This window comes from Streptomyces sp. NPDC058086, from assembly GCF_042885015.1.
Classification (GTDB): Bacteria; Actinomycetota; Actinomycetes; order Streptomycetales; family Streptomycetaceae; genus Streptomyces.
In genome coordinates, this window is the sequence record NZ_JBHVST010000004.1 from 54396 (window position 1) to 111749 (window position 57354).

Below are 57354 nucleotides of genomic sequence, written 5' to 3' on the forward strand. Positions count from 1 at the left end.
GAGCTGAGCCGTCAGCTGCGCTTCGACGACCCCAAGCACTTCGCCCCCGGCCAGCTCGTGGAGATCCGGCTCGGCTACACCTCGCTCGGCCAGCCGCTCGTGGTGGCCAAGGGCCAGGTCACCACGGTCCAGTCGGACTTCCCCTCGTCGGGACCGCCGACCCTGCAGATCACCGGCCAGGACCGCACGACGCGGATGAAGGAACGCAAGCCACGGCCCGACGACGTGAAGAAGTTCCTGAACCTCGCCGACTGGCAGATCGCGCAGAAGATCGCGGAGCGGCACCAGCTGGAGCTGGTGGCCGAGAAGGAGGGCGTGGTGCATCCGGTGGTGACGCAGGACAACCTCGACGACGTCTCCTTCCTGCTCAAACGCGCCAAGGGCATCGACCGGGAGTGCTATGTGGCGCCCTGTCCGCGGACCGGGGTGGAGAAGCTGTACTTCGTCTCCCCCGCCGACGGCCGGGCGGGCTCGACGGCCCGGCAGCCGCACACCTTCGACCTCTGGTACGCGGTGCCGGCCGGCGGCGCCCGCTCGGATCGGGCGGATCAGGGTCCGGCCCCGAACGGGTCTCCCGAGCCCAATCTGATCTCGTTCCGGCCGACCGTGACCCTGTCGGGGCAGGTCGCCAAGGTGACGGTGCGCGGCTGGGACCCCCGGACCAAGAAGGCGATCGTCGGCATCGCCACCCAGGCGGACCTGCGGGCGGAGCGCGACGCCGGGCGCAGCGGACCCGCGGCGGCGGCGCAGGAGATGGGCGACAGGGAAGAGGTGATCGTGGACCGCCCAGTGGCCTCCGAGCAGGAGGCGCGGGCGCTGGCGGTCAGCGTGCTGCGCGGGAAGTCGTACGAATTCGTCACCTGTGCCGGGCAGCTGGCGGGAGTACCCGATCTGGTGCCGAGCGACTCGCTGCGGATCGGCGGGGTGGGGAGCCGGTTCGGCGGCACCTACTACACAACCAAGGTGACGCACTCCTTCAACTCCTCCGGATTCCTCACCTCGTTCGAGGCGCGGCGCACGTCCGAGGGGCGGTGACGAGGCGATGACGGCCATGCCCGGACAGACCGTGGACAAGAAGTACTTCGGTGTGGCGACCGGAATCGTGGAACGGGTGGAGGACGACCCGGAGCAGGAGTGCCGGGTGCGGCTCACGCTGCCGTGGTACGACGGTGCCACGATCAGCGAGTGGTGCCGGGTCGCGCAGCCGTACGCGGGCAACGGGTACGGGGCGAGTTTCGTACCGGAGAAGGGCGACGAGGTGCTCGTCGCCTTCGACCAGGGCGACATGCGCTACCCCGTGGTCATCGGCTGCCTCTACAACGGCGTCGACAAACCGCCCACGCACCGCACCGGCGGCCGGGACGAGAAGCTGCTGCGGACCAAGCACGGCCATGAACTGGCCCTGGACGACAGTGCGGGCCGTCAGGCCGTACGGCTCACCTCCTCCGCCGGACACCGCGTCGAACTCTCCGACGCGGGCAACTCGGTGGTAGTGCGCACCGCCTCCGGCGGCAAGGTGACGGTGACCGCGGACGGCTCGGTGGAGATCAGCGCCGGGTCGGGTCCGGTGACGGTCAGCGGAGGTTCGGTGACGGTCTCCGGTGACTCGGTGACGCTGGACGCGCCGCAGGTGAAGCTGGGCACCGGCGCCGCGGAGCACGTGGTCTCGTGGGAGCGGTTCCTGCCGTGGTTCGTCCCGCACACCCACCTCGTCGCCACACCCGGCGCCACGGGCCCGGCGATCCCCGCGACCACGCCTGCGCCGATGTCGACGACCGTGCGGGTGGCCCCGTGACCGGCGGCGCGGAGGCCTTCCTCGGGCGGGGCTGGCGCTTCCCGCTGCTGCCGGACGCCTCGGGGCGGCTGGCGTACGCGGCCGGTGAGGACAGCGTCCGCGACTGTCTGCTGGTGCTGGTGCGCACCGGCCTCGGCGAGCGGGTGATGCGCCCCGAACTGGGCACCCGTGCACCGGAGTTGGTCTTCGCTCCGGGCAGCGCGCGGACCCTGCGCGAGTTGGAGGACTCGGTGCGCTTCGCCATCCGGGACTTCGAGCCGCGGGCGGCCGTGGACGACGTACGGGCGCAGGCGCGGCCGGGCGAGGAGTGGCGGGTGACGGTGTCCGTCGACTACCGGGTCAGGACGACGGGCCGGCACGAGACGCTGGTCTTCCCCTACTACCTCGACGGCGGCGCGGGACTGGTGGGCGGCGCGGGCGCGTTCGAGGCGAGCGCGGGCGCGTTCGAATCGGGCGGGGGTGGCCTCTCATGACGCTTGCGCCGCTGCGGCTGGACGATCTGTCCTGGGCCGATCTGGTGGACGCGGTCCGCTCGCGGATCCCCGCCGAATCCGCGGGCCGCTGGACCCTGCACGCCCCCGTCGATCCGGGCATGACCCTGCTGGACCTGCAGGCGTATCTGCTGGAGCAGCAGGTCTACCGGCTCGACCAGGTTCCGGACGCGGTCGTGCACGGGGTGCTGCGGCTGCTGGGGGTGCCGGGACCCGCCCCGGCGAGCGCGGCGGTGACGGTGCTTCAGGTCGTTCCGGAGGAGCCCGGCGCCCGGCTGCGGATCCGGGAGGGTGCCTCCTTCGGCCGGGAACCGGGGCGCGGCACGGACTTCCATCTGGACGGGGACCTGGACGTGCTACCGGTGCGGGTGACTGGGCTGTCCGTGCGGGACGCGTCCGGCGAACGGGACCGGACGGCCGATCTCGCCGCCGGACGCCCGGTGCCGTTGGCGGGCGCCCCCGGCCGTCCCGCGCGGGTCCGCGTGCGCCTGACCGTGTCCGGTGACGGCTTCCCGGACGGCGGAACGCTCGCACTGCTGCTCGCCCTGGAGGAACCGGCGGGACCGTGGGCCGGTAGTCCGGCCCCCGAGGGCTGGAGCGCGCGGGCCGTGCCCGACGTACCGCCACCGGCTCGACTCCATTGGTCGTACGGGCCTGTCGGGGACGTGCGCGCCCTGCCGGCCGGTGCGGTGGTGGACGGTACCGGTGGGCTGCGCCGGTCCGGGCTGGTCCGGTTGGCTCTCCCGGCCACGGCGGGCGGCACCGAACGCGAACTGCTGCTGGACACACCCGCCGCGACCTTCGCCGCACCACCACGGCTGCTGGGCCTGTCCCCGAACACGGTCCCCGCGCACCACGCGCGGCGCGTCCGTCTGGAGGAGGGCCCGGACGGAGTCGTGGTGAGTCGGCTCATCGACCGGCCGCGGCTTCCGGGGCTGGTGGTCGCCCTGCCCGAGGACGCGGCCGGGCGGCTCATCGACGTCGGACGGTTCACGCTGTGGGAGACGGACGACGCCGGTACCGCCCGCGCCCACGACTGGGCGGCCGTACCGGATCTGGCGTTCAGCGGGCCGCTGGACCGGGTGTTCACCGTGGACCGGGCGTTCGGGGCACTGCGCTTCGGCGACGGTCTGACCGGACGGATTCCCCGGGTCGGCCGCACCGGGTCGGCGACGGTGTTGTGGGCGGAGTACCGGCTCGGCGGTGGTCCGTCAGGCAACGGCGGCGCGGATCCGGCCGTACGCGCCGCGCCACCGGCGGCTCTGCTGGCCTTCCCCGCGCTGGCCGGGTTCGCCGGTCCGCGACCGGTGGCCGGGTCCCAATCCCCGCCAGGGGACTGGGTGTTCACCGGCGGGCCCGAGGACACCGAGCCGCCCGGCGCGCCGTGCACCGCGCGCGCCCTCGTGCCGTCCACGGGCGGGGCCGAGCCCGAGTCCCCGGCGGCCGCGCGCCGCCGGGCCGCCGCCGCGCTCGGCGTCGTCACCCGCGCCGTGACCGCCGCCGACCACGAGGAACTCGCCCTCTCCACCCCCGGGGTCGCCGTCGCCCGCGCCCACGCACTGGTCGGCGTCCACCCGGCGCACCCCGGGCGCAGCGTGCCCGGCGCCGTGACCACCCTCGTCGTCCCCCGGGTGCCGCGCGCCCCCGGCGACAGCGCCGCGCCCGACGCCGTGCCGCTGCCGGTGCCCGACCCCGGCACACTGAGCGCCGTACGGGCCCGGCTGGAGTCGGGGCGGCTGCTGGGCGCCGGGGTGTTCGTCGCGCCCCCGCGCTACCGTCCGGTGCGCGTCCGTGTCACCCTCGCCGCGGACACCGCCCGTCGGCACCTGCTCGACGCGGCGCTGCGCCGCCACCTCGACCCGCTCGTCGGCGGCGACGGCACCGGCTGGCCGTTCGGTGGGGTCCTGCGCCCCTCGGCGCTGCAACGTACGGCCGAACGCGCGCTGGAGGCGGCGGGCGACCGGACCCCGGTGCGGACCGTCGCCGTGGCCCTGGACGAGGGACCGTACGAGTCCTGCGGCGATGTGCCGCTGCGCCCCGGCGAACTTCCGGGCCCGGTCGAGGTCCTGGTGTGCACGACCCCGCCGTCCGGTGCCGTCCCCCGGGAGGTGCACGCGTGAACGCCCACGACCCCGGCCTGCCCGTGCCGGTCGACCCCGCCGGCCGGCTCGCCCCCGCGGCGGACGAGCCGTGGTGGACGCTGTCCGCCGGCGGCGCGCGGGAGGCGCTGCTCGACGCGGACGGGCGCCCGGTACCACTGGGCCTCACCCGGGACGACCTGGTGGCAGCGCTGCGCGCCCGGGCCGGCGATTTCACCCCCGAGTGGACCGGTACGGGTCCTGACGACGCGGGCGAGGCGCTGCTGCGGCTGTTCGGGCTGCTGGCCGAGGCGGTGGCCGAACGCGTCGACCGGCTGCCCGCCAAGCTGCTCGTGGAGCACCTGCGGATCGCCGGGGTCTCCCCGCTGCCCGCCTCGCCCGCCCAGGTCCTGCTGCGCCTGACGGCAACGGCCGCAGCGGGCACGGGAGTTCAGGTGCCCGCGGGCTTCCAGGCCGGCGCTCCCGGCGAGGACGGCACCGAAGTGGTGCTGGAGACCGTGGACGACATGTGGGTGTCCCCTGCCGAGCTGACCTCCCTCGCGGTGGGCCGCCCCGCCACGGGCACGCTGCCGGGGCCGGTGGACGAGGTGCTGCCGGGTCAGGGGTCGGCCACCGACGGATTCCTCCCGTTCGGCGCCCGGGGCACGGCCGGTTCGGCGCTCTGGCTGGGGTTCACCGCCCCTGGGGCCGTCGAGGGCGGGCTGTCGCTCGCCTTCGTCGCCGCCCCGCGCCCGGGCGGTCCCGCCTCGGCGGCCCGCGGTACCGTCGCCCCGCCCGACGCGCCCCCGCCGCAGCTGCGCTGGTCGGTCCTGGACGGCGACACCTTCCGGGCGGCCGATGTCGTGGTGGACCACACCGGGGCGCTGGCCGGCACCGGGACCGTACAGCTGCGACTGCCCACGGGATGGCGGCCGGGGCGGCCGCCCGGCGGGCCCCAGCTGCCCGAGGCCCGCTGGCTGCGGGTGCGGCTCACCGGAGGGTCGTACGCCGAGCCGCCACGGCTCGTCGCCGTCCTGCCGCACACCGTGCTCGCCGCGGCCGTACGGACCGTGCGCGACGAGGTGCTCGGCCCCGTGCCGGTGGATCCCCGGGAGCGGGACGGCGGTGCGGGCGTACGGCTGCGGGTGGCGACGCCGCCCGTGGTGCCCGGCTCGTTGACCGTCACCGTCGCCGACGACCCCGCCGCCCCGCTCTTCCCGGTCGGGGAGGTGACGGCCGACAGCACGCGGGGTCCGGTCCCCGTGTGGCGCGAGGTGCCCGATCTGACGCTCGCGGGCCCCGGCGACCGGGTGTTCGCGCTCGACGCCGAGAGCGGCGTGCTCACCTTCGGCGACGGCGTGCACGGCGTCGCGCTGCCACCGGGAGCGGGAAACGTAAGGGCCGTTGGCTACCGCACCGGAGGCGGCAGACAGGGTGCCGTCGCGGCGCAGACGGCCACCGTGCTGCGTACCGCCGTACCCGGAGTGGCCTCGGTGACCAACCCGCTGCCCGGTACCGGCGGTACGGACCCCGAGCGGTTCGACGCGACCGTCCGGCGCGGCGCCGCCGAGATCCGCACCGCCGGACGGGCCGTCACCCCGGCCGACCACGCCCTGCTGGCACTACGCGCCCCGGGTGCCCGGGTCGCCCGCGCCCACGCCGTACCGGGACATCACCCGGACCATCCCGGCGCACGGCTGCCCGGCATCGTCGGCGTCTATCTGGTGCCGCCGGACGAGGACCCCGCCACCGCCGGGGCGCCGCTGCCCACGGCCGGGGACCTCGAAGCCGTCGCGGACCATCTGACCCGCACCCTCGCCCCGACCGGCATCACCGTCGTGGCCGCCGCGCCCCGTTACGTCCAGGTCGACGCCCGGATCGTGCTGGCGCTCGCGCCGGGCGCCGACCCGGCCGCGGCCGTACGCCGGGCCGAGGACGGACTGCGCCGCTTCCTCCATCCCCTCGACGGGGGCGCCGGGGGCGACGGCCGGCCCTTCGGCGCTCCCCTCGTCCACACCGAGTTGCTGCACCGGCTCCTCACCGACGACGCGGTGACGGCGGTGCCGCTGCTGACGCTCACGGTGGACGGGCGGCCGGTCCCGTCGTGCGCCGACACACCGCTGCCGCCGCACGCGCTGGTGCGTGCCGGACGGGTGACGGCCTCCGTCGTCGCCCCCGCCACCGACCGGAAAGGGGGGTGACCGTGGACATCCGCACCGACGCGCCCGCCCATCTGCTGCTGGACGCCGCCTCCGGCTGGCGTCCGGCCGAGGGCGCAGCGGCTCCGCTGCCCGCACCCGTACAGGACGGCGACGCGCTGGCGCTGCCACCCGGCGTGACCGAGGCGGCCCTGGTCACCGTCCCGCTCGACAGCGGGATCTCCCGATGCCGCTGGCACCGGATCCGGATCGACGCCGACGTCCCCCCGGGCAGCGCGCTGGTCGTCCAACTGGCCACCACCGGGGACGATCCCGCGGGCGTGCCGGGGCCCGAGGACTGGCAGTCGGTCGCGGGAGGGGCCCACGACGTCCTGGTCGACCAGCCGCCGGGCCGGTTCCTCGTCGTACGACTGCTGCTGGGCCGCGGCGACGCCACCGCGCCCGGACCCGCCGTACGTCAACTGCGCCTGGACCTGCCCCGTACCACCTCCGCCGATCTCCTCCCGGCCGTCTACCGCGAGGACCCGACCGCCGACGACTTCACCGAGCGGTTCCTCGCCCTGTTCGACTCGGTCGTCGAGACCCTCGACCGGGCCACGGAACGCGCGCCCGCGCTGCTCGACCCGGCCGGGGTGCCCGACGGCGTACTGCCGTGGATCGCGGGCCTGCTCGGCCTCGACCTGGGCCCCGATCCCGATCCGGCACCGGGCGCGAGCTCGGGCGGCGGCGCGGGGAGCGGCGCGCGCCCCGGCGCACCCGACCCGGGTAACGCGCAGCTCCCGCCCGCCGTGCTGCGCCGACTCATCGCCGCGGCACCCGAGTTGCGCAGGCGGCGCGGCACACCCTGCGGGCTCGCCCTCGCGCTGGAGATCGTGCTCGGGGTGCGCCCGGCGATCCTGGAACCGGCGGGCGCGCCCTGGGGCGCGGTGGGCCGCGACACCCGGCTGGGCGAGGTACGGCTGTTCGGTCGGTCGGCGTCGCGGGTGCGGCTCGGCGGGCCCGTGGTCCTCGGCTCACGGCTGGCCGGGAGCGGCGGCCGCGGGGGCGGCGCGCCACTGCGTTCGCTCGGCGACCCGGACGACGACCCGCTGACCGACACCGCGTTCCGCTTCCGCGTGCTCCTTCCGCCGCGTCCGGCCTCCGGCGCCCGGTGTCCCGCGCCGCCCGCCGACGCCACCGCCCAGGCCGCCACGGAACTGGTCGAACGGCTCGCCCCCGCGCACACCACGGCCACCGTGTCTCTCGGCGGGCACGGCTTCACCGTCGGCGAGCGCAGCGCGGTCGGCGTGGACACCCTCCTGGTCGCGCCCGCGGCCTCCCCGGCGGGCGCGGCGCACCTCGGCGCGGACAGCGTTCTCGGGACGGACCGTTCGGGGCGGCGCGGCATCCGGCTGGACGGCACGTCAGGTGCGGGCGTCCGCACGGTGGTCCTGGACGAGGACGGCGCGGACGGACACCCCGGCGCGTACGCCCGGGGACACACCGGCCCGCACGCCGGGCGACACCCCGACGAGAAGACCGGCGGCCTATCCGACGAGGAGACCGGCGGACACCCCGACGAGAAGAAGGGAAGGACCTCATGACGGCTCCTCCGACCGGGCGTGACGGCGCCCCACCGACCGGCCGGCGGCGGCTGACGTACTTCCACGGCCAGTTGCTGTCCGCCCAGGACCTCCGGCAGGAGCAGGAGCAGTTCCTCGCCCGGCTGCGCCTGCACAACCTGGCCCTGCACGGCTACGGCGTGGCCCACGGGCTGTGGACACGCCCGGTGCCGGCGCCCGACGGCACCTGTCCGGATCCGCGGCGCACGGCGCCCTGGTTCGAGGTGACCGACGGAGTGGCCGTCGACCGGAACGGCGACGAACTGATCGTGCCGTGCGGTGCGCCGCCCCGGCACGACCTGTGGCGGCTGCTCGACGAGGACGAGCGGTGCCGGGCCCTTGAGGACATCCGCTCCGGCGCCGACGGCGTCACCGTCCATCTGACCATCCACCACTGCGAGGAGCCGGTCGACAGCGTGCGCGCCGTCTACACCGAGTCCTGCGAGGGCCTCCCGCGCACCGCCTACGCCCATATCCGCGAAGGGTTCACATTGCGGGCGACGACCCGGCCCCCGCAACCGGATCCGTGCGATCCTCCCTGCCCCTGCGTGTCACCCGCCGAGGGCGCGTCCACCGCGCACGCATGCGGTGACGGCAGGACCGTGGGGCCCGGCCTGCTGCTCGCCCGCGTGGACCACGTCCATCCCGATCGCGCCCTCACCCCCGAGCAGATCCACCCCGAGGTCCGCCGCCCCCTCGCCCGTCGTCCGGCGACCGTCGTCACCAGCGTCTCCTGGCCGCACGGCGGCCGGCTCACGACCCGGCAGGCACGCGCCCTGCTCGGCGGGGAGGGCCTGCGGATCGAGTTCTCGCGACCGGTGCGCACCGCGACGCTGCCCGAGGAGGGCGTCGCGGACCTGTTCCAGATCACCGGCGGCCGGGGCGTCCACGGCACCGTGATGCGCTTGGAGACCCGCCTCAAGGGGGAGTTGCCGGACGGGGCCACCGATGCCGCCCACAAGAGCGGAAAGAGCGGGAACGCCGACAAGAGCGCCGTGGCCGTCGAGACATGCGAGTCCGCGACGGCGATCAGGATCCGGCAGACGGACCGCGAGTACCTCAACGACGGCGACCGGATCCACCTGGTGTTGCGCACCCCGTTCGTCCTGGACGTCTGCGGCGACCCGGTGGACGGCACCCACACCGGCGGCCTGGTGCCGCGGCCGGGCGGCCCACCCGCGCATCGGTCGGGACTCCTGCCGCCCGACGGCTCGGGCCCCCGCACGTCCGGCACGCCCGCGGGCGCGGCCGGCGTCTTCGAGAGCTGGATCTTCATCGACAACCAACAGCCCGACCACGACCGGGAGTTCGAGGTCGAGCACTCCCCCGGCACCGGCGCGGACACCCGGTCCGGTACGGCGCCGGAACCCCCCGCCGAGAACGGCGGCACCGACAGCGCGACCACGGAGGAGCGGCCATGACCGGCTCCGGCATCCACACCACCGGACCCCACCCCACCGGACCACGCGACTGCGGCTGCGGATGCGGCGGAAGCCCCACGGCCCCCGCCGCCCTCGCCCCCACCACCGGATTCCGCGCGGGCGGCCCCGTCCGCCCGGTGTTCTTCGCGGGCCAGCTCCTCACCGAGGACGACCTCGGCGGCCTCGCCACCTGGACCACCGGCCGCGTCCGCGCCCACAACCGGCTGCGGTACGTCTCGGCCGACGGACACGGTGCGGTCCTGTGCGGTCTGCCCGTCGGCTGCGACTCCTGCGCCCGCGGCACGGTGCGTGTCGGGGAGGGCCACGCGGTGGACGGTGCGGGCAACGACATCCCGGTGCGGTGCGCCGAGGACGTCGATGTCGTGGCGCTGGTGCGGGAGTTCCGCGCCACGGGCGGCGGCTGCCCCGACCCGTGCCCGCCGGGTCCCGAGCGTACGTACGGCCTCTTCCTGCGCTACGAGGAGGAGTTCGCCGAGCCCGCCGCCCCCTACGATCCCGGCGACGGCTGCGCGACGGTCGGATGCGTGCCCACGCGGGTGCGCGAGGGCCATCGCTACTCCGTGGGCTGCGTCCCCGAGCCGCCGCGGGACCGGTTGTGCGCGCTGCTGCGGCGCCGGTTCGGTGACGACCGGGGGTTCCTGGCCGCGTGCGAGAGCGACAGGACGCGGCCCTCGGCGGACGACCTCACCGACTGGCTCACGGCCCGTCTCGACGTCAACGGCGACCTGTGCGACCGCGCTCCGCTGGCGCTGCTGTGCGACGTACCCGCCAAACCGCCCGGCAACGACGTTCAGCACAACCGACTGCGCAAGGTGTACGCCTGGCGCGCCTTCGAGGCGTATCTGCGCTCGGCCGTCCGCTCGCTCGTGGTCGTGCCCTGCCCGAGCGGCTGCGTCCCTGAGGTGCTGATCGCCGAGGTGACGCTGGACGGCTGCGATGTCGTACGGGCCGTACCGGCCGGACGGCGTGAGGCCCATCTGCCCGATCCGGTGGAACAGCGGTGGCGGAGCGGGCTCGCCCGGCTTCTCGCAACCGAGGTCACCACGGCGGATCTGCTGGTGTTCCTGCTGGACCTGCTCGATCTCACCGGCTGCCTGCCGCGGCCGGCCACCGAGACGTGAGCCGCCCACTGAGACGAGACGTGAGCCGCCCACTGAGACGTGAGCAGCCCACCGGGACGTAAGCCGCCCACCGAGACGTGAAAGGAGCAGACCATGCCGGCACCTCTGCGCCCGGAATTCCACGAGGGCCAGATCCTGGCCGCCGACGACCTGTCGGCCGTGGTGCGGTACGACCGCGATGCCGCCGCGCGCCACCACCGGCACCTGCACACCTGGGGGATCGCCTCGGGTCTGGAGGTGACGGTCCGCGCGCGGGCCGGATCGGACGTCTACAAGACGGTCGTGGTCGGCAGCGGCACCCTCGTCGACCCGTCCGGCCGCGAGATCGTGGTACCGGCCCCGGTCGAACTCTCCACGCCCGGCCAGGGGTTCACGATCGTCGACCCCGGCAACACCGCCCCCCGCCCGCTCATGCTCATGTGGAGCGACGAGCCCGCCGCCGGTGGCACCTCGGTGTCCTCCGGTGCCTGCTCGGCGAACGGCGCCGCCGCGCGCACCACGGAGGGCTTCCTTCTGGTGGTCGGTGCCCCCGGCGACGAACTCGACCTCGGCGAACAGCGGCCGCCCGCACCCGACGCGGGCCCCGACCGGCTCGGCGGCGGCGACCGGGGACGGGTGCTGCTCTCCTTCGTCACCTGGGCCACCGACGGCGAGGACGGCGGGTTCACCGGGGTGCTGCCCCGGGCGAACGGGGTCGGCCGCCGGTACGCGGGCGTCCTCGCCGACCGGGTGTCCGCGCGCGGCGGCACGCTGGAACTGGCGGCCGAACCCCGCCCGGTGGCCGGAAAGGTGGGGGTCCGGATCGGCGGCGCGGACGGCAGTCTGGACATCGGCCGGTTCAACGCGGCCGGCGCGCTCGCCCCGGCGCTGCGCGTCCTCGGCGACGGCAGCACCCGGATCCTGGGCGATGTGCGGGTCTCCGGCGGGCTGACCGTCGGCGGCGCCGTGGACAGTCCGCTGGTCAGCGGCAGCGTCCTCGTCCAGTCCGGCACGGCGACCCACGGTGTGATCCTGCCGCTGCCCCCGCCGGTGACGGCGGATCAGGTGGAGTCGGGCGAGATCGTCCTGCACGTCCACATGACGCCACGCCTCCAGACGTACGGTGCTCCCGCCGAGGGCGGCTCCGACGGGTCCGGTTTCGGCGCTCTGCCCGTGGTGCTGCGCTGCGAGGTGGACTCCGAGCGCCGGCTGAGCTGTCTGATCGCCTGGTACACGGGGCTCGGCACCGCGCGGACGCTCGGCCTGTTCTCCGTCCTGCCGGGCACCGCCGACTACGTCGTCCTGGCCACGCGACCCGCCGCCCACGCCGCCACCTGATCCGCCCGAGCCCTCACCTCACCTACGTCCGTCCCCACCCGTCCGTACGACATTGACGAGAGCGAGTCAGTCATGACGATCGCGGTACCGGCCCCGGGGGCCGGGCAGACAACCGGACCGACGAGGGAGCCGACCGTCGCGGTCGTCCGTCTGAAGCACACCGGCCATGTGGTCGCCGCCCTGACCCGGACCGGCGCGTCTTTCCCGCCCGTCGCCGGACAGTTGACGGGCGGTGCGCTCCCGCTGGCCGTTCCGGGCGCCACCGGGCTGGTCCTGGTCCCGGCCGACCTCCTGACGGCCGAGGAACTCGGCGCGCCGCCCGGGCTGCTCACCACGCCCTGGGACTGGTACGTGGACACCGGCGACCCGCAGGCCGCCGCCCCGGCGGCAGCGCGGCTCGTGGAGGTCTCCGGTGACATCCCGACCGTCGACCACGACGCCGGGTCGCTGCGGATCACCTCGCCGGACGACGCGAACGCCCCCGTCCTCCTCCTGGTCCATCCGCCGGCCCAGTGGGACACGGGCACCGCCGCCCGCATCACCCTCACGGCCCATCTCGACGGGACCGGGACGGTCGTCCTGGGCGACGGCGCCGTGGGGCAGAGCGATCAGGCCCTGGTCTTCGTCCGAGGCCGGCCGGTGAGCGTGTACCCCACCGGGCTGCTCGGCTGACACCCCGCCACGTACGGATCAGGCCGCGTACGGATCACACGACGACGGAGAGGCGACGGGCCATGACGACGTTCCCCACGGAGGCGACGGCCGACGACGGCGACGGTCTCCTCGACGCGCTCGGCGGCTGCACCGTGCTCGACTGCCGGCTTCGCGTGGTCAGGACCGACGGCTGGAGCTGGGGCCCCGACCCCTCCGAACTGGCCCGGGGCGCGGTCGCGTTGCTCCCCCGCGTGCTGCGGACCCACCTCGCCGGCGCACTCCACCGCACCGGCCTGCCGATCACCGCCGCAGGTGCCGCCTCGCAGTCCGGCCCCGTACCGCAGGACTTGGAGGTCACCGTCCCCGTGCACATCAGGGCCCACGCCTCGCTCGGCGCACTCTCGGCCGCGGCCACGGGCGCGAAGGCCCTGGGCGACGTGTCCGCGTCGTCCGGCCCCGGCGCGGCGGTGCCCCTCCATCACGGCCACGCGGGATCGGTGCCGCCAGGTGCCCCCGCCCACCTCCGTGCCACGGGATCGCCGACCGGTGCCGAGCGCAGCGCCGAGGCCCACGGCACCGTGGGATCGGAGGTCGTGCGGGGCCCGGGTCGGCCGGTGTCCGCGCCGCCCTTCGACCGTGACCGGGTGCTGGTCGGCCTCCTCCACGAGGCGTCCGCCTGCGGGGCGCTGGACACCGTACTGGCCCGGCTCGGAGGGGAGGCGCTGCGGCTGCTGCTGAGCGCCCTCGACACGGCGGGACGCCGTACGACGTCCGTGCCCGGCCCCCTGCCGACGGCTCCGCCTACTCCGGCCCCCGGCGGCGCCGTGGACGCCCCCGGAGCGGTCGCAAGCCCCGCGCCACCCGACCCGGACGCCCTCACCACCGCCCTCCTGGCGGCCCTGCGATCCCTGCCGTCCGCCGGGCGGGACACCCCGCGCACCGTCACCCCCACCGGCCCCGAGCCCGCCCCGGGCGCCGCCGGCACACCGCCCGCGCGCCCCGCACCGGTCCCCGGCCGCTCGCGGGAGGAGCGCCGTTGCGGCCCCGCGTCCGGCACGATCACCGACATCGACCGCGCACTCCCCTTCCTGCTGCTCCCGCCGCTTCACGACCGCGGCTATCTGCAGGCGCTGACGGCCGTCCTCACCGGCGGGGGCGCGCGGGACGCCGACGGCGCGGCCTTCGCCGCCTGCCTCGCGCACAAGGTGCTGCCGCCGCCCGTGCACGGCTGGCTGCGCGCACCACGGGACGCGCACGCGGTCGCCGTCTTCGCCGGGGCGACGACGACCGCCCAGGGCACGCCCGACACCTCCCCACCGGATCTGGAACGCCGGCTGGGCCCGCTGCTGCCCCTGCTCGACGCCCGGCTCGGGCTGCAAGCCGCCCAAGGGCACACCGCCACCAGCCCGTTGCTGCTGCACGCTCTGGCTGCGGACCGGCTCCTCCTGCTGGACCTCGACGGCCTGTACCCGGTGTGGGAGGCCGCGCGACCCGCGGAACTGCTCCGGCCCTGGGAACTGGCCGACCGACCCCTGGTCCTCCTGCCCGCCAGGTCCGTCGCCTCCGTCGGCTCCGTCGGCTCCGGGGCCACGGGGCTGACACACGCTCTGGACGTCCTGGGCATCGGCTTCGTGACCGATCTGCCGCCCGCGCGCGGTGAGCGGCTCAGCCGGGTGCCCGGTCCGCGCCGCTGCTGGACCAACACCGGGGCGCGGCTGGCGTCCCGTTCCGCGCCCGACGACGCGCTGGTCGGGGCGGCACGGCGACTGACGTACGAGGCGTCCCGCGCCGCCCGTCTCGTGGAGGCGCTGGTCGAGCTGCGCCCGGCGGTCCGCACCGGCCAGGCCCCGGCGGTCGAACGCTCGACGACGCTGGCCGTCGGGGTCGCACTGGCCGACCTCGCCTGGACGCTCTGGTCGCAGCGGGAGGCCCCCGATCCCGTCGACGCCCTCGACCGCTTCGCCGACCTGGGGGCGCGCGTGATGTTCCACGACAGCACGGTCGAGATACGGCTGCCGCTGGGCGCGCGTCATGCCGACCTCTACCGGCACCGGCTGCTCGCCGATGTGCCGGACGTGCCGTGGTTCGGCGGCCGGACCGTCGTCTTCACAGGAGGGTGAGATGCCGCACCGACCCGAGCGGCCCCAACCGGCCGCCGTGGCAGCCCACTTGGCCCTGCGTCAGGGTGCCGTCCACCGCGCGCTGCGGATGGCGGCTGCCCGCCGTGCCAAGCGTTCCGCGCTGCTCGCCGGGGTGGAGCTGTCTCCGTACTGCGTCACCGACCAGCAGGCCATCCTGCTCCTGGACCTCACCGATCCCGCCGACGCCCATGTGTCGTCCGGTCCTGCCGAGCAGCCCGTCGCCCAGACGGAGGCGGAGCGCGAACTGCGCCGCCAGGCCGCCGCCGAGGGGGCCACGCTGCCGCTGGACGCGCTGGCCCGCGCGGCGGAGCTCGACTCCTTCGAGTGCGACGCGCTGCTGCTGTGCCTCGCCCCGGCGCTGGCGCCCGAACACGCCCCGCTGTTCGGCTATCTCGTCGACGACCTCGACCAGCGCCGTCCCACCACCGAGCTGATCCTCACCGTGCTGGCGCCCACGCCCGCCGAACGGTTCGCACGACTGCCCGCGCTGGGCCCGTACGGACGGCTGCGCCGCTTCGGCCTCCTGCTCCAGGACGGTGTCCCGGACCCGTACGGCGGACCGGAACCCTCCGGCGCCGATCTGCTGCGCCCGCTGCACGTGCGCCCCGAACTGCCCGCGTTCCTGCTGCACGGCCTCGGCGATCCCGGCCTGCTGGCGCACGACCCCGGCCGAGTGCTCGCGCCGCGGCCCCTGCTGCTCGACACGGAGACCCGCGCCCGCGCGGCACGGCTGGCCGCCCACCTCGCCTCCCACCGGGCGGGCATCGCCGCGCTGTGGGGGCTGCCCGCCGGCAGCCGGCACGACGCGGCGTGCGCCGTGGCGCGGCAGGCGGGGCTCGCCCTGCGCCGCACCCCGGACCTGGAGCTGTGCCGCAACCCCGACGACGTACGGGCCGCCCTGGGACGGGCGTTGGCCGCGGCGGCCGTGCTCGGTACCGGGCTGTGGCTGCCCACCGACGACTTCCACGCCCCGGACGCGCAGTGGGCCGCGGCGGCGGCCGTCGACCTGCTGGCCCGGGCGGGCGTTCCGGTCGTGCTGACCGGCCGGACGCCGTGGCGTCCGCTCGCTCTGCTCTCCTCGGGACGGTACGCGGAGGAGTCCGCGGGCGAGCCCGGCTACCGGGAACGGCGGACGCTGTGGAACACCGCCACCACCGCAACGGACCCGGACCCCGCTCTGCTCGACGACCTGGCCGCACGCTTCCGGCTGACGCCCTCTCAACTCCGGTCGGCCGTAGGGCTCGCCGAGTCCGGCCGCATGGCACTGGACGAGGCCGTGCCGCGGGTCCTGACCGCGGCCCCGGCCCGGCTCGCCGAGGTCCGTACGCCCACCCGCGGCCCCTCGGACCTCGTACTCCCCGTGGAGCAGGAACGGCAGATCGGTGAACTCGCCGCGGCGTTCCGTGCCTGGCCCAAGGTCTCCGAGGAGTGGGGCTTCGGCGGGCAGCACGCCGGGGCCGGACTCAAGGCCCTGTTCACCGGCGAACCCGGCACGGGCAAGAGCCTCGCCGCGGAGGTGCTCGCCGGTGCGCTCGGCGTGGACCTGCTCCGGGTCGACCTCGCGCAGACCGTCTCCAAGTGGGTCGGCGAGACCGAGAAGAACCTCGACGAGGCCTTCGGGCATGCGGAGGCCACGGGCGCGCTGCTGCTCTTCGACGAGGCCGACGCCGTCTTCGGCAAACGGGGCACGGTCAGCCGCGGCACCGACCGCTATGCCAACCTCGAGGTCGGCTATCTGCTGCAACGCCTGGAGCGCAGCCCCGCGTTGGTCGTCCTCACCACCAACCTGCAGGGCAATCTGGACGAGGCCTTCACCCGCCGCTTCCAGTTCGTGGTGCACTTCACCCGGCCCGGCGAACGGGAGCGGAACCGGCTGTGGCGGATGGCGTTCCCCCCGAACGCCCCGCTGGACCCGCGGCTGAGCCTGGCGGGACTCGCCCGGCTCGATCTCACCGGCGCGGGCGTCATGGCCGTCGCACGCTCCGCCGCGCTGCTCGCGGCGGAGAACGACAGCGCGGTCATCGGCCGCGAGCACCTCTGCGAGGCGATCGCGCGCCAGTTCCGCCAGGAGTCGCGGCTGCTGCGTTCCGGCGAACTGGAACGGGCACTCGGCCCGGAGCCGGTACAGGGCCCCGACACAGCCGACCGTGACGACCCGCATGGCCGACCGTGAACACCCCCACGCCCGGCGCGCCGACGCCCCCTCCGCCCGTAACCGGCACGGGCACGGGGACGGGGACCGAGCCGACCCGCCCGTCCCCCGGCAAACTCAAGTCCCTGCGGAAGCGCCCTGCGCCGACGACGGCTGCGACGCGTGCGGCACGTACGGCGGGTAGGGCGGGTAGGGCGGATGGGACACGTACGGCGGACGGGTTCGCACCGGCGCCGGGACCCACGGCTGCTGCGACGCGGGCCTCCGGTTCCACCACGGCCACGGCGCGGGGGCCGGGGTCCACTGCCGCAGCGGCGGCGGCCCGGACCCTTGGGACAACCACCGCCCCGGCGCAAGCAGACGCATCCTCAGCCTCCGCGCCGCACCCGCTCGCGCCCGCCCGGCGCCCGGGCCCGAGGCACCCCGGCGTCGGCAACGCCGCCACCGCGGCGCTCGCCGCCCGCGGCGCCCGGGCGTCGGCCGGGCACGGCCAGGGCGAGGCCTCCGGACGGGCCGCCGCCGACAAGAAGGCCGCCGTCCCGGGGCTGCGCCGGATCGGCGCCCAGGTCACGGCGGCCAAACGCGTCCTGACGCGACACCCCGAACCCGTCGCCGAGGCCGCGGCGGCCCGGCGCGCGGCGGTGGCGCCTCCGGGCGAGCGGGCCGCGCTCGCCGGGCAGGAGCAGGCGGCGGCGATCGCCTCGGCGCAGGCGAAGCCCTTCGCCCGGGCCGAGTTCATCGCGAAGTTCGAGAAGCGCATCAAGGACCAGCAGCCCACCACCCCCGAAAAGGCCGAGGAGTTCGCGGACCCGGCCCGTGCGGACACGCTCACCCCGCAGCTCTCCGGTGAGGCGCACGCCGCCGCGCAGGCCTCGTCCGGTGAGGTACGGGCGACCGCGGCGACCCCGCCCGACCCCGCGCGCGTACCCGAACGTCCCGCGGTGGCGCTGACACCCGACCGGCCGCCGCCTGTACCCGCCCCGCCCCGCGCTGCGGACGCCGTACCGGCACAGCTACCGACCACCGCGGTGGACGTCTCCGCGCATGCGAGCGGTACGACGGACGCGATGGACAAGGCGGGGCTCACCGACGAGACCCTGGCGGACGCCAACGAGCCTGCGTTCTCGACCGCCTTGCGGTCGAAGAAGGCCGCGGAGGAGGACTCCGCCGCCGCGCCGGGTTCCTTCCGCGCCCAGGAGGCGGCACAGCGGGCCGCGGCCGAGCGGCGGGCGGCCGCCGCGGGCGGTACGGCGATGGCCGCCATGACGGGACTGCGGGTCGCGGCGGGCAAGTCGGTGGGCGGCGGCAAACAGGCGGCCAAGGCGCGTACGGAGGCACGCCGCGCCGAGGTCACGGCCGAACTGACCGCGATCTACGAGGAGACGAAACACGCCGTCGAGGCCGCGCTCGCCGGCCTGGACGACATCGTCCGCACGCTCTTCGACGAGCGGGCGGGGCAGGCCCGCAACCGGTTCCTCGCCGCGTGCAGGAAGAGCTGGTGGGACTTCTTCACCGGTGCTCCCGACTACGAGAAGCACGCGGCCGTCTACACCGCCGAGATCCGGGGCGTGGTCGACGAGATCGCCACCGTCGTGGAGAAGCGGGTCGACGAGGCCCGGCGGAAGGCGGCGGACGGCCGCCGTCGGATGGCCGACCGTGTCGCGGGTCTGGAGCCCGCGCTGCGCGGGTTCGGGGAGCAGGCGGCCGCCGGATTCGCCGCCCGGTTCGACGCGTTGGAGGCGTCCGTCGACGAGAAGGCGGACGCGGTCGTCGACCTGCTCGCCGAGTCCTACGCGCAGGCGCAGGAGGCGACGAACGCGGCGCTCGCCGAGGTGAAGCAGGGCAACAGGAACCTGTGGGACCGGGCCCGCGACGCCGTGGTGGGCGCGGTCAAGATCCTGATCGACCTGAAGAACCTGTTGGTCGGGGTGGTGAGACGGGCGGCCGGAGTGGCCGATCGGATCGTACGGAATCCCATCCGTTTCCTCTCCAACCTCGGCGCCTCGGTCAAGGCCGGGCTGACCGGGTTCCTGTCGAACATCGTCACCCACCTCAAGGCCGCCCTGAAGGACTGGCTGTTCGGCAATCTGGCCGCGGCCGGGGTGGAGCTGCCGGAGCAGTGGGATCTGCGCGGCATCGTGAAGACGGTGCTGTCGCTGTTCGGGATCAGTTGGGCGTTCATCCGTTCCGAGCTGCTCAAGCACATGCCCGAGCCGGTGCTGAACACGGTGATCGGCGCGATCAGGGTCATCGGGGTGATCAAGGACAAGGGTGTCGGCGGCCTGTGGGAGGAGATCAAGGAGAAGATCGGCGACCTCAAGCAGCAGGCCTTCGAGATGATCAAGGGCTTTGTCGTGGAGACCGTCCTCAAGGCGGGCATCACCTGGCTGCTGTCCCTGATCACCCCGGCCGGCGCCCTGGTCAAGGCGGTCATGGCCGTCTACGACTTCCTCACCTTCCTGGTGGAAAAGGCCCGCGCCCTCGCGGAGTTCGTCAACTCGATCCTCGACACGCTGGAGGAGATCTGCGCCGGCGTCTCCCAAAAGGTCGCCACCAAGATCGAGTCCTCCCTCGCCCGCACTCTCCCCCTCGCCATCGACCTCCTCGCCCGCGTCCTGAAACTCGGCGCGATCCCCGCGAAGATCAAGAACGTTCTGGAGAAGGTCGGCACCCCCGTCCGCGGCTTCATCTCAAAGATCATCACCAAGGCCGCCGCGTACGGCAGGAAACTGATGGCGGGCGGAAGGAAGGCCCTGGGGAAGCTGATCGACAAAACGGACCGGCGGTCGGCGGCGGACAAGGAGCGAGACGTCAAGGCCGCGGTCAGACTCGGCGTCACCACACTCAACAGACTGAAGGGAACCCGCTTCGACGGAAAGATCCTCAAGGCCGCCCTGCTCGCCATCCAGCTGCGGTACCGGCTCAAGTCCCTCAAGCCGGTCGAGGACGACGGCGTATGGAGTGTGGAGGGAACTCTCAATCCGACGGCCAAAGAACTGACCAAGCTGTCGGCCCTGGCTCCTCCGGGCACGCCCCGATACGGAGCACTGGACAGCGCCGACCGCGCCACCGGGATCACCGCGACGCTGACCGCGGATTCGATCGGCGGCACGACCAGGCCCTCGGTCGACCCCGCCGGCTGGGAGAGCGAGAAGGGATTCCACCGCTCGCATCTGCTCGGCGCCCAACTGGGTGGGGCCAACAACAAAAAAGAAAACTTCGTCACCTTGTACGCGCGGGCGAACACCCCGGAGATGCGCGGACACGAAAACGCGGTGCGAAGGGCCGTAGAGGTTCCGGGACAGCGGGTGGTGTACATCGTCACACCGGAGTACAAGAAGCAGAACCTGCGGGGCGCCGAGCGGAACGACAACAAGCTGCTACGGCCGACCAAGGTGCACATCAAGGCCATGGCCACGGGAAAGAAGTCCTACAACCTCACCGAGACGGTGAAGAACGTTCCCTGAAGGCCGTGTTGGACGCTGTCCGCCCGGCGCCGACCTGCCCGAGTCATCACGGCCCCCAGCACCGGTTCTCTCTGTCGTCGGATCATGGCGCTGCGGTCCGGTGCGGGCTTCAGAGAGCGTTGAGGTCCACGGCAGAGGCGATGGCGTGGAACCCGGCCTCGTTGGGGTGCAGGCCGTCCTCAGAAACGTAGCCGGGGCGCGGCAGGGCCGGATCGGCGCGGCTCGCGAGGGCACGGTCGACGTCGAGGACGGAGTCGTACGCCCCGCTGGTGCGGATCCAGTGGTTGACGGCGGCCCGGACCTTCTCGCCCTGCTCGCTGTAGACGGGGAAGAGGGCGCCCTTCATGGGCAGGATGGTCGCTCCGACGGCCTTGACGCCGCGGGCGTGGGCGGCGCGAATCAGCTTCTTGTGGCCCTCGATGAGCTGATGTGCGGTCGCGCGGGGTGCGGAGCCCATGCAGGGGTCGTCCATCTCGGGCGCACCGATGTCGTTGGCGCCCAGGTGGATGATCACCGTGCGCACGCCGGGGCGGTCGAGTACGTCGCGTCGAAAACGGTCCGCGGCCTTGTCCCCGTAGCAGGGCGAGTCGTTGAGGATCCGGTTTCCGCCGATGCCGGCGTTGACGACGTCCAACGGGCGACGGGCGGCGACAAGGCGTTCGGCGAGCTTGTCCGTGAAGCGGTTGTCGGCGCCGGGCGTGGCCCCTGTCCCGTCCACGAGCGAGTCGCCGAAGACGACCACGGTGCCGCGCCGCGGGGTGGCGGCGCCGGACACCTCCACACCGCTCAGGAAGTACCAGGCGTTCGTGGAGGCTTTGAAGGCGTCCCCGCCGGAGTCGGACAGGTGGCGTCCGGAGGCACGGTACGACGTGGCGGTGGTGAACCGGTGGAAGGTGGCCGGCCCGGTGTGGTCGGCGAAGTACAGGGTGACTGTGAGCTTCTCCAGCGGGGAGGTGCTCAGGGCCTCGGCGTCGCTCTCGGCGTCCTGCCCGGGGGCGATGGTGGTGCCCCGGCTCCCGCCGAACGTCAGCTCGTGTGCCGTGCCCGGCCAGACCTGGGCGTCTGAGGCGGACCGGCCGACGGTCGCGCCGGTGATCCGCAGGTGTGTGGTGCCGTAGGTGTTGGACAGCCGGATCCTCAACGTGGATCCGCCGGTGGCGACGCGGACCACTTGGCGTAAGGACTGGTCGGCGAATCCCTGCCGCGACCAGTTGGGCCCCTTGTCCTCGTTCCCCTCGACGGGCCGCTGCACGGCGGTGCCCCACGTCCCCGTCCACACCGGTCCTCCGGCGGCTCGCGGTTGCTGCCGCGCGTCCTCCTGCGCCACGGCGGCCGCCGAGACGACGATCGCGGTGAGCACCGCCGTGGTGGCGGCGAGCATGCCCCGCCGTCCCGTCTTCTTCGGCGGACGCGGCTTTGCCACATGCATCAGAGATCTCCTCGGGAAAGGGTGATGAGGAGATCTCACCGTCCTTCGGGTCCGAGATCAGTGGGGCTGTCCCCCGAATCGGTCTTCGGGCCGGCCCCACCCCGCCTCATGTGCGGGACAGCCCTTGGCTCCCGGAAACCGCGTCGAACGTCCGCGCCAGCTCACTCCGCGACCGCACCCCCAACTTCCGGTACACATTGCCCAGATGGAACTCCACTGTCTTGGGGCTGAGGAACAGCGCCGCCGCCGTCTCCTTGTTGGTCGCGCCACCGGCGACCAGCTCGGCGATCCGCCCCTCCTGCTCGGTGAGCCGCGCACAGGTCGTACGCCCGGTGCGGGCGCCCGCCGCGCGCAACTCGCTGCGGACCGCCTCCTCCCACGGCACGGCGCCGAGCACCGAGAAGACCGACAGCGCCTCCTCCAGTGCGTCCCGCGCCTGAGGCGTACGCCCCGCACGCCGGAGCCACTGCCCGTGGCAGAGCAGGGTCCGTGCGCGTTCGAAGACGACGGCGCCGCGGGCATGCCATTCCAGGGCCTCGTGGAAGGCCGCCTCGACCGCGCCGGGCGTGCCGTGCCCTTCGGCCTCCAGCAGCAGGGCGCGGCAGCGGGCGCTCACCGCGAGCGCCCAGGACGGCCCCGCGCGCCGCATCTCCGCGTCGAAGCGGCCGTGTTCGCGCTCCGCCTCCCCGATCCGCCCGCTGCGCAGATACGCCTCGACCAGGTTGGCCGCCCATGGGGCCACCGACGGGTCCTCGATGCCCGCGTCGCGCGCCAGGGCACCGGCCCGCTCGTAACCGGCCACGGCCTCCTCGTACTTGCCCGCGCCGAGGGCCAACAGGCCTTCGGCCACGGCGATCTGGCCCATGACGAGTTCGAGGCCGTGCGCTCGCGCGACCCCGGCGGCGCGGGCGAGTATCGCCCCGCACTCCGCGACCCGGCCCTGCGCGGCTTCGAGCCGTCCGAGCGCGACCAGCCCTTGGGCCACAGACGCGGTCTCCTGTCGCTGTTCGGCGTGGCCGACGGCTTCCGTGGCGTCGGCGCGAGCGCCGTGCCAGTCCCCGGTCCACAGCCGGATCCAGGCCCGGCAGCCGAGCGCGGCCGCCCGCTCGGACGGGTTCGTGCCGCCTTCCGTGCCGCCGTGCGCAGCGGGCTGGTCGCCGAGTACTCGGTCCAGCAGGACGCGGGCGGCCTCGTACTCCTCCAGCCAGCCCAGGACTTCCGCCCGGCCCACCAGCGCTCTCGCGGCCTCGCCCGCGGTCTGCCCCAGCAGCAGTTCGCGGGCCTGGCCGCGTTCGCCGCGCAGGGCCAGGACCTGCGCGAGATGCACGGCCGCCGCCTCCGCGAGGTCCCCGCCGCACAGACGGGTGAGCCGGTACGCCTGCCACGCACTGCCCAGCGCGGCCCGGCTGTCGGCCGCGTGGACCGCGGAGTCGACCGCTTCCAGCAGGAGTCGGGCCGCCCGGTCGGGCTCCCCGGTGAGTCGTCCGGCCGCGTCGCGCAGCACCCGGTGCGCGGTCCTGGGGTGGCCTCCCGCACCGCGCCGGCGCGCCTGGAGGACGGCCAGTTCGCGGCGCAGCGCCGGGGCACGGGCGAGTGCCATCGCCTTGCCCAGCAGCATCTGTACGTGTTCGGCGGCTCCGGCGCGCTGTCGGCAGACCGCGGCCAGGTAGAGCAGCCGGGCGGTTTCGTCGTGATCGTCGGCGAACCCCGCGGCGCGCTCGTACAGTTCGGCGCCCGCGTCCGGGTCCGTCTCCTCGGCGTCGCGCGCCGCCGCCTCGACGGCCCGCGCCACGTCCGGGCTCGGGCAGGTGTGCGCGGCGGCGAGGTGGCGGCCCGCGACGGGCCCGCGCAGCACCTGCGCGAGCACTTGGTGGACGGTGCGCCGACGGGACGTACGGGCGTCGTGGTAGGCGACGAGGCGCAGCCGACGGTCGGCGAAGACCAGGCGGCCCCTGCGCAGTTCGACGATTCCCTCTTCTTCCGCGGGCAGCAGCGCGTCGGGGGCGTGTCCGAGCAGTTCCAGGGCGCGCTGCAGGTCGCCGCTCGGGAGGTCGCCGGCCGCGGCGGGCACGAGCAGGGCGGCACGGGTGGGGTCGGGGAGCCGGGCCAGCGTCGGGAGATGGGTGTCGCGCAGCCGTTCGCCGGGGGTCAGCGGGTCGTCGAGGGGCAGGTGTCCGGCGCACTGGCCCGGGGTGAGGACGGCCGGCAGTTCGGTGAGGGCGAGCGGGTTGCCCTCGGCGACGGCGAGCAGCCGGTCGGCGACGAATCGGCGCAGCGGGTGCGGGGCGGACCGCTGGAGCAGGGTCCGCGCGTCGACCGGGTCCAGTGGTCCGAGCCTCAGCTCCGGTACGCCGGTGACGGCGGGGCGCAGGGCGGATCCGGCGGCACAGCCGCGGTGTTCGGCCGAGAGAAGCAGGACGATCGGCTCTTCGGCGATGCGCCGGGCCACGAAGAGCAGTGCCTCCCTCGACGGGGTGTCGAGCAGATGCGCGTCGTCGATCGCGAGCAGGAGAGGACGCCGTGCGGCCGCGGCACCGAGCAGTCCGAGCATCGCCGCGCCGACCGCGAGCCCGGTGTCCCCCGGCCGCTGCTGCCCGGTGGCCAGCAGATGGCCGAGCAGGTCGCGCTGGGGTGCGGGCAGTCGTGGCAGATCGCACCGGTAGGCCTGGACGACCTGGTGCAGACCCGCGTAGCGCAGTCCCGATTCGGCTGCGGCGCCCGCGAGGTACACCGCCCGGACGGTGTCGTCGAGGGTGAGGATCCTACGGAGCAGGGTCGTCCGTCCCAGCCCCGGTTCTCCTACGACGAACAGCGCGCCACCGCGCCCGGACGCCGTGTCACGGAGCAACCGGGCCACCGCGGATGCTTCAGCGATCCTCCCGAGCACATTCTGCGCGGCGGTACGGGAATCAGACGCGTGGCCCCGCGTCGCCGGTGCCGCTTCCCCCCTGCGCCAAGCTTGGCACGCACCACTCCGCCGGAACCCGGAAATACCCAGACATTCACCCTTCCGTTTCAGCCGAGCTTCGCGTTCTGCGCCGTGAGCACGACCGCCGGAACCCTCGGGCCGCGGGGCTCGCCGTCGACCCGGGCCGTACCGTCCACCGCCACGTAGACGGCGATGACATCACCGCTGCGCACGACGGTGGTGCGGACCGTGCGAGTGACACCGTCGACCGTGGTCGCCGCCTTGTAGGCGAGGGCTTCGTCGCCTGCCGTACCGGCTTCCTCGACGGCGACCGAGGGGTACGTCCGGGTGGTGCCGTTCACCGCGCGGGCGGTGAAGCCTAGGCGGCAGGAGTCCACTCCCCTGGCGAGGAGGGTGTCCATCGCCGCCGTCGCCATGCCCCGGTCGTACGCGGCGAGCGTGACGTAGGTGACGGCGGTGGACTCCTCGGTCGCGGCGCCGGTGGTCTCCTCGGCCGGGGTGCCGGTGGTCTCCTCGGCCGGGGTGCCGACGGACTTCTCGGGGGAGACGACGCGGGTGAGGAAGGCCTGCGGCCTGCCGAGCGGCAGCTGGTTCATCACCGTGGCCAGTGGGTGGCACGGGCCCCTGTCCACCGTGATCCGGTCCGGGGTCTCGGCGAAGGCGGACTTCTCCTTCGCCACGGAGAAGTCCCGCACGGAGTAGCCCTGGCCGAGGTCGGCCGCGGTGATCATCTGCGTCGCCGGCCTCCGGGCCGGTCCGGGTTCCTTGGCCCGGGAAGCCTTGGGTGTGGGCTCGTCCGCCGCATCCGAGTCACCGCTCGCACAGCCGGCCGGCCCGGCGAGCAGAGCGACGGAGAACTCCGAGGCTGCCAGGACGGTTCGCTTCATGCGGGGCACGGGGCTCCTCGGTTCCTGGAGGGGTCGGCGGATTGTACGTGTCGGCCATCCCCGGGCCAGGAAATTTCTGGCCTGTTTTTTACCAGCCCCTTGGTGTGAGAACGGTCGCCTGGCCCGCGACCTCAGCCTCTTCATCCGGCTGATCAACCGAACAGTACGCCGTAACCAATCGTGTCCGAATTCGAAACGTCGAGTTCACAGGCTCGCAAGTTTCTCCTGTGTCCATAGCGGAGAACCCGCAGATCACAGGGGTTGAAAAGGTTTCCTCCCTTTCTGCGAGACGGGCCAAGAGGTGCGCGTGATGGACGAACTGCGTGTGCTGTCGATCTATGAAGGATTCTTCTCGGGCGGGGCCCGGATCGTGCACAGTGATGTGGTGCTGGGGCTCCACGAGGGTGGCCAGCGGCATGCGGTGCTGAGCGTGAATGGCGAAATGTATCGGGAGGAGACCCGGCAGCGGATGGAGGACGACGCCTGCTACCGGTCACTGACCGCGGCGGGCGTGCCGGTCACCTCGCTGGGCCGCACCCCCGGGGCACCCGGCGGCCCCGAGACCTTCACCGGGCCGGAGCTGGCCGCCACCACGCGGGCGGTGGCCGCCGCGGACGTCATCCTGTCCCTCAAGGAACAGCCGCTCGGCCTGCTCAACCAGGCCGGTCTGCCCCGGCGGCCCGTCGTGGTCTGTCTGCACCGCTCCGACCCCGAGAACCAGGGGGCGGCCCTGGACGAGCTGCGGACGGCGGTCGCCGACGGCCGGATCGCCGCCGGGATCTGTTGCGCCGAGTCGACGCGCGCCGCGTACGCCGCGGCCGGGATCCCGGCCGACCTGCTGCACGTCATCCCGAACGGCGTGGATCTGCTGCGATTCCGCCCCGACCCGTTCAGGCGCGCTCTGCTGCGAACGTCGCTGGGCATCCCGGAGCGGGCGCCCGTGATCGTCTTCGCGGCACGCTACGCCACGATGAAGAACGTTCCGCTGTTCCTCCGGGCGGCCCGGGCCTGGCTGCGCCGACAGCCCGACGGCCACGTCCTGATGTGCGGCGCGGGTATGACGCGGGCCAACGGCTGCCTGCGTGAGGACATCGCCTCCGCGTTCGGCGAGGACGCCCCGCTCGCCGACCGCCTCTCGCTGCTCGGCGTACGGCACGACATGGAGACCGTCTACGCGGCCGCCGACGTGGTGTCGCTGACCTCCTCCAGCGGCGAGGCGGCACCGCTGTGCCTGATCGAGGGCATGATGTGCGGGGCCGTTCCGGTCGCCACCGATGTCGGCGACAGCGCCTCGATCGTGACCGGGCACGGCTTCCTCACCCCGCCCGATCCCGAAGCGATCGCCCTGGCCTGGTCCGAGGCGGTGACACGTGGCGCCGAGTTCGCACCGGCCCTGGCCCTCAGCCGCGAACGGTTCAGCCGCACCCGCATGATCGCCGCGTACTCCGCGCTCATCGAACAGGTGCGCAGCAGGTCGGGCCGGGTGCCTCTCCCGGAACCCTTCTGAGAGAGCCCGCCGGGAAGGGGCGCCCCCGGGGCGCCCTGGAACCTGCGTTCGCCGCGCGGGGTCAGGCCTCCTTCTCGCCCAGTTTCTCGACGTACTCCTGCGCCTTGTCCACACCGGTCTCGATCTTGTCGGTGTATTTGCCGTCCGTTTTGTCGTCGACGATGTCGCCGGCCTTCTCCAGTCCGTCGGAGATCGTGTCGCCGTGGGCCTCGGCGAGTTCCTCGGCCTTGTCCTTGAGGTTCTTGAGGTTGTCGAACACGCGTGACTCCTTCTCCGGCGGCACCGCCTGATCAGGGTCACGATCGCACCCGACCCTCGGCGGACAACAGGCCCACGGCGCGGCGCCCTTGGGCAACGGGAGCGCACGGCGCGGACCGCTCCGGCCCGCCGAGGCCCCACGCGCCCCCGCGCGCGGGTGCACCGGTGCCCGGGTGGCCGCCGCACAACACCTCATTCATGGCAGGTTCTGGACAAGAATTGGGTAAGCCCCGGGACGCTCACCCGTCCCTCGTGGTCCTGTCAGCCCCAAGGCTGTGTCAACGCCGTTCGGGAGGACCACGTGTCAGTACCCACCCGCAAGAGACGATGGCTCACGATCTGTGCCGTCACCGCGTCGGCCGCGCTCGTCGCCCTGCCCGCCGGCGCCGCGCCCGGCCCGGACGGGGGCCGTCCCTTCGGGGCCCGCGCGCTCGCCCAACTCGCCGCAGGCCGCGCGCAGTCGACGGGCGGCATCACCCCGAAGGTGACCGCGCAGGACTCCGACGGCGGCAACGAGTCCGGCGAGATTGCCGAGGGGGCCGACCAGTACGCCGAGGCCCGCACCTCACCGGGTGTCGTCGCGCCGGGCGCCTACGGCGCCGCCTGGAACAGTCTGAACAACTTGCCTTCCAGCAAGGGAAGTTGGCGGAACGTCACCGATCTGCCGTACAACTCGGACGACCCGCGCTACCGCGACTTCGACTCCAACTCCAGCGGCGGTGCGGGCAACGTCACCGGCCGCCTGGCGGCGATGGCCGCCGACGACGACGGGTACGTCTACGCGGGCAGCGCGGGCGGCGGCGTATGGCGCTCCCGGTCCGGCGGCGGACGCTGGGAGCCCATCAGCGACCGGCTGTCCTCGCAGTCCACCGGCGCGCTGGCCCTGGACGGGTCCGGGCGGCTGTGGCTGGGCACCGGTGAGGCGAACACCAACGCGGACGCATACCTCGGCAGCGGGGTGTATGTGCTGACCGACTCACACCACGGCACGTTCTCCGCGCGCAGCCGGGTCGGCGGCGACGAGCTGGAGAGCACCACCATCCACCAGCTGCGCTTCGGCGGCGGAAAGGTGTGGGCGGCGACCAGCGAGGGCGTGTGGAGCCATTCCACCAAGACGCTCGGCGGCGCCTGGAAGCTGGAGTTCGCCCCCAACCCCGGCTACCTCCCCGGTGGATCGCAGGCGAGCGACCCCTCCGCGCCGTACAAGAACCTCGCCAATGACATCGCGATCGACCCGAAGGACCCCTCCAAGGTGGTTCTCGCGGTCGGCTGGCGCAGCGGTGACGACTACAACGGCTTCTACACCAAGGTGCGGGGCGCCTGGACGCGGATCACCAGCGGTCTGGGCGACCTGCCGTCCGACGCGGACAACGTCGGCAACGTCACCTTCGCCCGGTCCGCCGACGGCTCGCGCTACTACGCCATCGACCAGTCGCCGGAGCAGCTGAACAGCAACCCGGACAGCGGTCTCGAGGGCATCTACGTCGCCAAGTCCGGCTCCCCGTTCGGCCCTTGGACGAAGATCGCCGACTACAAACAGCTCGCCGCCGACGGCTCGGCCCTCACCTCCAGCGGTTACATGCCCGGCGTACAGGCCTGGTACAACCAGTTCCTGACCGTCGACCCGGCGAACGCGCAGCATGTGTACGCCGGTCTGGAGGAGGTCTACGAGACCAGGGACGGCGGCGGCACCTGGTCCACCGTCGGCCCGTACTGGAACTTCGGCTTCCCCTGCTGGAGCATCGACCCCGCCAAACAGACCGGCGACTGCAACGCGACGACCCACTCCGACCAGCACGGGGTCGCCATCGGCCGCTACCACGGCAGGAGTTACGTCTACGTCGGCAACGACGGCGGAGCCTACCGGCGGCCGCTCGACGGCGCCCAGGACTCCTCCGGCCACGCCACCGACTGGACGTCCCTGAACGACGGCACGATCGACACGCTCCAGTACTACTCGGTGGGCATCGGCAAGGACCTCGCCCACGGCGGCGTCTCGGTCACCGGTGGCCTGCAGGACAACGGCCAGTCCATCCTGCGCAGCGACGACAAGGTGATGGGCTCCGACTTCGGCGGTGACGGCGGCGACACGCTCACCGACCCGGCCGACGGCTGCGACATCGCCGAGGAGTACGTCTACCTTGCCGTCCAGGTGACCCAGAACTGCGCTGTCAACGACGGTAGTTGGACAACCGACTCCAGCAAGGTCACGTCGTACAACGTCGCCCCGGCCGACAACGCCACCAGCGAGGCCCGCTTCATCGCCCCGCTCGCCGCCGACATGAAGAACAGCTCGACCTGGATCGCGGGCGGCCGGCACGTGTGGGTGCAGACGCACGGCTACGCCATCCGCAGCGGCTCCGAGTGGACCAGCCTGTACGACCTCGGCGCGGGCCGCACCGCGACCGCCGTCGCCGCGTCGGGCGGCAAGGTGTACGCGGCCTGGTGCGGCCCCTGCAACAACCAGGGCTTCGCGCGCGGCATCTCCGTCGGCAACGAGGACGGCACGGGCTGGCACGACGTGGCACTGCCGGTGGACGCGACCGTGCCCAACCGCTACCTCAGCGGCTTCGCCGTCGACCCGAAGAACGCCGACCATGTGTACCTGGAGGTCAACGGCTTCTCCCGGCACTGGACCGAGGGACCGGGCGCGGGCGTGGGCCATGTCTTCGAGTCCAAGGACGGCGGCACCACCTGGACCGACATCTCCGCGAACCTCCCCGACGTGCCGACCGACTCCGCGGTCGTCACGGCGGGCGGGGGCCTCGCCGTCGCCACCGACCTCGGCGTGGTCTACCGTGCCCCGGGCCGTACGGCATGGCAGCGCGTCGGCCGGCTCCCGGCGGTGGCCGTGCTCCAGCTGAAGCTGAGCCCGGACGGCGGCACGCTGTACGCGGCCACCCACGGCCGCGGCATCTACACGATCAAGGTGCGCGACTGCGGCTGACCCGTACGCACGCAGGAGGGGGAGAACTCGCCGCAGCATGCGACGGGTTCACCCCTCCTTCGCGTACGGGACCACACTCACCCGGAGCGTGAACGCGGTGCGCGCCGCGCCCGCCACGTCCGGAGCCTTCGCCGTCACCGTGATCCCGGCCGTCCCGCCCCGTACGCTCGCGCAGCGCAAGGTGGCACGGCCGGTCCCGTCGGCGTCGACGCGCCATCCGGAGACCAGCACCACTGCGGGTGCCGCACTCCGGACGGCCGTCCAGCGCCGGTCGTCCGCACGCGGCCGCAGGGTGACCGAGACCACCGCCCCGGTCCGCACGCACAACCGCCGTTCGACCGCGTCCCCGGGCGAGACGGTGACCTCCACCCGCCCGGCGGAGCAACTGGCCACCGGGGCGGCGGATCCGGGGCCCGACACGGACGGTGCCCCTCGCCCCGGCTCCGCCGAACCGCTCGTAGAAGCACTGGCGGAGGCAGTCGCGGAGGAAGCCGCGGAGGCACTCGTGGGTCCGGACGACGGTCCCCGGCCGACTCCCGATCCACCGCACGCCGCGAGCAGCACCACTCCGGCGACCGCCGCCCAACCGGCCCACCACCGCATCGCGCGCCTCCGCCCGTCTGCCCGTCCGCCCGTATCCCGACGAGCACCAGCATGCCCGCCTCCCGGGAACCGTGCGGCGTGAGCGCCGAACTGGCGTGCTCGCGTCCGCGTCAGTCGCCGCGCACGGCGGCGAACACACCACCGTCCACGAGGATGTCGATGCCGTTCAGGAACCCGGCCTCGTCCGACAGCATGAAGGCGACGACACCGGCGACGTCCTCGGACCGGCCGGTCCGGCCCAGCGGTGTCGCGTCGATGAGCCGCTGCATGGAGGCGTGGGTCGCCGCCTCCTGCCGGCCCTGCGGGGTGTCGATGATGCCCGGCGAGAGGGAGCACGCCCGGGCTCCCACCGGTCCGAGCCGTACGGCCTCCTTCCGCGCGAAGCGGTGCACACCGTGTTTGGCCCACGGGTACGCCATGGCGGTGTTCTCGATGTCCGGCCCGAGGGCGTCGTGGATCTTGTCGAGGAAGTCCGGGTCGAGCGGGTCGTCCAGGATCGCGGCGACGGCCGGATCGGGGTCGATCCGCGCGAGCAGCGGGGACATCGAGGCGAAGTAGACCATCGCCGTTCCGGCGGTGGCCAGCGGGCGGAGCGTCTCGGCGAGCAACGCGGTCCCGACGAGGTCGACCTCGAAGATGCGCCGCCAGTCCGCCATGGTGGGCGAGATGCCGGCGGCGTGCGCGACGGCCCGGAGCGTGCCCAGCTCCGCGACCCGCTCGGCGAGCCGGGCCATGCCCTCGCGGTCGGTGACGTCAAGGGCGAACGGTTCGGCGACGGCCCTGAGGCCCGAGTCGGAGAAGTCCTTCGCGACCGAGGTCACCGCCGCTTCGTCCCGGTCGACGAGCAGCAGCACGTCCACCATGTCGGCGACCCGTCGGGCGCACGCCTCCCCCATCCCGCGTCCGGCGCCGGTCGCGATACCTACGGTGGTCATGGGTCACTCCTCACTGGAAACTGGCATGTGTCCCGTGGCGGGCTCGGCCTGGTGGGCCCAGCTCCGCTCCAGGGACGGCTGGGCGCGCCTCGTGACCAGCTCGACCCGGAACCCCGTCGTACTGCGCAGGAACGCGAAGAACGGCGCGCCGTCGGGACCCTTGCGGATCGCCTCGATCACATAGCCGTGGCTTTCGAGTTCCGCGGTGTCGGCCGCGACGTCGTCGGACCAGTAACCGAAGTGATGGATGCCGGAGCCGGGCGTCGGTTCCCAGAAGGTCCCGGGAACCCGCCGGACGATCTCCAGCCGGGGCGACGACTTCGAGTACACGCAGCTGAAGTCGATGACCGTGGCCCCGGTCGGCAGCTCGACCTCCACGGAGCCGCCCATCGCCTCGCTCCACTCGAATCCGAACAGCGACGACACCTGCCGCAGGGTCGCCTCGAAGTCCTCGGCGACGATCGCCACATGGAACTGGTCTTCGGGCCTCAACATGCGATGGTCACTCCCGTGTCTCCTCAGAGGTGAGTTCCCTCGGTCGTGAAGGCCGAGAAACTAGCTGGTCAGAGGTGCTACGACAGTCATGGAAGCGGACCGGGCCGACGTCTTTCGGACGGTTCCCTGACGGAATCCGGACGTGACCCACGTCATAGAGCGCCGAGCCGGTAGCCGAAGCCCCGGTGGGTGTGGATCAGTGCGGGACTCTCCTGGTCCACCTTCTGGCGGAGCCGGGAGACGAGCTTCTCGATCGCGGGGTTGGCCCGGTGCTCCCCCCAGACGTACCGGCTGATCTGCTCCTTCGACAGGACGTGTTCCGCGTTGGCCATCAGATGGCTCAGGAGCCGGTACTCGGCGGGCGTGAGACCGAGCGGCCTGGCTCCGCGCCGCGCCTGGCAGGTGGCGTCGTCGAGGACCAGGTCGCCGTGGCGCGGCATCCCCTCGTGCCGCCCGGGGTTCCGGGCGCGCAGCAGTGCTTGGGCCCTGGCCAGCACCTCGGTGATCCGGACCGGCTTGGTGACGTAGTCCTCGGCTCCGATGCCGAGTTCGGGGGCGAGTGTGGGGAGCCAGTCGCAGGTCGTCAGGAAGAGCAACGGGGGTCGGTCCGTCGGCGCCCTGCGGCGCCCCCGGGCGTAGCGGGCCATGTCGGGCAGGGTCGCGTCCCAGACCACCAGGTCGTAGCGGTGTTCGGAGATGCGCACCAGGCCCTCGGCGCCGGTGCCCGCCGTCTCCACCCGGTAGCTCGCCAGCTTCAGTGCGGTGGCGAGGTTCTCGGTGTCGTCCGGATCGCCTGCGACGACAAGGACGTGCTGCCCGTCACGCGGCGGCGACGGTGTCTCGCTGAGAGTTCCATACATGACAAGACCATTCGTATAGGGCCCGCACTCACGACCACCCTAACAGAATGTTTGCCTAACTCAAGCAATCTATCCGCCGAACTGGTGCTTGAGGAACGAGCCGGACCACGACATCAGGTCGGACGGCACGTAGTAGCCGGCCTCGTCGTTGATGGCGTCCCAGTTCTCGGCGATGTCCTCGATGGTGGCCGGACCGCCCTGGCCACCGCCCTGCCCACCGCCGCGACCGCCTTTACCCCCCTGACCTCCCTGGTGCAGATAGCCCTCGGTCGAGGCGATGAAGAGCCGTGCGAAGCGGTCGGCACCGGCCGTGTAGATCTCCCCGCTCACCGGGCAGCTCTCATGGGCGAGGAACGCCACGATGGGCGACACGGCCTCCGACGGCATGGACGGCATGGACGACCCGTCGGCGGCGGCCCGGCCCTCGGCGACCGGCGCGTCACCTCCGGCCATCCGCGTCTGCGCCGCCGGCGCGATCAGATTGACCTTGATCCCGTGCGGCTCGCCGGCCAGCTTCGCGCTGCGGGCCAGTCCGACCACACCGGCCTTCGCCGCCGCGTACGACAGGTTGTTGTCGAGGCCGAACAGGCCGCTCGAGGTCGTCAGTACGACTCGGCCGTAGCGCTGCTCGACGAAGTGCGGCCAGGCGGCCCGCATCGTGTTGAACGAGCCGATGAGGTGAACGGCGAGATGGCGTTCGAGGTTCTCCAGGTCGACCTCCGGCAGGCCGCCCCACCTGATGATCCCGGCGTTGTTGACCAGGATGTCGATACGGCCGTAGCGGTCGACAGCGGCGTCGACGATCGCCTGGCCGCCCGCCCGCGTGGACACGTCACTGATGTCGGCCACCGCGTCACCGCCGGCCGCGACGATCTCCTCGACGACCGACTGCGCGGGACCCTTGTCGACACCCTCCCCCTCCATCGACCCCCCGAGGTCGTTGACGACGACCTTCGCGCCGCGCTCCGCCAACAGGCGGGCATGGGCCCGACCGATGCCGCGCCCCGCGCCGGTGACGACCGCGACGCGTCCTTCGAAGCTGAACTCGCTCATGGGTGACTCCTGTCGTACTGCGTTGTCGCTGCGGGTCTCGACTGCCCGCATACTTTAAACCGACCGGTCGTTACATACAATGGATCCGTCGGAACCGCCCCCGTCCGCGAAGCCGCTCACCAGGCGGTCCAGCCGCCGTCCACCGTGAGCGTGGTCCCCGTGACGAAACGGGAGGCGTCCGAGGCGAGGAACACCGCCGCGCCGCCGAGCTCCTCGGCGCTGCCCACCCGGCCCATGGGAGTGCCGCGCACGATCCGTTCACCCCAGCGGCTGTCCAGGAGCCCGGAGCTGAGGTCGGTGTGGAAGTAGCCCGGCGCGAGGGCGTTGACGCGCACCCCGCGGTCGGCCCATTCGACGGCCAGCGACTTGGTGAGCGCCTCGACCCCGCCCTTGCTCGCGGCGTAGGCGGCGATCCGCTCGAACCCGGTGCTCGCGTGCACCGAGGAGACGTTGACGATCGAGCCGGAGCGCTGCTCCAGCATCACCTTGCCCGCCTCGCGGCAGCAGTAGAAGGTGCCTTGGAGGTTGACGTCCAGTACCTGGCGCCAGTCCTCGTCGGTGGTCCGCTCGCTGCGGGTGAAGTGGGGGCTGATTCCGGCGCAGTTGATCACCGCGTCCAGTCGGCCCGACCAGGCATGGATCCGTTCCACCATGGTGCGGACGGCGGCGGAGTCGCCGACGGATCCGGGCAGCACCAGCACCTTGCCGCCGTGTTGGGCGCGTTCGGCCTCCAGCCGCTCCAGGTCGGACGCCGTCCGTGCCGTCACCGCCACGGTCGCACCGGCCTGGGACAGGGCGACGGCCATCGCGCGGCCGAGCCCCTTTCCGGCCCCCGTCACCCACGCGGTCCGCCCGTCCAGACGCAGTTCACTGCTCACATCGGTGTTCCCGCCGGTGTTCCTGTCGGTGTTCCCGCCGGTGTCCCCGCCGGTCATCGCTCGCCTCCCGTCGAGATGTCGCGCAGGGTCCGCTTGAGGACCTTGCCCGAGGGCGTACGGGGCAGCTCGTCGACGATGTCGAAGCGGGCCGGCACCTTGAACTTGGCCAGGCGCGCCCGGCAGAACTCCCGCAGTTCCTCGGTCCCGGCGCTCGCTCCCGGCCGGAACACCACGAACGCCCTCGGGACCTCGCCCCAGCGGGGGTGCGACAGACCGACGACGGCGGCCTCCAGCACGGCGGGGTGCTCGTACAGGACCCGTTCGACCTCCGGGGTGGCGATGTTCTCGCCACCGGAGACGATCATGTCCTTCTTCCGGTCGTCGATGAACAGGAAGCCGTCCTCGTCGACGTGCCCGATGTCGCCCGTGTGGAACCAGCCGTCACGCAGGGCCGCGGCCGTGGCCTTCTCGTCGCGCCAGTACCCCGCGAAGACCTTCGGTCCGCGCAGCGTGATCTCACCGAGTTCGCCCGCCGGAGCCTCCTTGCCGGTGTCGTCGACGATCCTGACGCGGGTGTGCGGCACGGGCCGCCCGACCGAGCCCAGTTTGGACAGCGCGTGCTCGCGGTCGAGGAACGTGTCGCCCGAGACCGTCTCGGTCAGTCCGTAGGCATCGGCGAACCAGGCGTTCGGGAACGCGGTCGTGATCCGTCGCAGCACGGGCTCCGGGGTCTTCTCCCCGCCGCCCAGGACGAAGCGGACCGAGGTCGTGTCGTACGACTCGCGGTCCGGTACCTCCAGGACCGCGTTGACCATGGCGGGCGCCAGCCACACGTTGGTGACGCGGTGCTCCTGGACAGCGCGGAGCGCGCCCGGCGCGTCGAACCTGCGCTGGAGGACGACGCCGCCGCCCGCGTACAGGGTCGCGAGCGCGGGCATGTCCAGGCCGCCGACGTGGTAGAGCGGGCCGCAGACCAGCGTGGTGTCCACCGCGGTCAGACCGAAGTGGACGATGTGGGCCAGGTTCTTGGCCTGCAGGTTTCCGTACGTGACGCACACGCCCTTGGGGCGCGATGTGGTGCCGGAGGTGTACATCAGCCGCTGGAGGTCATCGAGGCCGACGTCCACTGGCTCCACGCGGGCACCCGGGTGCCGGGCGAGCAGATCTTCGTAGCCGGTCCAGGCGCCCGTGGGACCGTCGCCGACCAGGATCCGGTGCTCCAGGTCCGTCAGACAGCCGGCGCTCCGCTCCACCGCGGGGGCGAACTCCGGCTCGGTGACGATCGCCCTGGCCTGGGCGTGGCCCAGGATGAACTGCCACTCCTCCTCCGACAATCGGTAGTTCAGGGGCAGGAAGACCGCGCCCAGGCGGTTGGTCGCGTAGACCAGTTCCAGGAACTCCGGCCGGTTGTAGAGCAGCAGGCCGACGACGTCGCCGCGTCCGATGCCCAGTTCGGCCAGACCGGCGGCCAGCCGGTTGACCCGCTCATGGAATTGACGCACCGTCAGATGCCGCTCGTCCTGCGCGACGACAACGGCGTCGGGCCGCTGGGCCAGGTGGTAATCGAGGATGCTCGCGAAATTGTGCACGGGACTCTCTCGCTGGGTCGTGTTCGACGTCGAACGCTGCCTGCCGCGGCTCACGCGGTCACTGTGCGGTGTGCGATATGCGATGCGGGTTGTGCGATGTGGGGTGCGCGGAATTCTCGTCCTGCCAGGAAAGAAAGCGAGCGCAGGCCGGAATCCGACCGGTCGGTTGCCCACCCTCAAGATTTAGTGTACCCATTGGTCTATAAAACTTGTGTGCCGCACTTTACGACGGCGCGTGCGCCTCGACAACCATCCGCGCGCTCGCGATGTCGCTTCCGCCAGACGAGGAGTGCCTCTGTGCCACGCATCCGAATCGACATCGACGGCCCCGTCGTCACGGTCCGTCTCGACAACCCGCCGCTGAACGCCTTTGATTCGACCCTGCGGGCGGAGCTCTCCGCCTGCGCGCGCGAGCTGGCCGACGCCCGGGACGTACGGGCCGTGGTGCTCCACGGGGGCGAGCGGCTCTTCGCCGCCGGGGCGGACATCAAGGCCCTGGCCGCGATGGGACCCGAGGAGGTTCGGGGCTGGAACCGCGCGTTGCAGCGGACCTTCGACGAGGTGGCCCGGCTGCCGATGCCGGTCGTCGCGGCTCTCACCGGGTACGCGCTCGGCGGCGGGATGGAGCTGGCCCTCGCGGCCGACTACCGGGTGGCCGCCGACGACGCCGTCCTCGGCCAGCCGGAGGTGCAGCTCGGCATCATGCCGGGGTCGGGCGGCACCCAGCGGCTGACCCGGCTGATCGGGCCGTCGCGGGCGAAGAACCTGCTGATGACCGGGCGCCGGGTGGCCGCCGACGAAGCGCTGCGCCTGGGACTCGTGGACGAGGTCGTCCCGGCCGGGTCGGCGCTCGACGCGGCCCTGAGCTACGCCCGTCGGCTCGCCGAGGGGCCGGCCGCGGCCCTGGAGGCGATCAAGGAGTCGGTGGACCACGGCGCCGACATCGGCATCTCCGCCGGACTCGCCCTGGAACGGTCCCTGTTCACGGGCGTCTTCGGCACGACGGACGCCGCGACGGGAATCCGCTCCTTCCTGGACCACGGTCCCGGGCAAGCACGGTTCGGAAGCGCCCCGTAGGGGCGCGGGGCTGTGACATATGCGGCTCCGCCGCGTGGGCGCGCCCAGCCACAACGGCGCAGCAGCCAAGCAGGGATAACACGGCGAACGAGAGAGGGGTGGAGAACATGGAGGCACTGCGCTGGCACGGCGCACGGGACCTACGCCTGGAGGAGGTCCCCGAGCCGCCCGAGCCAGGTCCCCACGAGGCGGTCGTGGACGTGTCCTGGTGCGGCGTCTGCGGCACCGACCTGCACGAGTTCCTCGAAGGCCCGCACATGATCCGCGAGGGCCCGCATCCCCTCACCGGCGCTCGGCCACCACTCGCCCTCGGCCATGAACTGAGCGGAACAGTGGTCGCGTTGGGCGCGGAGGCACCCGGCATCGGGATCGGCGACCGGGTGACCGCCGACCCCTGCTGGCGATGCGGCGTCTGCTACTGGTGCACCCGTGGTGAGTACCACCTGTGCCCGAAGGGCGGCTCGGTGGGTCTCGCCTCGCCGGGCGCCTTCGCCGAGCGCGTCACCGTACCGCTCGCCGGGCTGACGCGTCTTCCGGACAACGTGAGCGACGAGATGGCGGCGGTGGCCGAGCCCCTGGCGGTCGGTCTGCACGCGGTCACCCGGGCCGGGGTGCGGCCGGGCGACAACGTCCTGGTCGTGGGCGGCGGCCCCATCGGTTTCGCCGTGGCCCTCGCCGCACGTCTGGCGGGCGCGGCCGGGCTCTATGTCAGCGAGCCGATCGAGGAACGCCGGGAGAGGCTCCTCGAACTCGGCGTCACCGAGGCCTTCGACCCCCGCGTGAGCGACGTACGCCGTGAGGTGTTCCTGCGGACCGGGCGCATCGGGCCGGACGCCGTCATCGACGCAACCGGGGTGCCGCACCTCGCGGCGCAGGCCGTCGCGACCGTCCGGCGCGGCGGCCGGGTCGTGCTCGCGGGTGTCGGCCACGGCAGCGTCGAGTTCGACATGGGACAGCTCGTCTTCTACGAGCGTGCCGTGCTCGGCACACTCGGCTACACCTTCGACATCCCCCGCGTGATCGATCTGATGAGCACCGGGCGCCTGGACGCCTCGGCCCTGATCACCGGGCGTTTTCCGCTGTCGGAAGGAGCCGGGGTCTTCGAGGACCTGGCCGCCGGCCGCGCCCGGCACCTCAAGGTGCTGCTGACCCCGAAGGGACTGTGAGATGGATTTCGACCTGCCTGAGGAGACTCGGGCCCTGCAGGACATGGTCCGCGAGTTCGCAGCCAAGGAGATCACCCCGCACGCGGCCGAGTGGTCGGAGAACGAGCACTTCCCGACCCAGGTCTTCACCAAGCTCGGTGAACTCGGCCTGATGGGCATGCTCGTGCCCGAGCAGTACGACGGCGCCGGCTCCGACACGGTCTCGTACGTGGCGGTGATGGAGGAACTCGGCGCCGCCGACCAGTCGGTCGCCTCCTCCTGGAACGCGCACTCCACCATCGCCTCCCTGCCGCTCCTGGCCTACGGCACCGAGGAGCAGAAGCGGCGCTGGCTGGCGCCGCTGGCCAGGGGCGAGGCGATAGGGGCCTTCGGGCTGACCGAGCCGGACGCCGGCTCCGACGCGGCCGGTATCGCCACCACCGCGCGGCGGGCGGACGGCGGCTGGGTGATCAACGGCACCAAGATGTTCATCACCAACGCCGGGACCGAGATCAGCCAGGGTGTCACGCTGCTGGCCGTGACGGGCCGGGACGACGAGGGGCGCAAGCGGTACGCGACCTTCTACGTCCCCACCGGCACGCCCGGCTACGCCTGCGGCCACAAGCTGAAGAAGCTCGGCTGGCACGCCATGGACACCCGGGAGCTGGTCTTCACCGACTGCTGGATTCCCGACGACCATCTGATCGGCGAGGAGGGCGGCGGGCTGCGCCAGTTCCTGTCCGTGCTGGACAAGGGCCGGATCAGCGTCGCCGCGCTGGGTCTCTCGCTCACCAAGGCGGCGCTGGCGCTGGCCCTCAAACACGCCACGGAACGCCACCAGTTCGGCCGCCCGCTCTCGGCCTTCCAGGCCATCGCGCACAAGATCGCCGACATCGGCACCGAGTTCGAGGCCGCCCGCTGGATGGTCTACCGCGCCGCCTGGCTCGCCGACCAGGGCCGCCCGCACAGTACGGAGGCCGCCATGGCGAAGCTGTACGCCTCCGAGGTCGCCAACCGCGCGGCCTCCGCGTCGGTGCAGATCCACGGCGGCTACGGCTACGTGAGGGAGTCGGAGATCTCCCGGTTCTACGCCGACGCGAAGATCCTGGAGATCGGCGAGGGCACGAACGAGATCCAGCGCAACGTCATCGCCAGAGCGCTGGTGAAGCAGGCGTGAGGAGGCATCCCGCGGTGCGCCGTGGCGCACCGCGGGTCCGGTCAGCCGCCGACAGCGGCCGGCTGCCACTCCGCCTCGGGGTCGAGCGGCAGGTCGGGACGGTCGCGCTTGAACGCGGCGGCCCGCTCCTCCACGTCCGGCAGGGCGTTGTCGGACGCGCCGAAGCCGCGGAACAGGGTCGCGCAGTACTCACGCGACAGGAACGCGGCGTCCCACTGCCCCTCGGGGCGCACCCATTGGTAGGTGTGGTTGTGCAGGTTGAGGAACTGCAGGGTCGCCAGGCGCGGTTGGAGCGCGCGGAAGATGCCCTGGTCGACCGCCTCCGCGAGCAGGCCGGAGACGAGGTGCTCGAAGTCGGAGCGCTGGCCCAGCAGGGTCTCCAGCTCGTCGCCGCTGAGACTGCGGTAGTCGTGCTCGTAGACCCAGATGTGGTCGAGCCTGCGGAAGATGATCGTCAGCAGGGACTCGGACAGCAGCCGCAGCCGCAGCAGGGGATCCTCGTCGAGTTCCGCGATCTGCCGCGCTCGCGACAGCAGCGGCCGCATCACCCGCGACTGGATCTCGATGAGCAGGTTCTCCTTGGAGCCGATGTAGTAGTACAGGGCTCCCTTGGCGAGCCCGACCGCGCGGCCCAGGTCGTTGATGGAGGTCGCCGCGTAGCCCTGTTCGGCGAACAGGGAGGCCGCGATGTCGATGATCTTCTGGCGTCTGACTTCGAAGCCCGGCCCATGACCCGGTGGTCGTGGCATTGATTCACTCCCCGCCTGATGTGACGACGTGTCTCGACCGAGACCAACCCGGCGTCCGCTCCAGACGGCCGTCGGCGCACCTGGGGGGAAGCGGACTCCGGGACGCCGCTCCAGTTTGCTAGACCAAACGGTACATTAAAAGATGGACCCGGGCGGCGCGCAAGCGCGCCGTCTGCGCGAGCATTGCGAGGACGCGCATGACCGAGGCACCGCAGCACACCGGCACCACTCCCGCGCACGCGGAGCAGCTCCTGGAAATGTACCGTCGGATGCGCCGGATCCGACGGTTCGAGGAGCGGGCCTCCGACCTGTACAAGGCGACGGAGATCCCCGGCTTCCTGCATCTGTCGATCGGACAGGAGGCCAGTGCGGTCGGCGCCTGCTGGCCGCTCGGCGCACGCGACGGCATCACCTCCACCCATCGCGGCCACGGCCATGTGCTGGCCAAGGGGCTGGACTCCGCGTCGATGATGGCCGAGCTGATGGGCAAGGACGCCGGGACCTGCCGCGGCCGCGGCGGTTCGATGCACATCGCGGACCCGGGCCTCGGCATCTACGGCGCCAACGGCATCGTCGGCGCCGGACTGCCCATCGCCACCGGGGTGGCGACCGCGGCCAAGCTGCGCGCCGCCGGTGACGTGGTGGTGGCGTTCTTCGGCGACGGGGCGGTGGCCCAGGGCATGTTCCACGAGGCCGTCAACCTGGCCGCCGTATGGGACCTGCCGGTCGTCTTCCTCTGCGAGAACAACCACTACTCCGAGTTCTCGCCCGCCGCCGACCAGCACCGCGCCCCGCTCTCCGCCCGCGCCGCCGGGTACGGCATCGCGTACGAGCACGTGGACGGCAACGACGTCGTCGCGGTGGCGCGCACCATGACCGAGGTCGTACGGCGGCTGCGCGAGGGCGGCGGCCCGGTCCTGGTGGAGGCCGAGACGTACCGCTGGCACGGCCACTACGAGGGCGACCCCGAGCGCTACCGCTCCCCCGAGGAGGTCGCCGCCGCCAAGGAACGCGACCCGCTGCTGGTGGCCCGCCGGCACCTGGAGACGGCCGGCGTCGCGGCAGCGCTCGCCGACGCCGTCGACGAGGAGATCGACAAGGAGATCGAGGCGGCCGTGGAGTGGGCGCGCGGTCTGCCGGAGCCCGCACCCGAAACGCTGTACGACTTCGTGTCGGCCCCGCGCCCTGCCCTGCCCGAGCCGGCCCCGCTCCCGGCCGAGGCCGAGATCTTCCGCTCCATGGACGCCGTGCGCCTCGCCCTGGAACACGAACTCGCCGCGGATCCCGCCGTGTTCGTCGCCGGGATCGACGTCGGCGCGGGCGGCAACGTCTTCGGCCTCACCCGGGGCCTGGCCGGGGCCTTCCCCGGCCGGGTCCGCGACACCCCGATCAGCGAGAGCGCCATCCTGGGTACGGCGGTGGGCGCGGCCATGGCGGGCATGAAGCCGGTCGTGGAGATCATGTACATGGACTTCATCGGCGTCTGCCTGGACATGCTGCTCAACCAGGCCGCCAAGCTGCGCTTCATGACCGGCGGCCGGGCGTCCATGCCGCTCGTGGTGCGCACCCAGTTCGGCGCCGGACGCTCATCCGGCAGCCAGCACTCACAGAGCCTGGAGGCCATCCTCGCCCACATACCGGGGCTGACCGTGGTGATGCCCTCCAACCCGGCGGACACCTACGGCCTGCTGCGGGCCGCCATCCAGGACCCCAACCCGGTGGTCTTCGTCGAGAACCGCCTGCAGTACGGCCTCAAGGGTCCCCGGCCGCCGGTGGAGCACCTGATCCCCCTGGGCAAGGCCAAGGTGGTCCGGGAGGGCACCGACATCACCCTGGTCTCCTGGTCCCGGATGGTCCAGGACTGCCTGGCCGCCGCGGAGCTGCTCGCCGCCGAGGGCATCAGCGTCGAGGTCGTCGACCTGCGGACGATCGCCCCACTGGACCGGGAGACCGTCCTCGCCTCCCTCGCGAAGACCAACCGCCTGGTCATCGCGCACGAGGCGGTACGGGACTTCGGCGTCGGCGCCGAGCTGTCCGCCCTCGCCGTCGACGAGGGGTTCTGGCACCTGGACGCGCCCGTCACCCGGGTCGCGCCGCCCTCCGTACCGGCGCCGTACTCACCCTCCCTGGAGCGGACCTGGCTCCCCTCACGGGACACGATCGCGGAGACCCTGCGCAGGACCGCCGCGGTCTGAACAGGGCCACGACGGGAAGGGCCCCCAGGATTCTGGGGGCCCTTCCCGTCGTGGCAGCCGTCAGACGGTCGCGACCGGTGTGAGCGGACTGCCCTGGGTCCCCGGCAGGTTCAGCGGAGGCGCGGTGAGCAGGAACCGGCTGCGGTTGTGCTCCCGCAGCCAGGCCGCCAGGTCGTGCAGGTACCACAGCTCACCGAGCGGGACGCCGAGCTTGAAGAGGCAGAGGTGGTGGATCGGCAGCAGCGTGTGCGGGCCCTGGGCCTGCGTGACGCCCACGCCCTCGACCGCGTAGTTGTCCGATATCAGCGCCGAGATCTGCGACTCGGCGATCCATTCGAGCAGGTCCGGGTCGTCCGCGTCGAGGTAGGCGGCCGTCTGATGGATCGCCACCGGGTCCGGGTTCTTCTCCCAGGCGAGGATCTGGGTGGCGAAGCCGGTGTGCAGAAGGAGCATGTCACCGGGCTCCACGACCACGTTGTCGGCGGCCATGATGTCCTGGAGCTGCTTGAAGCCGACCGGCTGGTAGCCGGTACCGAGGTGGTGGGCGATGTCGATGAGGACACCCCGGCCCTGCACCCCGTGTTCCGCCATCTTCTCCAGACCGAGGTGGCGGGCGAAGCTGAGACTCCCGCTGCCGTCCCCCTTGGCGTCCTCCTGCGGCCCGACCAGGTCCGCGCCTGCCCGGTAGCCGTTGTAGTAGACCGGCTCGGCGACCCCGTCACCGTCCGCGTCGAACTCGGCGCCCTGGTGGGCGAGCGAGTCCCACTGGGTCGAGTACTGGAGCCAGAGGGTCACCACGTCGTCGGACCACACGTCGATCAGCGAAGGGTCGATCTGCTCACGCGCGACGACGTTGTAGAAGACGTCCTGCTTGTGCTCGAGGTCCTCGGTCGGCCGCAGAATCGGCGGGTACCGCCGCTGGTTCATCGCCGAGCCGCCCGGATAGTCGAGGGGCAGACTCAGACTGAAGCTGATCCCGTGCTCGACCTCACGCACCCCTTCGAGAACCTTCTGCGGGGTGAGCAGGTTGATGCGCCCCAGTTCGTCGTCCTCACCCCAGTCGCCCCACGTCGAACCCGGCGGACGCTGCTTCCAACGCTTCGTCATGATCACGCCTCCCTCGGCACAGTCCCCGTTGACAGCCGTCCGCATGCTATTTGCGATTGTACCGAGTGGTCAACAAATCCGTCACCAAACTCTCCCATTAGCTAGGACACGGCAATAGACTGCGTGGTCGAAACACCAACCCTGGAGAGAAGAATGAGCGAATCCACAGAGGCGTGGGTCGTGGCGGGCGTGCGTGCGGTGATCGGCGCGCACACCCAGGCCCAGGACGCGGGCCGCACCGACGACGTCGTCGCGCTGTACACGCCCGACGCGGTGCTGGAGCTGCCGGGAATGGACCCCATCGAGGGGCACGACGCGCTCCGGGACGCCTTCAAGTCATGGGCGCCGACGCAGCCGCAGCTGCACCTGGTGACCAACACCGTCATCACCTCGCGGGCGGAGGACGAGGCGACCGCGGCAAGCGACGTGGCCTTCCTCCAGCGGGGCGAGTCCGGCTGGGCGGTGCAGCTCGTCGGGCACTACGACGACACGCTGCGCCGGCGCGACGGCGCGTGGCGGTTGCACCGCAGGAGCACCACCTTCCAGTAGTTCTTTCAGCAGTCGACCCACTCACCTTTTGGAGCTTGGAGCGAGATGAGCGCATCGACCGAGGCGTCGGTGGCGGCGAACATGCACGCCGCCATCGCCGCCTACGCACAGGCGCTGGACGCCGGACGCCTCGACGACCTGGCCGACCTGTTCTGGCCCGACGGCGTCGCCGAGATCGCCGGCGTCGGCACCTTCGAGGGGCGGGAGGCCATACGCAAGGGGTACGCCGCCTTCGCGCCGACCCGGCCCCAACTCCACCTGGCCGCCAACACGGTCGTCACCTCGTGGACCGAGGACGAGGCGACCGCGGTGAGCAACCTGGCGTTCTTCCAGCGCGGCGAGGCGGGCTGGGCGGTGCAGCTCGTCGGACGCTACGACGACACCCTGAGCCGGCGCGACGGCGCCTGGCGGTTCCGGCGGAGGGTGACGACGTTCGTGTCGTAGGCCGCAGGGGGGCAGAGGGTGGGCAGAGAGAGGGCGGGGGCGGTGAGCCGTAAGCCGTCGTAGAGCCCACCGTCTGCCTCAGGAACCCGGCACGCCCGGGCCGCGTGGAGACGACCGATCGCCTCCACGCGGCCCGGGCCTTCGTACGCCTAGGCCTCTTTCGGGGCCTTGGAGAAGACGAACGTCGCGTACTCGTTCTGCTGGATGGCGGCGATCATCTCCTGGAGCGCCCACCGCCCCGTCGGGTTCAGCAGCTGCCGCACCGGCTTGCCGGGGATGTTGGCCCCGTAGAAGTAACTGCTCTTCAGGAACGAGGACAGGTCCCCGCTGCTGTTCATCTTGTCCGTCCACTCGTCCTCGGCGGTGGCGGTCACCTCGATCACGTCATGGCCGCGTTCACGCGTGTGGACGAGCGCGTCGACGACGAAGTCCACCTGGTCGCCGGAGTAGCGCGGGTTGTTGCCGAGGGCGCCGTGCGGCCCGCCGGGGAAGAAGAAGTTCGGGAAGCCGGCGGCCGCGACCCCGAGGTGGGTGCGCGGGCCGTCCTCCCAGTACTCCTCCAGCGCGAGCCCCCCTCGGCCGCGCACCCCCAGCCGGTTGAGCGCGCCGGTCCCGAAGTCGTAGCCCGTCGCCCAGATGATGATGTCGAAGTCCTGCGTGCCTTCGGGCGTCTCGACGCCGGTCTCGGTGATGCGGGTGATCGGCGTCTCGTTGAGGTCGACGAGGAAGACATTCGGCTTGTTGTACGTCTCGTAGTAGCCGGTCCCGAACGGGGGCCGCCGACCGCCGTAGCCGTGTCCCTTGGGGATCAGCTTCTCCGCCGTCTCGGGATCCTTGACGATGCTGCGGATCTTCCCGACGAGGAACTCGCACCACTCCGCGTTCACGGTGGGGTTGGTCGTCATGTCCATGTAGTGCTCGGACAGTTTGGTGAAGCCGGGGCCGTTCCACCGCTCCTCATAGAAGTCCTGCCGCTGCTCGGGGGAGTCGTCGAGGCCCGAACGCATCGTGATCTGGTGGAGGAACCCGCTCGGCGAGGTGTTCAGCGTCTCGCGGATGGACTCGAAGTTCGCCTTCAGTTCCGCCTGTTCCTCGGGCGCGATCGGGGCATTGTTGAGCGGAGTGAGCCAGTCGGCCACCTTCTGGTACACCGTCAGGGAGGCCACCTCGTCCGCGATCGCGGGGACGATCTGCACGCCGCTGGAACCGGTGCCGATGAGGGCCACGCGCTTGCCGGAGAAGTCGACGGGCGTCTTCGGCCACAGACCGGTGTGGTGCTGCTCGCCCCGGAAGTCACCGCGTCCCGGAATGTCCGGGATGAACGGCACGGAGAGGATGCCGGTCGCCGCGACGACGAAGCGCGCCCGGTGCTCGGCGCCGTCGGAGGTCCGCACGGTCCACGTCCCGGACGGCTCGTCGTAGACGGTCGCGGTCACCTTGGCGCCGAACACGATGTCGCGCCGCAGGTCGAAACGGTCGACGACGTAGTTGAAGTAGCGCTCGATCTCCGGCTGGCCGGCGAACCGCTCCGACCACTCCCACTCCTCCCACAGCTCCTTCGAGAACAGGTAACCGTAGGTGTAGCTCTCGGAGTCGAAGCGGGCCTCGGGGTAGCGGTTCCAGTACCAGGTGCCGCCCACACCGGTGCCGGCCTCGACCAACTTCGCCGAGAAACCGGCCTCGCGGGCCCGATACAGCTGATAGATGCCCGTGACGCCTGCTCCCACGACCAGCACGTCGACTCGGTCCTGGTCCGCCGCACCCGACACCTTCGTCGATTCGCTCATCTGCCCTCCAACGTGACAGGGGCCGCGACTCCCCACGCGAGCCTCATTGATATTTCGACCGGTCGATCGAATATTCAGCCCGAGCGTAGATGAGGGGGAGGGTTCGACTCAATGGCGGTGACGCGGGAAGAGTGCAGGTCCTCGAATGACGGGACGCGATGGACCGCGTGAGGGTTGTCAGCAGCCATGTTGTCGAGAGCCATTGATTGTACCGACCGTTTGATCTAACTTTCGCTGCAACGAACGTGAGCACACGCACCGGGAGTCGCACATGAGGGCCATGGATGCCGAGGAACCCACCACAGCCGAGGCTGTCGGGGGCGAGGTGCGGGGTGGTCGGTCCGGGACCGGGACCGATCTGCGGGCCGCGGGGCTCAAGGCCATGCGGGAGGCGCTGCCCGGCGTGTTCCCCGAGGGCGACGACCTCGACCTGCGTGACGGTCGGCTCGGAGAGGAGCTGGTCGAGATCGGCCTGTCCAGCGTCTGGGGCGCGCTGTGGGCCCGCGAGGGGCTCAGCCGCCGGGACCGCAGCCTGGTCACGTTGGGCATCCTGATCGCCCTCGGGGCCGAGACCGAGCTGCGGACCCATGTACGGATCGCACGCACCAACGGACTGACCGAGGACGAGATCGCCGAGGTCATCTACCACGCCACGGGTTACGCGGGCTTCCCCGCGGCGACGGCGGCCCGCAACGCGGCCCGCGAGGCACTGGCCGACTGACGGACTCCGGGCCCGCCGTCACGGCGGCGGCCGGGCCGCGGGCGGTCATCCCAGGGACGGAGTTCCGCACCGACTCCTGGGATCGGGGAGGGAGTTCCGCTCCTACTCCTGGGACCGCGGACCGAGACCCGCACCGACTCCCGGGACCACGGACCGAGACCCGCACCAACTCCCGGGAGCGCGGACCGAGACCAGCTCCAACTCCCGGGACCAGGGAGGGAGTTCCGCTCCTACACCTGGGACCGCGGACGGAGGCCTGCTCCAACTCCTGGGACCGGGGACCCGCTCCGGTACCTGGGGGACCAGGGGCGAGGTTTCGCCCCGGCTTCCAGGAGCCCCGGGGGGCGGGGTCCCGCTCCGGCCTCGGAGGGACCGAGGACTAAGTCCCACTCCGGCTTGCACGAAGCCGGGGACGAAGTTCCGCCGGCTTCCAACCGCCTCGGTGGCGGAGTCCGCTCCGACCCCCGACGCCCCGGGGACGGAGCTCTTCTCCCAGCCGCAGGCCGCCGGGAGGGCAGAGCCTCTCCCCCACACCTACTCCCACCCCCTGCCCACCGAGAACGAAGCCCAAAAAAACAGATCCCGGCACCTGAGACCACGCACACAAGGAGCACCCCATGCCGCTGCCAGTGCCACTGTCGCTGGAAGGAAAGGTCGCCGTCGTCACCGGCGGCGCCCGTGGAATAGGACAGGCGATCGCGACCGTACTCACGGCCCAGGGCGCCGCGGTCGCGGTGTGGGACCTGAACCTGGAGGCCGCCGAGAAGACCGTCGCCACGATCCACGAGGCGGGCGGAACGGCGATCGCGGTGGGCGGCGACGCGGCCGACGCCACCGCCGTGGCCGCGGCGGCCGCCCGCACCCGCGACGAACTCGGCCCCGTCACCATCCTCGTCAACAACGCCGGAATCAGCGTCTACGAGTCCTTCACGGACATCACCGAGGACTCGTGGGACCGCATGATCAGGATCAACCTCAAGGGGCCGTTCCTGGTCACCAGAGAGCTGGTGCCGGACATGCTCGCGGCGCGATGGGGCCGGATCGTCAACATCTCCTCGTCGGCGGCCCAGAGCGGAGCGCCCGCCGTAGGTCACTACGCGGCGTCCAAGGGCGGTGTCATCGGCCTCACCAAGGCGCTGGCGTTCGAGTACATCGACAAGGGCATCACCGTGAACCACGTCCCGCCCGGGTTCATCGACACCCCGCTGGTACGGGAGTCCGACGTCGACGTCGAGGCGGTCGCGGCCATGATGCCCATGAAGCGGGCCGGCCGACCGGAGGACGTCGCCTACGCGGTCGCCTACCTCGCCTCCGAGGAGGCCGGTTACGTGACCGGTCAGACGCTCAGCACCAACGGCGGCCGCTACATGGCCTGACTCCGGGCCCGCCGACGGGCCCGCCGAGGCACCGGCCGGCATCTCGCAGGTGATTTTCCCGAGACATTGATTGTACCGACCGTTAGGTCTATTTTTCCCTACGGGGACACCCCACCCACGCCGCAACGGAGCCGCACATGAAGATCGAGGACGACGTCAGGGAGACCGTAGCCCCCGGGGTGCACGGATGACGGCCCCGGCCCGCGTGCTGGTGGTGGGCGCGTCCGCCGCCGGGCTCTCCACGGTGGAGGCGCTGCGGCGCAAGGGATACAGGGGCGGGATCACGGTGCTCGGAGCCGAACCGCACGCGCCCTACGACCGGCCCCCGCTGTCCAAGCAGGTGCTCTCCGGCGCGTGGGAGCCGGCCCGCTCCGCACTGCGGACTCGGGAGGTGCTGTCGACGCTGGACGCCGAGTTCGTCCTCGGGGACGCGGCGGTCGCGCTGGACACGGCGACGCGGACCGTACGAGCGGAGTCCGGGCGCGAACTACGGGCGGACACGATCGTGATCGCGACGGGGGTACGGCCACGGGTGCTGCCCGGACAGGAAGGCCTGACCGGCGTACATGTGCTGCGCACGCTCGACGACGCGCTGGCCCTGCGGAAGGACCTGCTGGGTTCCGCACGGTTGGTGGTCGTCGGCGAGGGTGTCCTCGGCGCCGAGATCGCCGCCACCGCACGGACGTTGGGGCTGGAGGTCACCATGGCGGGCCCGCTGCCGGCGCCGCTGGCCCTGCAGGTGGGCCCGTTGGTGTCCGGGCTGCTGGCGGAACTGCACGGCGAACGCGGGGTACGACTGCGGCTCGGTACCGGCGTCATGGGGCTGGCCGGGGAGCACGGGCGGGTCGCCGGAGTGCTTCTGGGCACGGGCGAGGTCCTGCCGGCCGACACCGTGGTGGTCGCGATCGGCGCGACCCCCGCGACGGAGTGGCTGGCGGACAGCGGACTGCGCCTCGACAACGGGGTGGTCTGCGATTCCCGGTGCCGCGCGGCGGAGGGTGTCTACGCGGTCGGCGACGTGGCCCGGTGGCATCACGAGCGACTCGGCCGCCTGGTACGCCTGGAGAACCGGACGAACGCCACGGAGCAGGCCGCGGCGGTCGCCGGGGTGATCCTCGGGGAGGACCGTCCCTACCAGCCGGTGCCGTACTTCTGGACCGACCAGTTCGACGCGAAGCTCCAGGTGCACGGCCTGCTGCCGCCCGACGCCGAAGTGGACGTCGTCGAGGGCGATGTGACGGCACGGCGCTTCGTCGCCCGGTACCGCAGCGACGGCGTGGTCACCGGTGTCCTCGGCTGGAACATGCCCAAGCAGGCCCGCCTGCGCCGCCAGGAGATCGTCGACGCGCTGAACGCGCCGACCCCCACCCGCTGAACGATCAGGAGAGACTCATGAAGGTTGTCGTCGACGAGGAGAAGTGCGTCGCGGCCGGGCAGTGCGTGGCCGCCGCCATGGACGTCTTCGACCAGCGCGACGAGGACGGCATCGTCGTACTGCTGAACGAGAACCCGTCACCGGAACTGGCCGATGACGTGCGCAACGCGGCGGCCGTCTGCCCCGCGCTGGCGATCCACATCGAGGAATGACGACGTTCCCCACTCCAGTCGGGAACCCACGGGAACCTTCAGCACCAAAGTGACCGCCACCGCGGCCGCCCGACGGGGCCCTCTTCCGACGCGCTCCGCGACCCTGGTGGCCCGGCCGGGCAGCCGGTGGCACGAGCGCCGAGTCGTCTGCGTTCCGCGTCATGGCTCACAGGCTGGAGAGAACGGCAATCGCCCAGTATCCGACAGACGTCCGCTCCACACCCCCCGGACGACTGGAACCGACCCGCCACGTGGCTGGGCCGTCCCGCAGGAGCACCGCACCGGGCTTTTCCCGTTCTACGGTCACAGTGACGACAATAGACATCGAGGACATCGATGACATCAAGGACGAGGCGGAACGCGCGTGATCCGGGTAGTGGTGGTGGACGACGAGGCCCTGGTGCGGTCCGGCTTCGAGCTCATCCTCGGCGCGGCCGACGACATCGACGTCGTCGCGACCACGACGGGCACCGAGGCGGTGGACGCGGTACGGCGGGAGGCACCGGACGTCGTACTGCTGGACATCCGGATGCCGGACGTCGACGGTCTGACCGTACTGCGGCACCTGCGGGCGCTGCCGGACGCGCCCGTGGTGGCGATGCTGACGACGTTCGACGCCGACGAATACATCCTCACCGCGCTGCGCTCCGGGGCGGCTGGCTTTCTGCTCAAGGACACCGAGCCGGACCAACTCGCCCAACTGGTACGGACATTGTGCGCGGGTGGTGTCGTGATGTCGCCGAAGGCGTCCCGTGCCGTGTGGCAGAGCCACCCGGGCGCGACCGCCGCGGACGACGAGGAGGCCGCCCGCGTCGGACGGCTCACCGAGCGGGAGCGCGAAGTGCTGGTGCTCATCGCGGAGGGGCTGTCCAACGCCGACATCGGCAGCCGCGTCCACCTGAGCGCGGGCACCGTCAAGGACCACGTCAGCGCGATCCTGACCAAGCTGCGCGTGAACAGCCGGGTGCGGGCCGCGCTGCTCGCCCAGCGGGCGGGCCTGCTGGACGAGCGGAACGGGTCGGAGGAGCGGGGATGAACGCGGGCAGGCCGTGGTGGGAGCGGATCCCGGATCCCGTCGTCGATGCCGTGGTCGTCGCCGTGGCCGCCGTGGACGTCCTGATCAACCTCGGGGACTCCAGCCGTCTCGCGACGGCCGCGACAGCGGTCGCCTGTGCCGCGCTCGCCCTGCGTCGCCGCTTTCCGCTCACGGTGTTCCTGCTCACGCTCCCGGCCAGCCTGATGGTGGACATCGTCTTCGCCTCGTTCGCCGCGCTGTTCACCCTCGCCGAGCGCTCCCGCGACCGACGGCTCCTGGTCGCGGCCGCCTTTCTGTTCGCCGTCGCCTCCGCCGTGCCCTGGCCCCTGGGCAACGTCGGCTCACACGAACGCGCCTGGACGTTGATCTACTTCCTGTACACCCTGGCCACGGCCGCCGCCCCCGTCCTGCTCGGTCAACTCGTCCAGGCCCGGAGGGACCTGGCCGACCGGCTCGCGGAGATCGAGAAGGCCCGCGAACACGAACGGCTGCTGCACTCCCAGGCCGTCCTGGCCCGGGAACGCGCCCAGCTGGCCCGCGAGATGCACGACGTCGTCTCCCACCAGGTGAGCCTGATCGCCGTACAGGCGGGTGCGCTTCAAGTCGCCGCCAAGGACCCGGACTTCAAGGAGGGCGCCCGCACCATCCGTTCGCTGAGCGTCGACACACTCGACGAACTGCGCCACATGGTCGCGCTGTTGCGGGCCTCCGGGGGCCGCGTCGACGAACTCACCCCGCAACCCACACTCGCCGACCTGCACAAGCTCGTGTCGACCAGCGGCATCGAGGCGACCCTGACCGGTGAACTCCCCTCCGTCATCGCCACCCCCACGCAACGCGCCCTCTACCGCACCGTGCAGGAATCCCTGACCAACGTACGGAAACACGCGCCCGGCGCGGCCGCAACCGTCCACCTGTGGCACACCGGCGACCGCTTCGGCGTCACAGTGACCAACAACGCCCCCACCCGCCCCTCCCTGCCCCTGCCCGGCTCCCAACAGGGCCTCGTCGGTCTCCGGGAGCGCGCCGAACTCCTGAACGGCACCTTCGAGTCCGGCCCCACCCCCGACGGCGGCTACCGCGTGACGCTCCGCATCCCGGCGGACGCGGACTGAGCGCGACACCACGGCCCGTACGAACGTCCGACCGTCGCCAGGACGGTGCGGAGGGCCAATCGGCGGACGTGCCCAGGTGCCCCGCGTGGGATTCGCGATCCGACGGAGGAGGGCGCCTACTCTCCGGAACGATCAAGGAGGTGGCATGCGGGACAAGATCCGCAGGGGGATCGTCACGTCGGTGTGTACCGGAATCGGCCTCGCCACGGCCGCCGCCTGCGGCTCCTCGGAACCGGCGATTGACCCGTCTACCTGGTCACCGAGTCCCTCTCCCACCACCATCGCCGCCCCCGGATACCGGTGACGACACCACCGCCGAACCGCCCTTGCACCGCCGTCCGGAGCAGCGCCCGACAGCACCCCGGACGCCGAGGAATCACCGGCGCCTCGCAGCACGTGAGCGAGCATGTCGAGCACGACCGCCGTGCGGCGAGTTCCACGTTGATGACGGACCTGGGCGACCGCAAACGACAGCCTTCTTCAAGAGCGTGGCCGCTCAGGCTTCCTTCGTCGCGGCGCTCATGTTCTACCTCGGCGCGATGTACACCACCAGTTTCTTCGGCTGCTTCAACCTCACTCTGCAGACGGTCAACCTCGGGCGCCGTGATCGTTCTGGTGGCGGCAGGCATCCCGTGGTCCCGCTTCGGCGGACGATTCGCTGAGTCAGCAGACGGAGACGGCAGATCGCCTCTTCGCACAGCGGCGGCACGTCTCCACCTGGTGGTGGTCGTCGCCGGGCTGGTGCTGCTCGTGATCTCGCCGGCCATCGCACCGTACGGCTGGGTCGCCCCGCTCACCGTCGCGGCCGGTCTCCTCCTCGGCCAGTGCCGGGACACCGCGAGCGACCGTCGAGCCGGTCTCCGGCACAAGGCGATCCCGTTCTTCGCGGCGGCCGTCTTCCTGTTGCTGGGCACTGACCCAGATCACCTGGCAGCTCGGAGAGCGGGACGCCAAGGAGCGCGCTCGTGATGTGACGCGCTGGACCGGGGTGCGGCTGCTCATGGAACGCAACGGGCGGTACTACGTGGTTTCCCGCGGCTGGAAACCACGTAGGGATCCGCTCTATGTGATCCGGGAGAGCGACGACATCTGGGTTGCCCTGACGTCCGGCACCCAGCCACGCAGCACATAGCCGGGTGGATGAATCCGCTCCTTGTCGCCGCCTGCCTCCGGGTGGTCTGCCGTCAGCCCTGACGGGCCTTGAAGCGCGGGTTCTTCTTGTTGACGACGAAGACCACGCCTCGTCGGCGGACCACCTGAGCCCCCGGCTTGGACTTCAGTGAACGCAAGGACTTGCGCACCTTCATGGATCTGCCCTCCTCGTGCTATGGACTGTCAAACCCGCCGTCAGTGCCGCGGCGAGGCCGTACGGCCGTAACGACGCTCGAAGCGCTCCACACGGCCTGCCGTGTCCAGGACCCGCGAGGTCCCGGTGTAGAACGGATGGCTCGCCGACGAGATCTCGACGTCGATCACCGGGTAGGTGCTCCCGTCCTCCCACTCGATCGTCTTCGACGAGTGCGCGGTCGAACGGGTCAGAAACGCGACGTCCGCGGCCCGGTCACGGAAGACGACGGGACGGGATTCGGGATGGATGCGGGGCTTCATGAGGTTTCCTCCCTCGTGACGGTCGACGGTCCTGTGACGGTCCGCCCGGTGGCGCCGGGCTCGGCTCAGCGCTCCTCCCGGAACGGGACGTGCTCACCGACCACCGGGTCGTACTTGCGCAGGACGAGCCGGTCGGGGTCGTTTCCGCGGTTCTTCCGCGTCACGTAGGTGACGCCGGTCCCGGCTGTCGACCTCAGCGTGACGACGGGTCGCGCGCTGTTACGTGCCATGAGGTGCTCCTTCCGCCCACATCACGCGATCTTGACTCGCGCATGTCAGCTACGTGTGCTGTAACAGCGGACCTGGTCGGCGCATTCCCGGGGGCAGGGACAGGGGGCCAGAGGCAGGGGCGGGAGGGAGACAGGGGGCGACAGGGAGGCTCGGGGCGAAATGAAACAAGCCCCGCCTCCGGAGTACAGGAGGCGGGGCTGTGGAGCGCCGGGCAGGCCTTGCACCTGCATCTCCCCGCAGGAAGCGGGACGTCTTTCCTTGGACCACCAACGCGAGGCCTACCGCCGAAGTCTTCCGGCGGGCTGCTCAAGATCAATCATAGCGCAGCCGGAACAGTGCATGACACCACCAGGGTTGCCGCATGTCCGCGACGAGATCCAGAACGTGGAACGGTTCATCCAGCGGCACGGCGACGGCCCCCGGGCCATGGACACGGACGTCCTCGGCGCACGCGCTCGGCATGATCAGGGGCCCTCGTCCCTTCGTATACCCCTTCGTACGTTCCCGCGTATGTCCCTGCGTATGCCCTGCTGGTGTCGAAGGGCTACGGGCTACCAGGTGACCGGCAGCGCGGCGACGCCGTACGCCATCGCGTCTTCCTTGAAGTCGATCTCCTCCAGCGTGGTGGCCAGTCGCAGCGTGGGGACACGCCGGTAGAGCGTGCCGTAGACGACCTGGAGCTCTACGCGGGCGAGCTGCTGGCCCAGGCACTGGTGGACTCCGAAGGCGAACGCGTTGTGCTGGCGGGCGTCGCGGAGCAGGTCGAGTCGGTCGGGCTCCGGGAAGGCCTCCGGGTCCCAGTTGGCGGCGGGAAGGGAGACGATGATTCCGTCCCCGGCGCGGATGACCTCGCCGCCGATCTCGATGTCCTCCAGGGCGATCCGGCGCTGGCCGGTGTGGGCGATGGTCAGATAGCGCAGCAGTTCCTCGACCGCTCCGGCCACGACCTTCGGATCGTCCGTCTCACGCAGCAGGGCGAGCTGCTCCGGGTGCTCCAGCAGCGCGAGGGTGCCGAGCGCGATCATGTTCGCGCTGGTCTCGTGCCCGGCGATGAGCAGGATGACGGCCATGAGGGACGCCTCACCCATGGTCAGTTCACCGGCCTTGACCAGGGCCGCCAGGTCGGACAGCGCGTCTTCGGCGGGGTTCTCCGTCTTGGCATGGATCTGCCGGGCCAGGTACTCGCCGAGCGCGACGCTCGACTCGCGGTCCTGCTCGGCCGATGACGTCTGACTGACCGCGACGGTGGCGTGGTGCTGGAAGAACTCGTGGTCCTCGTAAGGGACTCCGAGCAGTTCGCAGATCATCAGCGTCGGAATGGGCAGACCCAGTACCTGGACCAGGTCGGCCGGCTTCGGTCCGGCCAGCATCGCGTCGATGTGCTCGTCGGTGACCTTCTGGATGGCGGGGCGCAGGGCCGCCATCCGCTTGGCGGTGAAGGAGGAGGTCAGCATCCGGCGGAGCCGGGTGTGGACGGGGGCGTCCGTGTTGAAAAGCGTGTCGGGGTGGTGATGCGCGTTCTCCGCCATGGCCTTCTTCGGGAACGGAAAGCCGGGCCGCTTGTCGTCGACGCTGACGCGGGGGTCGCCGAGGACGGCCCGCAGGTCCTCGTGGCGGGTGACGAGCCAGGGCGTACTGCCGTCCCAGATCCGCACCTTGCTGATCGGCTTCTGCTCGCGGATCTCCGCAAGGGCCGGCGGCGGCGCGAACGGACAGTCGGCCGCCCTGGGCGGTACGAACTCGGGGAACTCTTCGGCCGCGTCGCTCGCGGAGCCAGTCAGTGTCTCAGCCATGTCACTCCTCGGTGGGGGGCTCCCTCGGAACGGGGAGCGGGGTCTCAGAGGGGCTCTGGGGCCTATGAGATCGGAGCAGACTGACGGCTTCGGGCCACTTCACTGACGGGAACCTGACGTGACTCGGATCACGTGTACGCGCCCCGCATTTCGCCGGAGGTGTGTGATCGCCACCCCTACGGCACCACAGCGGCGTCGATGTCGGCAATCGGCAGGCCGGAAACTTCCCGACCCGGGAGTCCCTGATCTAGGCCGCGTACCGCAACGAGGTGGCCCGGCTGTACGAGGCCGTCCCCGGGCTCCTGGCGACCATGCCGCCCCGCGAGGCCCTACGCGCCTGGACACGTCGCTTCATCGACTACGCCACCGCCGAACTCGGCATGGCCGACGCCCTACGAGCCGTCGTCGCCTCGGGAACCAACCGTTCTTAAAGACTGAGTGGTAGTGAGTCCTGTTGCCAGGACCCGTGCTCAGCCGCGTGCCCCGGACGGTGTTGGGCACACTGGTCCCCCGCGCTCGTTCCGCATCCGGCGTCGACGGATCGTGTCCGTGGTCCGGGGATGCGGGGGCGGGTTCCCTCACGCCCAGAGGCCTCCGGTCGGGCCTGGGTGCGAAGCGGTGCGGGCCACTTCTTCCAACGTGGCACGGACGGCCTCGGTGACCAGTTCCAGCCGGGTCAGGTCGCGCACCGCGGCCAGGACATGGGTGAAATCGGTGCGCCGCGTGGTGCGCTCGCGCACGAGTCCGGCCTCCTTCAGGCGCGCGACCGCCAGATCGAGAAGACGGTCGGCGCGGTCGTCCTGGGCGAGGCGCTCGCGGAAGTCGGCCAGCACGCTGTGGTGGAAACCAGGACCGTCCAGCTCCATGGC

51 protein-coding genes, 1 tRNA gene and 1 pseudogene (2 of these 53 running past the window's edge) are annotated in these 57354 nt (G+C 72.1%); 32 read left to right on the forward strand and 21 right to left on the reverse strand.

The window, feature by feature from the left end; genetic code table 11:
- From ACFVWD_RS04400 to ACFVWD_RS04460, 13 genes are all read left to right on the forward strand, one after another.
- Window positions 1-1035: the 3' portion of a phage late control D family protein gene (locus ACFVWD_RS04400; protein ID WP_389593898.1), read on the forward strand. Its footprint begins 183 nt before the window's first position; 1035 of the gene's 1218 nt are visible here — the last part of the coding sequence; its start codon lies beyond the left edge, outside the window; it ends in the stop codon at window positions 1033-1035.
- 16 nt (window positions 1036-1051) lie between these two features.
- Complete coding sequence (locus ACFVWD_RS04405) at window positions 1052-1795, forward strand: phage baseplate assembly protein V (RefSeq protein ID WP_389593899.1); 744 nt, start codon at window positions 1052-1054, stop codon at window positions 1793-1795.
- Window positions 1792-2268 carry a GPW/gp25 family protein gene (locus tag ACFVWD_RS04410; RefSeq protein ID WP_389593900.1) on the forward strand — a complete coding sequence of 159 codons (477 nt, stop codon included), beginning with the start codon at window positions 1792-1794 and terminating at the stop codon, window positions 2266-2268. Before ACFVWD_RS04405 ends, ACFVWD_RS04410 begins: the two co-directional genes overlap by 4 nt.
- Window positions 2265-4406, forward strand: a complete 2142-nt coding sequence (locus ACFVWD_RS04415) for a hypothetical protein (protein ID WP_389593901.1) — start codon at window positions 2265-2267, stop codon at window positions 4404-4406. Before ACFVWD_RS04410 ends, ACFVWD_RS04415 begins: the two co-directional genes overlap by 4 nt.
- Window positions 4403-6565 (forward strand): putative baseplate assembly protein, encoded by a 2163-nt coding sequence (locus ACFVWD_RS04420; protein ID WP_389593902.1) that lies wholly within the window; start codon window positions 4403-4405, stop codon window positions 6563-6565. The genes ACFVWD_RS04415 and ACFVWD_RS04420 overlap by 4 nt, the downstream gene beginning before the upstream one ends.
- A 2-nt stretch (window positions 6566-6567) precedes the next feature.
- Complete coding sequence (locus ACFVWD_RS04425; protein ID WP_389593903.1) at window positions 6568-8106, forward strand: hypothetical protein; 1539 nt, start codon at window positions 6568-6570, stop codon at window positions 8104-8106.
- Window positions 8103-9545 (forward strand): hypothetical protein, encoded by a 1443-nt coding sequence (locus ACFVWD_RS04430; protein ID WP_389593904.1) that lies wholly within the window; start codon window positions 8103-8105, stop codon window positions 9543-9545. The genes ACFVWD_RS04425 and ACFVWD_RS04430 overlap by 4 nt, the downstream gene beginning before the upstream one ends.
- On the forward strand, window positions 9542-10687 hold the full coding sequence (locus ACFVWD_RS04435) for a hypothetical protein (RefSeq protein WP_389593905.1): 1146 nt from the start codon (window positions 9542-9544) through the stop codon (window positions 10685-10687). The genes ACFVWD_RS04430 and ACFVWD_RS04435 overlap by 4 nt, the downstream gene beginning before the upstream one ends.
- Window positions 10688-10780: 93 nt before the next feature.
- Window positions 10781-12004 carry a hypothetical protein gene (locus ACFVWD_RS04440; protein ID WP_389593906.1) on the forward strand — a complete coding sequence of 408 codons (1224 nt, stop codon included), beginning with the start codon at window positions 10781-10783 and terminating at the stop codon, window positions 12002-12004.
- A 72-nt stretch (window positions 12005-12076) separates the two neighbouring features.
- The gene (locus tag ACFVWD_RS04445) at window positions 12077-12676 is read left to right on the forward strand and encodes a hypothetical protein (protein WP_389593907.1); all 600 of its coding nucleotides are present in this window, start codon (window positions 12077-12079) and stop codon (window positions 12674-12676) included.
- Between the two features lie 62 nt (window positions 12677-12738).
- Window positions 12739-14778 carry a hypothetical protein gene (locus ACFVWD_RS04450; RefSeq protein ID WP_389593908.1) on the forward strand — a complete coding sequence of 680 codons (2040 nt, stop codon included), beginning with the start codon at window positions 12739-12741 and terminating at the stop codon, window positions 14776-14778.
- A 1-nt stretch (window position 14779) separates the two neighbouring features.
- Entirely contained in the window at window positions 14780-16972 is a 2193-nt protein-coding gene (locus ACFVWD_RS04455) for an ATP-binding protein (protein ID WP_389593909.1), read from the forward strand.
- A complete protein-coding gene (locus ACFVWD_RS04460; protein WP_389593910.1) occupies window positions 16969-20418 on the forward strand; it encodes a DNA/RNA non-specific endonuclease in 3450 nt (1149 codons plus the stop codon). The genes ACFVWD_RS04455 and ACFVWD_RS04460 overlap by 4 nt, the downstream gene beginning before the upstream one ends.
- Window positions 20419-20527: 109 nt before the next feature.
- Here ACFVWD_RS04460 and ACFVWD_RS04465 read toward each other — a convergent pair whose 3' ends face one another.
- The 3 genes from ACFVWD_RS04465 to ACFVWD_RS04475 all read right to left on the reverse strand — a co-directional run bounded on the left by ACFVWD_RS04465 (window position 20528) and on the right by ACFVWD_RS04475 (window position 25663).
- Window positions 20528-21847, reverse strand: a complete 1320-nt coding sequence (locus ACFVWD_RS04465) for an SGNH/GDSL hydrolase family protein (protein WP_389593911.1) — start codon at window positions 21845-21847, stop codon at window positions 20528-20530.
- Between the two features lie 106 nt (window positions 21848-21953).
- The gene (locus tag ACFVWD_RS04470) at window positions 21954-24734 is read right to left on the reverse strand and encodes a LuxR C-terminal-related transcriptional regulator (RefSeq protein ID WP_389593912.1); all 2781 of its coding nucleotides are present in this window, start codon (window positions 24732-24734) and stop codon (window positions 21954-21956) included.
- Between the two features lie 128 nt (window positions 24735-24862).
- Window positions 24863-25663 carry a hypothetical protein gene (locus tag ACFVWD_RS04475; protein WP_389593913.1) on the reverse strand — a complete coding sequence of 267 codons (801 nt, stop codon included), beginning with the start codon at window positions 25661-25663 and terminating at the stop codon, window positions 24863-24865.
- Window positions 25664-25988: 325 nt separating this feature from the next.
- Here ACFVWD_RS04475 and ACFVWD_RS04480 point away from each other — a divergent pair, with 325 nt between their 5' ends.
- The gene (locus tag ACFVWD_RS04480) at window positions 25989-27170 is read left to right on the forward strand and encodes a glycosyltransferase (protein WP_389594044.1); all 1182 of its coding nucleotides are present in this window, start codon (window positions 25989-25991) and stop codon (window positions 27168-27170) included.
- A gap of 61 nt (window positions 27171-27231) precedes the next feature.
- Here ACFVWD_RS04480 and ACFVWD_RS04485 read toward each other — a convergent pair whose 3' ends face one another.
- On the reverse strand, window positions 27232-27429 hold the full coding sequence (locus ACFVWD_RS04485; protein ID WP_095851535.1) for an antitoxin: 198 nt from the start codon (window positions 27427-27429) through the stop codon (window positions 27232-27234).
- A 300-nt stretch (window positions 27430-27729) separates the two neighbouring features.
- On the opposite strand from ACFVWD_RS04485, the gene ACFVWD_RS04490 reads away from it, so the two are divergent.
- A complete protein-coding gene (locus ACFVWD_RS04490) occupies window positions 27730-30375 on the forward strand; it encodes a glycosyl hydrolase (RefSeq protein ID WP_389593914.1) in 2646 nt (881 codons plus the stop codon).
- 48 nt (window positions 30376-30423) lie between these two features.
- On the opposite strand, the gene ACFVWD_RS04495 is transcribed toward ACFVWD_RS04490, so the two are convergent.
- The 7 genes from ACFVWD_RS04495 to ACFVWD_RS04525 all read right to left on the reverse strand — a co-directional run bounded on the left by ACFVWD_RS04495 (window position 30424) and on the right by ACFVWD_RS04525 (window position 36842).
- Entirely contained in the window at window positions 30424-30795 is a 372-nt protein-coding gene (locus ACFVWD_RS04495; protein WP_389593915.1) for an acetyl-CoA synthetase, read from the reverse strand.
- Between the two features lie 293 nt (window positions 30796-31088).
- Window positions 31089-31913: an SDR family oxidoreductase gene (locus tag ACFVWD_RS04500; RefSeq protein ID WP_389593916.1), complete on the reverse strand. Its 825-nt coding sequence runs from the start codon at window positions 31911-31913 to the stop codon at window positions 31089-31091.
- A 3-nt stretch (window positions 31914-31916) separates the two neighbouring features.
- Window positions 31917-32408 (reverse strand): VOC family protein, encoded by a 492-nt coding sequence (locus ACFVWD_RS04505; RefSeq protein ID WP_389593917.1) that lies wholly within the window; start codon window positions 32406-32408, stop codon window positions 31917-31919.
- Window positions 32409-32560: 152 nt separating this feature from the next.
- On the reverse strand, window positions 32561-33268 hold the full coding sequence (locus ACFVWD_RS04510) for a response regulator transcription factor (protein WP_389593918.1): 708 nt from the start codon (window positions 33266-33268) through the stop codon (window positions 32561-32563).
- A 69-nt stretch (window positions 33269-33337) separates the two neighbouring features.
- Window positions 33338-34321 carry an SDR family NAD(P)-dependent oxidoreductase gene (locus tag ACFVWD_RS04515; protein WP_389593919.1) on the reverse strand — a complete coding sequence of 328 codons (984 nt, stop codon included), beginning with the start codon at window positions 34319-34321 and terminating at the stop codon, window positions 33338-33340.
- A 116-nt stretch (window positions 34322-34437) separates the two neighbouring features.
- Window positions 34438-35256, reverse strand: a complete 819-nt coding sequence (locus ACFVWD_RS04520) for an SDR family NAD(P)-dependent oxidoreductase (protein WP_389593920.1) — start codon at window positions 35254-35256, stop codon at window positions 34438-34440.
- Window positions 35253-36842 (reverse strand): long-chain fatty acid--CoA ligase, encoded by a 1590-nt coding sequence (locus tag ACFVWD_RS04525; RefSeq protein ID WP_389593921.1) that lies wholly within the window; start codon window positions 36840-36842, stop codon window positions 35253-35255. The genes ACFVWD_RS04520 and ACFVWD_RS04525 overlap by 4 nt, the downstream gene beginning before the upstream one ends.
- A gap of 243 nt (window positions 36843-37085) precedes the next feature.
- Here ACFVWD_RS04525 and ACFVWD_RS04530 point away from each other — a divergent pair, with 243 nt between their 5' ends.
- From ACFVWD_RS04530 to ACFVWD_RS04540, 3 genes are all read left to right on the forward strand, one after another.
- Window positions 37086-37865, forward strand: coding sequence for an enoyl-CoA hydratase/isomerase family protein (locus tag ACFVWD_RS04530; protein WP_389593922.1), 780 nt, complete (start codon window positions 37086-37088; stop codon window positions 37863-37865).
- Between the two features lie 107 nt (window positions 37866-37972).
- Window positions 37973-39031 carry an alcohol dehydrogenase catalytic domain-containing protein gene (locus ACFVWD_RS04535; protein ID WP_389594045.1) on the forward strand — a complete coding sequence of 353 codons (1059 nt, stop codon included), beginning with the start codon at window positions 37973-37975 and terminating at the stop codon, window positions 39029-39031.
- Between the two features lies 1 nt (window position 39032).
- Complete coding sequence (locus tag ACFVWD_RS04540) at window positions 39033-40187, forward strand: acyl-CoA dehydrogenase family protein (RefSeq protein WP_389593923.1); 1155 nt, start codon at window positions 39033-39035, stop codon at window positions 40185-40187.
- A gap of 41 nt (window positions 40188-40228) precedes the next feature.
- On the opposite strand, the gene ACFVWD_RS04545 is transcribed toward ACFVWD_RS04540, so the two are convergent.
- Window positions 40229-40936 (reverse strand): TetR/AcrR family transcriptional regulator, encoded by a 708-nt coding sequence (locus tag ACFVWD_RS04545; protein WP_101401953.1) that lies wholly within the window; start codon window positions 40934-40936, stop codon window positions 40229-40231.
- Window positions 40937-41133: 197 nt separating this feature from the next.
- Between ACFVWD_RS04545 and ACFVWD_RS04550 the strand changes: the two genes are divergently transcribed.
- Complete coding sequence (locus tag ACFVWD_RS04550; protein WP_389593924.1) at window positions 41134-43131, forward strand: pyruvate dehydrogenase complex E1 component subunit beta; 1998 nt, start codon at window positions 41134-41136, stop codon at window positions 43129-43131.
- A gap of 60 nt (window positions 43132-43191) precedes the next feature.
- Here the strand turns inward: ACFVWD_RS04550 and ACFVWD_RS04555 are convergent, their stop codons facing one another.
- Window positions 43192-44238 (reverse strand): cyclase family protein, encoded by a 1047-nt coding sequence (locus ACFVWD_RS04555; RefSeq protein WP_389593925.1) that lies wholly within the window; start codon window positions 44236-44238, stop codon window positions 43192-43194.
- A 153-nt stretch (window positions 44239-44391) separates the two neighbouring features.
- Between ACFVWD_RS04555 and ACFVWD_RS04560 the strand changes: the two genes are divergently transcribed.
- Together ACFVWD_RS04560 and ACFVWD_RS04565 are read left to right on the forward strand one after the other, a co-directional pair.
- Window positions 44392-44787, forward strand: a complete 396-nt coding sequence (locus tag ACFVWD_RS04560) for a YybH family protein (RefSeq protein ID WP_389593926.1) — start codon at window positions 44392-44394, stop codon at window positions 44785-44787.
- Between the two features lie 45 nt (window positions 44788-44832).
- Window positions 44833-45231 (forward strand): nuclear transport factor 2 family protein, encoded by a 399-nt coding sequence (locus ACFVWD_RS04565; RefSeq protein WP_389593927.1) that lies wholly within the window; start codon window positions 44833-44835, stop codon window positions 45229-45231.
- 149 nt (window positions 45232-45380) lie between these two features.
- On the opposite strand, the gene ACFVWD_RS04570 is transcribed toward ACFVWD_RS04565, so the two are convergent.
- Complete coding sequence (locus ACFVWD_RS04570) at window positions 45381-47018, reverse strand: flavin-containing monooxygenase (RefSeq protein ID WP_389593928.1); 1638 nt, start codon at window positions 47016-47018, stop codon at window positions 45381-45383.
- Window positions 47019-47289: 271 nt separating this feature from the next.
- Here ACFVWD_RS04570 and ACFVWD_RS04575 point away from each other — a divergent pair, with 271 nt between their 5' ends.
- The 10 genes from ACFVWD_RS04575 to ACFVWD_RS04620 all read left to right on the forward strand — a co-directional run bounded on the left by ACFVWD_RS04575 (window position 47290) and on the right by ACFVWD_RS04620 (window position 53985).
- Window positions 47290-47739, forward strand: a complete 450-nt coding sequence (locus ACFVWD_RS04575) for a carboxymuconolactone decarboxylase family protein (RefSeq protein WP_389593929.1) — start codon at window positions 47290-47292, stop codon at window positions 47737-47739.
- Between the two features lie 617 nt (window positions 47740-48356).
- Window positions 48357-49115, forward strand: a complete 759-nt coding sequence (locus tag ACFVWD_RS04580) for an SDR family NAD(P)-dependent oxidoreductase (RefSeq protein WP_389593930.1) — start codon at window positions 48357-48359, stop codon at window positions 49113-49115.
- A 187-nt stretch (window positions 49116-49302) separates the two neighbouring features.
- Window positions 49303-50490: an NAD(P)/FAD-dependent oxidoreductase gene (locus tag ACFVWD_RS04585; protein WP_389593931.1), complete on the forward strand. Its 1188-nt coding sequence runs from the start codon at window positions 49303-49305 to the stop codon at window positions 50488-50490.
- A 17-nt stretch (window positions 50491-50507) separates the two neighbouring features.
- Window positions 50508-50702, forward strand: coding sequence for a ferredoxin (locus ACFVWD_RS04590; protein WP_060895483.1), 195 nt, complete (start codon window positions 50508-50510; stop codon window positions 50700-50702).
- 364 nt (window positions 50703-51066) lie between these two features.
- A complete protein-coding gene (locus ACFVWD_RS04595) occupies window positions 51067-51738 on the forward strand; it encodes a response regulator (protein ID WP_389593932.1) in 672 nt (223 codons plus the stop codon).
- Window positions 51735-52853, forward strand: coding sequence for a sensor histidine kinase (locus tag ACFVWD_RS04600; RefSeq protein ID WP_389593933.1), 1119 nt, complete (start codon window positions 51735-51737; stop codon window positions 52851-52853). The genes ACFVWD_RS04595 and ACFVWD_RS04600 overlap by 4 nt, the downstream gene beginning before the upstream one ends.
- 145 nt (window positions 52854-52998) lie before the next feature.
- Window positions 52999-53157, forward strand: coding sequence for a hypothetical protein (locus ACFVWD_RS04605; RefSeq protein ID WP_389593934.1), 159 nt, complete (start codon window positions 52999-53001; stop codon window positions 53155-53157).
- A gap of 184 nt (window positions 53158-53341) precedes the next feature.
- Window positions 53342-53515, forward strand: a complete 174-nt coding sequence (locus ACFVWD_RS04610) for a hypothetical protein (protein WP_389593935.1) — start codon at window positions 53342-53344, stop codon at window positions 53513-53515.
- 58 nt (window positions 53516-53573) lie between these two features.
- Window positions 53574-53822: a hypothetical protein gene (locus ACFVWD_RS04615; RefSeq protein ID WP_389593936.1), complete on the forward strand. Its 249-nt coding sequence runs from the start codon at window positions 53574-53576 to the stop codon at window positions 53820-53822.
- Window position 53823: 1 nt separating this feature from the next.
- Window positions 53824-53985 carry a hypothetical protein gene (locus ACFVWD_RS04620; RefSeq protein WP_389593937.1) on the forward strand — a complete coding sequence of 54 codons (162 nt, stop codon included), beginning with the start codon at window positions 53824-53826 and terminating at the stop codon, window positions 53983-53985.
- Between the two features lie 52 nt (window positions 53986-54037).
- Here ACFVWD_RS04620 and ykgO read toward each other — a convergent pair whose 3' ends face one another.
- The 5 genes from ykgO to ACFVWD_RS04645 form a co-directional block, all read right to left on the reverse strand.
- The gene (gene ykgO / locus ACFVWD_RS04625) at window positions 54038-54160 is read right to left on the reverse strand and encodes a type B 50S ribosomal protein L36 (RefSeq protein WP_054244622.1); all 123 of its coding nucleotides are present in this window, start codon (window positions 54158-54160) and stop codon (window positions 54038-54040) included.
- Between the two features lie 40 nt (window positions 54161-54200).
- A complete protein-coding gene (locus ACFVWD_RS04630) occupies window positions 54201-54461 on the reverse strand; it encodes a type B 50S ribosomal protein L31 (RefSeq protein WP_360263586.1) in 261 nt (86 codons plus the stop codon).
- 65 nt (window positions 54462-54526) lie between these two features.
- Window positions 54527-54691: a 50S ribosomal protein L33 gene (gene rpmG, locus ACFVWD_RS04635; RefSeq protein WP_054230143.1), complete on the reverse strand. Its 165-nt coding sequence runs from the start codon at window positions 54689-54691 to the stop codon at window positions 54527-54529.
- A gap of 201 nt (window positions 54692-54892) precedes the next feature.
- Window positions 54893-54965, reverse strand: a tRNA-Arg gene (locus ACFVWD_RS04640).
- Between the two features lie 278 nt (window positions 54966-55243).
- Window positions 55244-56485 (reverse strand): cytochrome P450, encoded by a 1242-nt coding sequence (locus ACFVWD_RS04645; RefSeq protein WP_389593938.1) that lies wholly within the window; start codon window positions 56483-56485, stop codon window positions 55244-55246.
- A gap of 269 nt (window positions 56486-56754) precedes the next feature.
- On the opposite strand from ACFVWD_RS04645, the gene ACFVWD_RS04650 reads away from it, so the two are divergent.
- A complete protein-coding gene (locus ACFVWD_RS04650) occupies window positions 56755-56916 on the forward strand; it encodes a hypothetical protein (RefSeq protein ID WP_389593939.1) in 162 nt (53 codons plus the stop codon).
- Here ACFVWD_RS04650 and ACFVWD_RS04655 read toward each other — a convergent pair.
- Window positions 56913-57092 (reverse strand): annotated as a pseudogene (locus ACFVWD_RS04655) (IS200/IS605 family accessory protein TnpB-related protein); the annotation flags it as partial. The gene ACFVWD_RS04650 and the pseudogene ACFVWD_RS04655 overlap by 4 nt on opposite strands.
- A protein-coding gene (locus ACFVWD_RS04660) for a transposase (RefSeq protein ID WP_389593940.1) crosses the window boundary here: on the reverse strand, window positions 57064-57354 show its 3' portion. The gene runs 192 nt beyond the window's last position; the window shows 291 of its 483 coding nt (coding positions 193-483); its start codon lies off the right edge, out of view; the stop codon is at window positions 57064-57066. The pseudogene ACFVWD_RS04655 and the gene ACFVWD_RS04660, both read right to left, overlap by 29 nt.

Bases quoted from the DNA above. Each gene is read 5' to 3' on its own strand.
- ACFVWD_RS04565 (WP_389593927.1), top strand. From the start codon at position 44,833: ATGAGCGCATCGACCGAGGCGTCGGTGGCGGCGAACATGCACGCCGCC.
- ACFVWD_RS04445 (WP_389593907.1), top strand. From the start codon at position 12,077: ATGACGATCGCGGTACCGGCCCCGGGGGCCGGGCAGACAACCGGACCG.
- ACFVWD_RS04415 (WP_389593901.1), top strand. From the start codon at position 2,265: ATGACGCTTGCGCCGCTGCGGCTGGACGATCTGTCCTGGGCCGATCTG.
- ACFVWD_RS04405 (WP_389593899.1), top strand. From the start codon at position 1,052: ATGCCCGGACAGACCGTGGACAAGAAGTACTTCGGTGTGGCGACCGGA.
- ACFVWD_RS04540 (WP_389593923.1), top strand. From the start codon at position 39,033: ATGGATTTCGACCTGCCTGAGGAGACTCGGGCCCTGCAGGACATGGTC.
- ACFVWD_RS04585 (WP_389593931.1), top strand. From the start codon at position 49,303: ATGACGGCCCCGGCCCGCGTGCTGGTGGTGGGCGCGTCCGCCGCCGGG.
- ACFVWD_RS04545 (WP_101401953.1), bottom strand. From the start codon at position 40,936: ATGCCACGACCACCGGGTCATGGGCCGGGCTTCGAAGTCAGACGCCAG.
- ACFVWD_RS04605 (WP_389593934.1), top strand. From the start codon at position 52,999: ATGCGGGACAAGATCCGCAGGGGGATCGTCACGTCGGTGTGTACCGGA.
- ACFVWD_RS04520 (WP_389593920.1), bottom strand. From the start codon at position 35,256: ATGACCGGCGGGGACACCGGCGGGAACACCGACAGGAACACCGGCGGG.
- ACFVWD_RS04535 (WP_389594045.1), top strand. From the start codon at position 37,973: ATGGAGGCACTGCGCTGGCACGGCGCACGGGACCTACGCCTGGAGGAG.
- ACFVWD_RS04575 (WP_389593929.1), top strand. From the start codon at position 47,290: ATGAGGGCCATGGATGCCGAGGAACCCACCACAGCCGAGGCTGTCGGG.
- ACFVWD_RS04515 (WP_389593919.1), bottom strand. From the start codon at position 34,321: ATGAGCGAGTTCAGCTTCGAAGGACGCGTCGCGGTCGTCACCGGCGCG.
- ACFVWD_RS04600 (WP_389593933.1), top strand. From the start codon at position 51,735: ATGAACGCGGGCAGGCCGTGGTGGGAGCGGATCCCGGATCCCGTCGTC.
- rpmG (WP_054230143.1), bottom strand. From the start codon at position 54,691: ATGGCACGTAACAGCGCGCGACCCGTCGTCACGCTGAGGTCGACAGCC.
- ACFVWD_RS04570 (WP_389593928.1), bottom strand. From the start codon at position 47,018: ATGAGCGAATCGACGAAGGTGTCGGGTGCGGCGGACCAGGACCGAGTC.
- ACFVWD_RS04550 (WP_389593924.1), top strand. From the start codon at position 41,134: ATGACCGAGGCACCGCAGCACACCGGCACCACTCCCGCGCACGCGGAG.
- ACFVWD_RS04580 (WP_389593930.1), top strand. From the start codon at position 48,357: ATGCCGCTGCCAGTGCCACTGTCGCTGGAAGGAAAGGTCGCCGTCGTC.
- ACFVWD_RS04435 (WP_389593905.1), top strand. From the start codon at position 9,542: ATGACCGGCTCCGGCATCCACACCACCGGACCCCACCCCACCGGACCA.
- ACFVWD_RS04455 (WP_389593909.1), top strand. From the start codon at position 14,780: ATGCCGCACCGACCCGAGCGGCCCCAACCGGCCGCCGTGGCAGCCCAC.
- ACFVWD_RS04440 (WP_389593906.1), top strand. From the start codon at position 10,781: ATGCCGGCACCTCTGCGCCCGGAATTCCACGAGGGCCAGATCCTGGCC.
- ACFVWD_RS04590 (WP_060895483.1), top strand. From the start codon at position 50,508: ATGAAGGTTGTCGTCGACGAGGAGAAGTGCGTCGCGGCCGGGCAGTGC.
- ACFVWD_RS04505 (WP_389593917.1), bottom strand. From the start codon at position 32,408: ATGTTGAGGCCCGAAGACCAGTTCCATGTGGCGATCGTCGCCGAGGAC.
- ACFVWD_RS04430 (WP_389593904.1), top strand. From the start codon at position 8,103: ATGACGGCTCCTCCGACCGGGCGTGACGGCGCCCCACCGACCGGCCGG.
- ACFVWD_RS04555 (WP_389593925.1), bottom strand. From the start codon at position 44,238: ATGACGAAGCGTTGGAAGCAGCGTCCGCCGGGTTCGACGTGGGGCGAC.
- ACFVWD_RS04560 (WP_389593926.1), top strand. From the start codon at position 44,392: ATGAGCGAATCCACAGAGGCGTGGGTCGTGGCGGGCGTGCGTGCGGTG.
- ACFVWD_RS04645 (WP_389593938.1), bottom strand. From the start codon at position 56,485: ATGGCTGAGACACTGACTGGCTCCGCGAGCGACGCGGCCGAAGAGTTC.
- ACFVWD_RS04475 (WP_389593913.1), bottom strand. From the start codon at position 25,663: ATGAAGCGAACCGTCCTGGCAGCCTCGGAGTTCTCCGTCGCTCTGCTC.
- ykgO (WP_054244622.1), bottom strand. From the start codon at position 54,160: ATGAAGGTGCGCAAGTCCTTGCGTTCACTGAAGTCCAAGCCGGGGGCT.
- ACFVWD_RS04500 (WP_389593916.1), bottom strand. From the start codon at position 31,913: ATGACCACCGTAGGTATCGCGACCGGCGCCGGACGCGGGATGGGGGAG.
- ACFVWD_RS04510 (WP_389593918.1), bottom strand. From the start codon at position 33,268: ATGTATGGAACTCTCAGCGAGACACCGTCGCCGCCGCGTGACGGGCAG.
- ACFVWD_RS04630 (WP_360263586.1), bottom strand. From the start codon at position 54,461: ATGAAGCCCCGCATCCATCCCGAATCCCGTCCCGTCGTCTTCCGTGAC.
- ACFVWD_RS04465 (WP_389593911.1), bottom strand. From the start codon at position 21,847: ATGCATGTGGCAAAGCCGCGTCCGCCGAAGAAGACGGGACGGCGGGGC.
- ACFVWD_RS04450 (WP_389593908.1), top strand. From the start codon at position 12,739: ATGACGACGTTCCCCACGGAGGCGACGGCCGACGACGGCGACGGTCTC.